Source organism: Pseudomonas sp. MEJ086 (assembly GCF_030209025.1).
Lineage (GTDB): Bacteria > Pseudomonadota > Gammaproteobacteria > Pseudomonadales > Pseudomonadaceae > Aquipseudomonas > Aquipseudomonas fulva_A.
Map to the genome: position 1 here is coordinate 55199 of NZ_JARVSV010000020.1, position 57671 is coordinate 112869.

General features: G+C 61.7%; 53 protein-coding genes (1 of these 53 cut by a window edge). 29 read left to right on the plus strand and 24 right to left on the minus strand.

Annotated elements, in window-relative coordinates; genetic code table 11:
• Nucleotides 1-11 precede the first annotated feature (11 nt).
• Entirely contained in the window at nt 12-1193 is a 1182-nt protein-coding gene (locus QRN22_RS12855; RefSeq protein ID WP_042552703.1) for an acetyl-CoA C-acetyltransferase, read from the plus strand.
• A gap of 76 nt (nt 1194-1269) precedes the next feature.
• Nucleotides 1270-1563, plus strand: a complete 294-nt coding sequence (locus tag QRN22_RS12860) for a hypothetical protein (RefSeq protein WP_042552702.1) — start codon at nt 1270-1272, stop codon at nt 1561-1563.
• Between the two features lie 55 nt (nt 1564-1618).
• On the opposite strand, the gene QRN22_RS12865 is transcribed toward QRN22_RS12860, so the two are convergent.
• On the minus strand, nt 1619-2224 hold the full coding sequence (locus QRN22_RS12865) for a TetR/AcrR family transcriptional regulator (RefSeq protein ID WP_042552701.1): 606 nt from the start codon (nt 2222-2224) through the stop codon (nt 1619-1621).
• Nucleotides 2225-2335: 111 nt separating this feature from the next.
• Between QRN22_RS12865 and QRN22_RS12870 the strand changes: the two genes are divergently transcribed.
• Nucleotides 2336-3538: an MFS transporter gene (locus tag QRN22_RS12870; protein ID WP_042552700.1), complete on the plus strand. Its 1203-nt coding sequence runs from the start codon at nt 2336-2338 to the stop codon at nt 3536-3538.
• A gap of 33 nt (nt 3539-3571) precedes the next feature.
• Entirely contained in the window at nt 3572-4285 is a 714-nt protein-coding gene (gene bdcA, locus QRN22_RS12875; RefSeq protein WP_042552699.1) for an SDR family oxidoreductase, read from the plus strand.
• Nucleotides 4286-4328: 43 nt separating this feature from the next.
• Here the strand turns inward: bdcA and QRN22_RS12880 are convergent, their stop codons facing one another.
• From QRN22_RS12880 to QRN22_RS12950, 15 genes are all read right to left on the minus strand, one after another.
• Nucleotides 4329-4760, minus strand: coding sequence for a YkvA family protein (locus tag QRN22_RS12880; RefSeq protein ID WP_042552698.1), 432 nt, complete (start codon nt 4758-4760; stop codon nt 4329-4331).
• Nucleotides 4761-5105: 345 nt separating this feature from the next.
• Entirely contained in the window at nt 5106-5843 is a 738-nt protein-coding gene (bamJ, locus tag QRN22_RS12885; protein WP_042552697.1) for a BamJ family beta-barrel-assembly machinery protein, read from the minus strand.
• A gap of 260 nt (nt 5844-6103) precedes the next feature.
• A complete protein-coding gene (locus QRN22_RS12890) occupies nt 6104-7006 on the minus strand; it encodes a hydroxymethylglutaryl-CoA lyase (protein ID WP_042552696.1) in 903 nt (300 codons plus the stop codon).
• Nucleotides 7003-8910, minus strand: a complete 1908-nt coding sequence (locus QRN22_RS12895; RefSeq protein ID WP_042552695.1) for an acetyl/propionyl/methylcrotonyl-CoA carboxylase subunit alpha — start codon at nt 8908-8910, stop codon at nt 7003-7005. Before QRN22_RS12895 ends, QRN22_RS12890 begins: the two co-directional genes overlap by 4 nt.
• The gene (locus QRN22_RS12900) at nt 8907-9704 is read right to left on the minus strand and encodes a gamma-carboxygeranoyl-CoA hydratase (RefSeq protein ID WP_042552694.1); all 798 of its coding nucleotides are present in this window, start codon (nt 9702-9704) and stop codon (nt 8907-8909) included. Before QRN22_RS12900 ends, QRN22_RS12895 begins: the two co-directional genes overlap by 4 nt.
• 19 nt (nt 9705-9723) lie before the next feature.
• Nucleotides 9724-11331 (minus strand): carboxyl transferase domain-containing protein, encoded by a 1608-nt coding sequence (locus QRN22_RS12905; RefSeq protein ID WP_042552693.1) that lies wholly within the window; start codon nt 11329-11331, stop codon nt 9724-9726.
• Nucleotides 11332-11365: 34 nt separating this feature from the next.
• Nucleotides 11366-12544: an isovaleryl-CoA dehydrogenase gene (locus QRN22_RS12910; RefSeq protein ID WP_197076967.1), complete on the minus strand. Its 1179-nt coding sequence runs from the start codon at nt 12542-12544 to the stop codon at nt 11366-11368.
• Nucleotides 12545-12608: 64 nt separating this feature from the next.
• On the minus strand, nt 12609-12995 hold the full coding sequence (locus QRN22_RS12915) for a MerR family transcriptional regulator (protein ID WP_042552691.1): 387 nt from the start codon (nt 12993-12995) through the stop codon (nt 12609-12611).
• Between the two features lie 137 nt (nt 12996-13132).
• Nucleotides 13133-13570 (minus strand): hypothetical protein, encoded by a 438-nt coding sequence (locus QRN22_RS12920; protein WP_042552690.1) that lies wholly within the window; start codon nt 13568-13570, stop codon nt 13133-13135.
• Nucleotides 13571-13653: 83 nt separating this feature from the next.
• A complete protein-coding gene (locus QRN22_RS12925) occupies nt 13654-13980 on the minus strand; it encodes a thioredoxin family protein (RefSeq protein ID WP_042552689.1) in 327 nt (108 codons plus the stop codon).
• 70 nt (nt 13981-14050) lie between these two features.
• The gene (locus tag QRN22_RS12930; protein ID WP_042552688.1) at nt 14051-14362 is read right to left on the minus strand and encodes a YgaP-like transmembrane domain; all 312 of its coding nucleotides are present in this window, start codon (nt 14360-14362) and stop codon (nt 14051-14053) included.
• Nucleotides 14363-14450: 88 nt separating this feature from the next.
• Nucleotides 14451-15614 (minus strand): acetyltransferase domain-containing protein, encoded by a 1164-nt coding sequence (locus tag QRN22_RS12935; protein ID WP_042552687.1) that lies wholly within the window; start codon nt 15612-15614, stop codon nt 14451-14453.
• 172 nt (nt 15615-15786) lie between these two features.
• Nucleotides 15787-17091: a CitMHS family transporter gene (locus QRN22_RS12940; RefSeq protein ID WP_042552686.1), complete on the minus strand. Its 1305-nt coding sequence runs from the start codon at nt 17089-17091 to the stop codon at nt 15787-15789.
• A 149-nt stretch (nt 17092-17240) separates the two neighbouring features.
• A complete protein-coding gene (locus QRN22_RS12945; RefSeq protein WP_042552685.1) occupies nt 17241-18326 on the minus strand; it encodes a 4-oxalomesaconate tautomerase in 1086 nt (361 codons plus the stop codon).
• A gap of 168 nt (nt 18327-18494) precedes the next feature.
• Complete coding sequence (locus tag QRN22_RS12950; RefSeq protein ID WP_042552684.1) at nt 18495-19415, minus strand: LysR family transcriptional regulator; 921 nt, start codon at nt 19413-19415, stop codon at nt 18495-18497.
• A 222-nt stretch (nt 19416-19637) separates the two neighbouring features.
• Between QRN22_RS12950 and QRN22_RS12955 the strand changes: the two genes are divergently transcribed.
• The 8 genes from QRN22_RS12955 to rfbC all read left to right on the plus strand — a co-directional run bounded on the left by QRN22_RS12955 (nt 19638) and on the right by rfbC (nt 28472).
• Nucleotides 19638-20720, plus strand: a complete 1083-nt coding sequence (locus QRN22_RS12955) for a 4-oxalomesaconate tautomerase (protein WP_042552683.1) — start codon at nt 19638-19640, stop codon at nt 20718-20720.
• Between the two features lie 30 nt (nt 20721-20750).
• Nucleotides 20751-22028 carry an OprD family porin gene (locus QRN22_RS12960; protein ID WP_042552682.1) on the plus strand — a complete coding sequence of 426 codons (1278 nt, stop codon included), beginning with the start codon at nt 20751-20753 and terminating at the stop codon, nt 22026-22028.
• Nucleotides 22029-22078: 50 nt separating this feature from the next.
• On the plus strand, nt 22079-23059 hold the full coding sequence (locus tag QRN22_RS12965) for a Bug family tripartite tricarboxylate transporter substrate binding protein (RefSeq protein ID WP_285402998.1): 981 nt from the start codon (nt 22079-22081) through the stop codon (nt 23057-23059).
• 322 nt (nt 23060-23381) lie between these two features.
• Nucleotides 23382-24356, plus strand: a complete 975-nt coding sequence (locus tag QRN22_RS12970) for a D-2-hydroxyacid dehydrogenase family protein (protein WP_042556824.1) — start codon at nt 23382-23384, stop codon at nt 24354-24356.
• A gap of 299 nt (nt 24357-24655) precedes the next feature.
• On the plus strand, nt 24656-25702 hold the full coding sequence (locus tag QRN22_RS12975) for an NAD-dependent epimerase/dehydratase family protein (protein ID WP_042556825.1): 1047 nt from the start codon (nt 24656-24658) through the stop codon (nt 25700-25702).
• Between the two features lie 73 nt (nt 25703-25775).
• A complete protein-coding gene (gene rfbF, locus QRN22_RS12980) occupies nt 25776-26552 on the plus strand; it encodes a glucose-1-phosphate cytidylyltransferase (protein WP_042556826.1) in 777 nt (258 codons plus the stop codon).
• 13 nt (nt 26553-26565) lie between these two features.
• On the plus strand, nt 26566-27927 hold the full coding sequence (locus tag QRN22_RS12985; RefSeq protein ID WP_042556827.1) for an NAD(P)H-dependent oxidoreductase: 1362 nt from the start codon (nt 26566-26568) through the stop codon (nt 27925-27927).
• Nucleotides 27924-28472, plus strand: coding sequence for a dTDP-4-dehydrorhamnose 3,5-epimerase (rfbC, locus tag QRN22_RS12990; RefSeq protein ID WP_042556828.1), 549 nt, complete (start codon nt 27924-27926; stop codon nt 28470-28472). Before QRN22_RS12985 ends, rfbC begins: the two co-directional genes overlap by 4 nt.
• Here the strand turns inward: rfbC and QRN22_RS12995 are convergent.
• Nucleotides 28466-29506, minus strand: coding sequence for a glycosyltransferase family 2 protein (locus tag QRN22_RS12995; RefSeq protein WP_042556829.1), 1041 nt, complete (start codon nt 29504-29506; stop codon nt 28466-28468). The genes rfbC and QRN22_RS12995 overlap by 7 nt on opposite strands.
• A 409-nt stretch (nt 29507-29915) precedes the next feature.
• On the opposite strand from QRN22_RS12995, the gene rfaH reads away from it, so the two are divergent.
• The 17 genes from rfaH (at nt 29916) to QRN22_RS13080 (ending at nt 49338) form a co-directional block, all read left to right on the plus strand.
• The gene (rfaH, locus tag QRN22_RS13000; RefSeq protein ID WP_042556830.1) at nt 29916-30428 is read left to right on the plus strand and encodes a transcription/translation regulatory transformer protein RfaH; all 513 of its coding nucleotides are present in this window, start codon (nt 29916-29918) and stop codon (nt 30426-30428) included.
• A gap of 415 nt (nt 30429-30843) precedes the next feature.
• Complete coding sequence (locus tag QRN22_RS13005; protein ID WP_042556831.1) at nt 30844-32004, plus strand: outer membrane beta-barrel protein; 1161 nt, start codon at nt 30844-30846, stop codon at nt 32002-32004.
• Nucleotides 32005-32137: 133 nt separating this feature from the next.
• Nucleotides 32138-32677, plus strand: a complete 540-nt coding sequence (locus tag QRN22_RS13010) for a polysaccharide biosynthesis/export family protein (RefSeq protein ID WP_042556832.1) — start codon at nt 32138-32140, stop codon at nt 32675-32677.
• Nucleotides 32678-32679: 2 nt separating this feature from the next.
• The gene (locus QRN22_RS13015) at nt 32680-34911 is read left to right on the plus strand and encodes a GumC family protein (protein ID WP_042556833.1); all 2232 of its coding nucleotides are present in this window, start codon (nt 32680-32682) and stop codon (nt 34909-34911) included.
• 42 nt (nt 34912-34953) lie between these two features.
• On the plus strand, nt 34954-35679 hold the full coding sequence (locus tag QRN22_RS13020; protein ID WP_042556834.1) for a tyrosine-protein phosphatase: 726 nt from the start codon (nt 34954-34956) through the stop codon (nt 35677-35679).
• 246 nt (nt 35680-35925) lie between these two features.
• Nucleotides 35926-37317, plus strand: coding sequence for an undecaprenyl-phosphate glucose phosphotransferase (locus QRN22_RS13025; protein ID WP_042556835.1), 1392 nt, complete (start codon nt 35926-35928; stop codon nt 37315-37317).
• A 56-nt stretch (nt 37318-37373) separates the two neighbouring features.
• Entirely contained in the window at nt 37374-38720 is a 1347-nt protein-coding gene (locus tag QRN22_RS13030) for a UDP-glucose dehydrogenase family protein (RefSeq protein WP_042556836.1), read from the plus strand.
• A gap of 70 nt (nt 38721-38790) precedes the next feature.
• Entirely contained in the window at nt 38791-40104 is a 1314-nt protein-coding gene (locus QRN22_RS13035; RefSeq protein ID WP_231570256.1) for a lipopolysaccharide biosynthesis protein, read from the plus strand.
• A gap of 30 nt (nt 40105-40134) precedes the next feature.
• Nucleotides 40135-41289 (plus strand): glycosyl transferase family 2, encoded by a 1155-nt coding sequence (locus tag QRN22_RS13040; RefSeq protein ID WP_042556837.1) that lies wholly within the window; start codon nt 40135-40137, stop codon nt 41287-41289.
• Nucleotides 41290-41349: 60 nt separating this feature from the next.
• Nucleotides 41350-42474, plus strand: a complete 1125-nt coding sequence (gene gmd, locus QRN22_RS13045; protein WP_042556838.1) for a GDP-mannose 4,6-dehydratase — start codon at nt 41350-41352, stop codon at nt 42472-42474.
• 2 nt (nt 42475-42476) lie between these two features.
• Nucleotides 42477-43454, plus strand: a complete 978-nt coding sequence (gene fcl, locus QRN22_RS13050) for a GDP-L-fucose synthase (protein WP_042556839.1) — start codon at nt 42477-42479, stop codon at nt 43452-43454.
• Complete coding sequence (locus QRN22_RS13055) at nt 43454-43915, plus strand: GDP-mannose mannosyl hydrolase (protein WP_042556840.1); 462 nt, start codon at nt 43454-43456, stop codon at nt 43913-43915. The genes fcl and QRN22_RS13055 overlap by 1 nt, the downstream gene beginning before the upstream one ends.
• A gap of 69 nt (nt 43916-43984) precedes the next feature.
• A complete protein-coding gene (locus QRN22_RS13060) occupies nt 43985-45268 on the plus strand; it encodes a hypothetical protein (RefSeq protein ID WP_042556841.1) in 1284 nt (427 codons plus the stop codon).
• On the plus strand, nt 45231-45995 hold the full coding sequence (locus QRN22_RS13065) for a glycosyltransferase (RefSeq protein ID WP_042556842.1): 765 nt from the start codon (nt 45231-45233) through the stop codon (nt 45993-45995). The genes QRN22_RS13060 and QRN22_RS13065 overlap by 38 nt, the downstream gene beginning before the upstream one ends.
• Nucleotides 45996-46057: 62 nt before the next feature.
• Nucleotides 46058-46810, plus strand: a complete 753-nt coding sequence (locus QRN22_RS13070; RefSeq protein ID WP_042556854.1) for a WecB/TagA/CpsF family glycosyltransferase — start codon at nt 46058-46060, stop codon at nt 46808-46810.
• Nucleotides 46807-48237: a mannose-1-phosphate guanylyltransferase/mannose-6-phosphate isomerase gene (locus QRN22_RS13075; protein WP_042556843.1), complete on the plus strand. Its 1431-nt coding sequence runs from the start codon at nt 46807-46809 to the stop codon at nt 48235-48237. Before QRN22_RS13070 ends, QRN22_RS13075 begins: the two co-directional genes overlap by 4 nt.
• A gap of 303 nt (nt 48238-48540) precedes the next feature.
• Nucleotides 48541-49338, plus strand: coding sequence for a WecB/TagA/CpsF family glycosyltransferase (locus QRN22_RS13080; RefSeq protein ID WP_042556844.1), 798 nt, complete (start codon nt 48541-48543; stop codon nt 49336-49338).
• Nucleotides 49339-49463: 125 nt separating this feature from the next.
• Here the strand turns inward: QRN22_RS13080 and QRN22_RS13085 are convergent, their stop codons facing one another.
• The 7 genes from QRN22_RS13085 to QRN22_RS13115 form a co-directional block, all read right to left on the minus strand.
• Nucleotides 49464-50657 (minus strand): polysaccharide pyruvyl transferase family protein, encoded by a 1194-nt coding sequence (locus QRN22_RS13085; RefSeq protein WP_042556845.1) that lies wholly within the window; start codon nt 50655-50657, stop codon nt 49464-49466.
• A 1-nt stretch (nt 50658) separates the two neighbouring features.
• Nucleotides 50659-51975 (minus strand): flippase, encoded by a 1317-nt coding sequence (locus tag QRN22_RS13090; RefSeq protein WP_042556846.1) that lies wholly within the window; start codon nt 51973-51975, stop codon nt 50659-50661.
• Nucleotides 51972-53078, minus strand: a complete 1107-nt coding sequence (locus tag QRN22_RS13095; protein ID WP_052493882.1) for a nitroreductase family protein — start codon at nt 53076-53078, stop codon at nt 51972-51974. Before QRN22_RS13095 ends, QRN22_RS13090 begins: the two co-directional genes overlap by 4 nt.
• Nucleotides 53079-53576: 498 nt before the next feature.
• Nucleotides 53577-55079 carry an ATP-binding protein gene (locus tag QRN22_RS13100; protein WP_052493883.1) on the minus strand — a complete coding sequence of 501 codons (1503 nt, stop codon included), beginning with the start codon at nt 55077-55079 and terminating at the stop codon, nt 53577-53579.
• Nucleotides 55080-55408: 329 nt separating this feature from the next.
• A complete protein-coding gene (locus tag QRN22_RS13105) occupies nt 55409-55771 on the minus strand; it encodes a response regulator (protein ID WP_042556847.1) in 363 nt (120 codons plus the stop codon).
• Nucleotides 55772-55786: 15 nt separating this feature from the next.
• A complete protein-coding gene (locus QRN22_RS13110; protein ID WP_042556848.1) occupies nt 55787-57229 on the minus strand; it encodes an ATPase domain-containing protein in 1443 nt (480 codons plus the stop codon).
• 108 nt (nt 57230-57337) lie between these two features.
• Nucleotides 57338-57671: the 3' end of a two-component system sensor histidine kinase NtrB gene (locus tag QRN22_RS13115; protein ID WP_042556849.1), read on the minus strand. 827 nt of this gene lie beyond the right edge of the window; only the last 334 of its 1161 coding nucleotides appear in the window; the start codon falls outside the window, past its right edge — the gene reads right to left on this strand; the stop codon is at nt 57338-57340.

Sequence of the window (57671 nt, forward strand, 5' to 3'; positions counted from 1 at the left end):
AGGAGAACCCCATGCAAGATGTCGTCATCGTCGCCGCCACCCGCACCGCCATCGGCAGTTTCCAGGGGGCACTGGCGGATGTTCCGGCTACCGAACTGGGCGCGGCGGTGATCCGTCGCCTGCTCGAGCAGACTGGTCTGGATGGCAATCAGGTCGATGAAGTGATCCTCGGCCACGTGCTCACCGCTGGTGCCGGGCAGAACACCGCCCGCCAGGCGGCCATCATTGCCGGCCTGCCCCATGCCGTACCGGCCCTGACGCTCAACAAGGTCTGCGGCTCCGGCCTCAAGGCGCTGCATCTCGGTGCCCAGGCGATTCGCTGCGGCGACGCCGAGGTGATCATCGCCGGCGGCATGGAAAACATGAGCCTGGCGCCCTACGTGCTGCCCAAGGCACGCACCGGATTGCGCATGGGCCATGGCCAACTGATCGACAGCATGATCAGCGACGGCCTCTGGGATGCCTTCAACGATTACCACATGGGCATCACCGCCGAGAACCTGGTGGACAAGTACGCGATCAGCCGTGAGGCCCAGGATGCCTTCGCGGCAGCCTCCCAGCAGAAAGCCCTGGCAGCCATCGAGTCCGGGCGTTTCGCCGACGAGATCACGCCGATCCTGATTGCCCAGCGCAAAGGCGAGCCCATCGCCTTTGCCACCGACGAGCAACCCCGCGCGGGCACCACGGCAGAAACCCTGGCCAAGCTGAAACCGGCCTTCAAGAAAGACGGCAGCGTCACCGCCGGCAATGCCTCGAGCCTCAATGACGGCGCGGCCGCGGTGCTGCTGATGAGCGCAAGCAAAGCGCAGAGTCTGGGCCTGCCGGTACTGGCGCGGATCAAGGAGTACGCCAACGCCGGCGTCGACCCGGCGATCATGGGCATCGGCCCGGTATCGGCCACCCGCCGCAGCCTGGACAAGGCTGGCTGGTCTCTCGATCAGCTCGACCTGATCGAAGCCAACGAAGCCTTCGCCGCCCAGGCGCTTTCGGTGGGGAAAGAACTCGGCTGGGATGCCAGCAAGGTCAACGTCAATGGCGGTGCCATAGCCCTCGGCCACCCGATCGGCGCCTCCGGTTGCCGCGTGCTGGTTACTCTGCTGCACGAGATGCTCAAGCGTGACGCCAAGAAAGGTCTGGCCACCCTGTGCATCGGTGGCGGTCAGGGCGTGGCGCTGCTGCTCGAGCGGGATTGAACACGGTGAGCGGTTGGGCCTGCCACTTCAGGGCCGGTTCGCGATACGATCAGGCTCCATCCCGACGAATCTGCCCATGAACGATTTCCCGACCCTCCACTATCTGTTCGCCGAATGCCGCAAAACCTGCCCGCAGCGCCCGGAAGTCACGGCCATCGTGCTCTTCGCCCTGCTCTGCGAGGATGACGACGTGGTGTACCTGGAAATCAGATACACCGACTACGCCAGCGGCCAGTCCGAAGGTGACCACCTCTGGCTGTCGTTGGAGGAGGCAATGGACTCCGCTCTGGAGGATCACGGCATTGCCGAGGATGACTGGCGAGCGCTGTCGACCCGGGAGATCGCCCGCATAGACCGCACCATCGAGTAACGGACAAGGCTCACAACTACCGGCAGATTGCCGCGCGGCCCAACGGTGGTCGACGCTAGCGTCGGCAGCCGTCCCACAGTTTCATGATCTGACCGACCGCAGCATCGAGCGCCGCATGTTCGATGCCGTCGCGAGCCAGGGTAGAAAGCCCCAGCAGAAAGCTGTCGAACGCCGACGTCAGTGCCTGTACATCGGTATCGGCCGCCAGCTCACCGTCGGCGATTGCCCGCTCGATACAGGCACGTAATCCCTTGCGCGTGCGATCGCGAACTTCGCTCAGCACCGTCGTCCCCTGCTCCGGCGTGCATACCCCGATCACCCCCAGGGCCACCATGCAGCCTCGCGGATGCCCCGTCTCGCATTGCATGCTGGCCGAGCGGCGCAGCGTCAGCTCGACGGCATCGCGTGCCGACAGATCGCTGTCGAAGAGACTCTCGGTAACCCGCCCGTGAGTGCTCATGTACCGCTCAACCACCTCATCGAACAGCGCCTCCTTGGAACCGAAGGCCGCATAGAAACTGGGTGCTGAGATACCACCACCGATCCCGGCCTTGAGCTGGCTCAGGGATGTAGCCTGATAGCCATGCTCCCAGAAAAGGTGCATTGCCTGAACGATTGCCGCATCGCGGTCGAATGTGCGTGGGCGCCCCATCTGTGCCATGTCTCTTCCTCCTGCCTGATGACATAAATACTAATCGATACAAAAGTCGTTGACCATGGGTCTCTGCCAGCCTACATTTGTACCAATCGTTATATATATGAGAAGCAGCCCATGACCGATTCCCCGAAAACCGATTCACTTCCCGTTTCAGCGCTTTTGGCCCTGGCGATGACAGGCTTCATCTGCATCCTCACCGAAACCCTGCCAGCAGGTCTGCTACCTGAAATCAGCGCGGGCCTCGAGGTTTCCCCGGCCCTGGCCGGGCAGTTGGTCACCCTCTATGCCCTGGGTTCGCTGCTGGCCGCGATCCCACTGACCATCGCCACCCAGGGCTGGCGGCGGCGCAATGTATTGCTGCTGTCGATCATCGGCTTTCTAGTGTTCAACTCGATCACCGCCTGGTCATCGGACTATGTACTGACACTGGTCGCGCGCTTCTTCGCCGGCATGGCCGCGGGGCTGGCCTGGAGCCTGATCGCCGGTTACGCCCGTCGTATGGTCGCTCCGCACCAGCAGGGCCGAGCCCTGGCCTTGGCCATGGTGGGCACGCCCATCGCCCTTTCCCTGGGCGTACCGATCGGCACCTGGCTCGGCGGAATAGTGGGTTGGCGCACCGCCTTCGGGCTGATGTCCCTGCTCAGCGTCGGGCTGATCGTCTGGGTGCTCGCCAAGGTGCCGGACTACCCCGGGCAATCGCGAACCCAGCGCATTGCCTTGCGTTCGGTGCTGCTGACGCCCGGTGTGCGCCCCGTTCTCGCCGTGGTGCTGACCTGGATGCTCGCCCACAACATGCTCTACACCTACATCGCCCCCTTCGTCGCCCCTGCCGGGCTGGACAATCAGATCGATGTCGTCCTGCTGACCTTTGGCGTCGCCGCCCTGGCGGGCATCTGGATTACCGGTCGCCTGGTCGACCGCCATCTGCGCCAGGCAGTGCTCACCAGCCTTGCCACCTTCGCCCTGGTCGCCCTGCTGTTCGGCCTGCACGCCGATTCGGTCGCCGTGCTGTACGTCGGTGTGTTCGTCTGGGGGCTGACCTTCGGGGGTGCGGCCACCCTGCTGCAAACGGCTCTGGCCGACGCCGCCGGCCCTGGCGCCGACGTGGCGATGTCGATGAACGTGGTGATCTGGAACAGCGCCATCGCCGGTGCGGGGCTGACCGGCGGCGTGCTGCTCGGCCAGTTCGGCGTCGGCGCCTTCCCTTGGGTGATGCTGGCCCTGCTGTTGATCGCCCTGTGGATCGCTTCGGCGGCCAGCCGCCACGGTTTCCCGTCCGGGCAACGACGCAGCGACGTAATCGTCGCCGGACACTGATCACCCACCTTCGCCAATCAGGAGATAACCATCATGTCCCATTCAGATCGCAAATCCGTTCTGGTCCTCGGCGGCAGCCGCGGTATTGGTGCCGCCATCGTGCGCCGCTTCGCCAGCGATGGCGCGCAGGTAACCTTCACTTACGCCAACTCGGCGGCACCGGCACGGCAGTTGGCAGAAGAAACGAGTAGCCGCGCCGTGCAAGTGGACAGCGCTGATCGTGCCGCCCTGACTACCCTGATCGACAGCCTCGGCGCCATCGACGTGCTGGTGGTCAACGCCGGCGTGTTCGTCGCGGGTGACCCGCTGGGGCTGGATGCCGATAGCATCGACCAGCTCTTCACCATCAATATCAACGCGCCCTACCATGCAGCGGTCAGTGCGGCGCGGCAGATGCCAGCCGGCGGCCGGATCATCCTGATCGGCTCGAACATTGCCGACCGCGCAGCGATGCCGGGCATGGCCGCCTATGGCGCCAGCAAGGCGGCATTGAGTGGCATGGTCAAGGGACTGGCAAGGGATTTCGGCGCGCGTGGCATCACCGTCAACGTCGTGCAACCAGGCCCGACCGATACCGAGATGAACCCGGCCGACGGCCCGCTGAACGAGCTGATGCACAGTTTCATGGCGATCAAGCGGCACGCCCGCAGCGATGAGATCGCCAGCATGGTGGCCTGGCTGGCGGGTGCCGAAGCCGGGCTGGTGACCGGAACGGCGCTGACCATCGACGGTGGTTTCTCGGCCTGACGGTCACTGGCGCCATTCGGTGCCTGTTCGGGTGACTGCTCGCTCAGGTCACCCGCTCGGCCACCGGCAGCTTGGCGATGGCATCGCGGGTTTCGCGGTCCTGGGCATCGCGCCAGGTACGAAAGGCGTCCAGTTCGCCGCCCCAGGTTTTCATGACCCAGGCGAGCACGGCCAGATCGTCCACCAGGCCCAGGCCGGGAATGAAGTCCGGGATGGCGTCCAGCGGCGACACGAAATACAGCAGGCCGGCCACGATGGCGAGTAGCGCCTGCGGGTTGATCGCCCGATAGCTGCCCCGCCACCAGGCCACGCACAGTTCCTGCAGCAGGCTCAGATCGCCCCTCAGCGAGGACAGGCTGCGGCCGCCACCGCTGCTCTTGCGTGTCACTGCCAGCAGCAATGCCGGCAAGCGACCGCGCTTCAGGAAACGCTGCGCGATGGGCAGGTAACGGGCAAAATTCCACGGTGCTTTCATGACCACTCCTCGTCAGCCCGCGTGTTCGCTGGGCTGTCTGTGGTTATCCACCATAGCTGTGGATAACCTTGTGAACAGTTATGGGATTAGCTTACCAAACGCCCTTGCCATGCGGCCTTGCCACAGATCGGACATTTTTTATCCAGCGGATAAAATCCTGCTAAATCAATTAGTTAAAAAAATCAAAAGATTTCGTAAAAAACCTGACCAAGTAAATAAGAACCTTTGTCGCAGTGTGCATAACCGTAACGCGGTGGTTGCATTCAGAGCGCTTTGCGGCTAGGCAAAAGCTCCAGAAACGACAACGCCCCGTAGAACGGGGCGTTGTTTCGAAACGAACAGCGCTTACTGAGCCGGAGCGGCCTCAGGTGCTGCTTGTTCCTGAGCGGCCTGATCCTTGATCGCGATCAGTTCCAGATCGAACACCAGTACCGAGTTGGCCGGAATGGCCGGGCTCGGGCTCTGGGCGCCGTAAGCGAGTTCGGCAGGGATGTACAGCTTGTACTTCTCGCCAACGTGCATCAGTTGCAGGCCTTCGACCCAACCCGGGATCACGCCGCCAACCGGCAGGTTGATCGGGGTGCCACGCTCGACGGAGCTGTCGAATACGGTGCCGTCGGTGAGCTTGCCTTCGTAGTGAACGGTGACCACGTCATCAGCCTTGGGCTGAGGGCCGTCGGCCTTCTTGACCACTTCATACTGCAGACCCGAGGCGGTAGTGGTGACGCCGTCACGCTTGCCGTTCTCTTCCAGGAACTTCTTGCCGGCCTGGGCCGCTTCTTCGTTGGCTTTGGTCATGCGCTCTTCGGCACGCTTTTGCAGCGAAGAGAAGGCTTCGATCAGCTCTTCGTCTTTCAGGCGCTGCTCTTTCTTGCCGATGGCGTCCTCGATACCTTGAGCGACAGCATTCGGATCCAGATCGTCCATGCCTTCCTGAGCCAGGCTTTTGCCCATGTTCAGGCCGATACCGTAGGAAGCCTTCTGAGCCGGGGTTTCCAGTTTCACTTCGCTGGTTTGCGAATCACAACCGGCGAGCACCAGGCCCACCAGGGCGATCGCTGCTGCCAAACGATGCTGTTTCATGCTGATTCCTTGTCCGCTGCGCCCTAGGGCAATCGAGTGAAGGCGCGAGCTTAGGGGGTGTGGGTGTGTCAACGCAAGCCGCGTTGCTGTGAATTGTCCAGGCAGATCACGCATGCTCTGCGGGAAATGGCGAGATGAAGCAGAAAGCTGACCGGATCGCTCAGTTCGCCGCGCCGATTTGCCAAGGCAGCCGCGTAACTGACTAGCCGGTATGAGTTTTTTTGCACGAAGAAGTTCAGTGGTGACCGGGTGAGCGGGCATCACCGAAGCGCTGCCCGCGCTCTCGCCACCCGTGAAGCCGACTCGCGTCCCAGCACCTTGCTGATATGCGACCCGGCGTCGATCAAACGCGCCAGATCGACGCCGGTTTCGATGCCCAACCCCTGCAACAGGTAGAGCACGTCCTCACTGGCGACGTTACCGGTCGCGCCCCTGGCGTAAGGGCAGCCGCCCAGCCCGGCGACCGAACTGTCGAACACCGCGACGCCCTCCAGCAGGCTGGCGTAGATATTGGCCAGCGCCTGGCCGTAGGTATCGTGGTAGTGCCCGGCCAGTTGCTCCCGTGGCACGTCACGGCCTACCACCTCGATCAGTTGCCGCACGCCGCCAGCGGTACCGACGCCGATGGTGTCGCCCAGGGAGATTTCATGGCAGCCCATGGCATGCAGCTCCCGGCAGACGGCGGCGACCTGATGGGGCGAGACAGCGCCATCATAGGGACAGCCCAGCACGCAGGAGACGTAGCCGCGCACGCGGATACCGCGCTGCTGGGCCATCTCCAGCACCGGCAGAAAGCGCAACAGGCTGTCGGCGATGGAGCAGTTGATGTTGCGCTGCGAGAAGGATTCCGACGCGGCTGCGAACACGGCGACTTCCTTCACACCGGCATCGATTGCCGCCTGCAGCCCTTTCAGATTGGGAGTCAACGCCGCGTAAGTGACACCGGGGTGCCGCTCGATACCAGCAAACACCTCGGTGCTGCCGGCCATCTGCGGCACCCATTTGGGCGATACGAAACTGCCGACTTCTATGTAGGCCAGCCCGGCGGCACTGAGGTCATTCACCAGACGCACCTTGTCGGTCACGCGGATCGGCTGCTTCTCGTTCTGCAGACCGTCACGTGGGCCGACTTCCACCAGGCGCACGTAACGGGGCAGGCTCATGGCTGCGTCTCCAATTCGACCAGTACCGCGCCCTCGCCAATCATTTCGCCCTCGGCACAATGGATCGCCTTGATCGTCCCCGCCTCGGGCGCCCGAATGCTGTGTTCCATCTTCATGGCTTCCAACACCACCAGTGCAGCGCCCGCTTCGACATGCTGACCCGGCTCGACCAGCACGCGAACGATGCTGCCGTTCATGGGCGCGGTGAGCCCACCCTGATGAACGTTGCCCGCCTCGGCAGCGGCAATCGGGTCGAAGCGGCGCACGGCCAGCCACTCCACGCCCCAGCGCAGATAAAGGTTGTCGCCCTGGCGCACGACCTGTGACTGGCGTACCGCGCTGGCGGGGCGCGTCTGAAGCACCAGGCTGTGGCTGGCGTCGCCGCACACCAGCGCCATACTCACCTCGGCCGGCAAACCACTCCGCCAGGCACTGCGTGACGCCCAGGGCGAGTACGGATCGTCCTGCCGCTGCCGCTCGCCATCGGTGGCTAGGAATGCCGCGCCAGCCTGCAGCCAGAACGCCTCCGGCAGCTCCGTGACCGGTGGCAGCAGCTGCGCCTGGTGACGGTCGATGAAGCCGGTGTCCAGCTGTGCGGCAGCGAACGCCGGGTTGGCCAGAATTCGCTGCAGGAACGCCAGATTGGTCTTGAAACCGCCGACCACGGTCTCTCCCAGCATGGCCAGAAGGCGCTGACGGGCCTCCTCACGGTTCTCACCCCAGGCGATCAGCTTGGCCAGCATCGGATCATAGAACGGCGACACGTCATCGCCCTGCTCCACCCCGCTGTCGACCCGACGCCCCGGCCCGGCTGCCGGCTCGCGGTACAGGTCGAGGTGGCCACTGGCGGGCAGGAAGCCGCCTTCAGGATCTTCGGCGTACAGACGCACTTCGATGGCATGACCGACGAGGGGCACCTGATCCTGACGAATCGGCAGCGGCTCACCGCGCGCCACGCGAACCTGCCAGGCCACCAGGTCGAGATTGGTGATCGCCTCGGTCACCGGGTGCTCGACCTGCAAACGGGTATTCATCTCCATGAAGAAGAACTCGCCCCGGGCATCGAGGAGAAACTCCACGGTTCCGGCGCCGACATAGCCGATGGCCTGGGCAGCGCGCACCGCGGACTCTCCCATCGCACGCCGCAGCTCCGGCAACAGGCCCGGCGCCGGGGCTTCTTCGACCACTTTCTGATGACGGCGCTGGATCGAACAGTCACGCTCGTTGAGGTACAGGCAGTTGCCGTGCTGATCGGCGAAGACCTGGATCTCCACGTGGCGCGGCTGCAGCAGGTATTTCTCCACCAGCATGCGCCCGTCCCCGAACGCCGACTGCGCTTCACGCTGCGCCGACGCCAGGGCTTCAGCCAGCTGGCTTTCGCTCTCGACCACCTTCATGCCCTTGCCACCACCACCGGCAGTCGCCTTGAGCAGCACCGGATAACCGATCCCTGCGGCTGCGCTGCGGAAGGTTTGCAGATCCTGAGCCTCGCCGTGGTAACCCGGTACCAGCGGCACGCCGGCCGCCTCCATCAGCGCCTTGGCCGCGGACTTGCTGCCCATGGCATCGATGGCACTGGCGGGAGGACCGAGAAAGATCAGCCCGGCCGCCTCGAGTTTGCGGGCAAAGGTGGCGTTTTCGGAGAGGAATCCATAACCGGGATGAATGGCCTGGGCGCCGCTGGCCTGCGCAGCCTCGATGATCCTGTCCATCAGCAGGTAGCTGTCGCCTGGTTTGGCGCCGCCGAGATCGATGGCGATATCCGCCTCGCGCACGTGCCGGGCACTGCGGTCGATGGTGCTGTGGACCGCCACCGTGGTCAGTCCGAGGGCCTTGGCGGTGCGCATCACCCGGCAGGCGATCTCGCCGCGGTTGGCGATCAGAAGGGTATCGATGGTTTTCATGGCTGGGCCTGCCAGGCGGAGGGGCGTTTCTGCAGAAAGGCAGCGAGGCCTTCCTGCCCTTCTTCGCTGACGCGAATGCCAGCGATCACGCTCTCGGTACGCTGGCGCAGGGCGTCGCTGAGTACCCCGCTACCGACGCCGTGCAGCAACGCCTTGCTCTCGCGCATGGCCTGCGGGCTGTTGAGCAGCAGATTGGCAATCCACTGCTCGACCTCGCTCTCCAGCTCGGCCGCGGGATAGCACTCGGCGAGCAGCCCCAGTTCCCGCGCTCGCTCACCATTGAAGCGCTCGGCACTGAGCGCGTAGCGTCGGGTGGCGCGCTCGCCGATGGCCTGCACCACGTAGGGGCTGATCACCGCGGGAACCAGGCCGATGCGCACCTCGGACAGGCTGAACGATGCCTCGCTGGCACCGATAGCGATGTCGCAGCAGGCCGTCAGCCCGACCGCACCGCCGAACGCGGCGCCCTGCACCACTGCCAATGTCGGGCACGGCAAGTGGTAGAGCAGGCTCATCAACTCGCCGAGTTGGTGGGCGTCGCGCAGGTTGCTGGCGTAGTCGAGCTGCGCCGAAGCCTGCATCCAGGCCAGATCGGCACCGGCGCAGAAGTGCCGCCCCTGGCCGCGCAGGACGAGAAACCGCAGGCTGTCGTCAGCCGCGACCTGGCGCAATGCCTGGATCAGCTCCTCGATCATCTCGGCGTTGAAGGCGTTGTGCTTGTCCGGGCGGTTCAGCCACAGGGTGGCGACCCCGCGCGGGTCGGTGTGCAATTGGAGGGTGCTGAAATCGGTCATCGGTATGTCCTCGGCCAGGCTACATGCGGAACACGCCGAAGCGTGTCGGCTCGATGGGCGCGTTGAGGCTGGCGGAAATTGCCAGGGCCAGCACCTCGCGGGTCTGTGCCGGGTCGATCACGCCATCGTCCCAGAGTCGCGCACTGGAATAGAAGGCGTGGGCCTGGCGCTCGTACTGCTCGACGATAGGCTGCTTGAGGCGCTGCTCGTCCTCGGCGGAAAACACCTGGCCGGCGCGCTGCGCCTGCTCGTGCTTGACCTGCACCAGCACCCCGGCAGCCTGCTGCGCGCCCATCACGCCAATGCGCGCGTTGGGCCACATCCACAGAAAGCGCGGATCGAAGGCTCGCCCGCACATGCCGTAGTTGCCCGCGCCGAAGCTGCCGCCGATGATCACCGTGAACTTGGGCACACGGGCGCAGGCCACCGCGGTGACCAGCTTGGCGCCGTGCTTGGCGATACCGCCCTCTTCGTATTTCTTGCCGACCATGAAGCCGGTGATGTTCTGCAGGAACAGCAACGGAATGCCGCGCTGGCAGGCCAGCTCGATGAAGTGCGCGCCCTTCTGCGCGGCTTCCGCGAAGAGGATGCCGTTGTTGGCCAGGATGGCGACCGGATAACCATTGAGGTGCGCGAAACCGCAGACCAGGGTGGTACCGAACAGCGCCTTGAACTCGTCGAGCTGCGAGTCATCGACGATCCGCGCGATCACCTCCCGCACATCGAACGGCTGCTTGGAATCGGCGGGAATGATGCCGTACAGCTCATCGGCGCAGTAACGCGGCGCGATGGGCTGGCGCGCTTGCACGTCACCGAGCTTGCGCCAGTTGAGGTTGGCAATGCAGCGGCGCGCCAGGGCCAGGGCGTGCCGGTCGTTTTCCGCATAGTGATCGGCCACGCCACTGGTCTTGCAGTGCACGTCGGCGCCACCAAGCTCCTCGGCGCTGACCACTTCACCGGTGGCGGCCTTCACCAGCGGCGGGCCGGCGAGAAAGATGGTCGCCTGCTCACGCACCATGATGGTCTCGTCGCTCATCGCCGGCACATAGGCGCCGCCGGCGGTGCACGAGCCCATCACCACGGCGATCTGGGGGATGCCCTGGGCGCTCATGGTGGCCTGGTTGAAGAAGATCCGGCCGAAGTGCTCGCGATCGGGAAACACCTCGTCCTGACGCGGCAGGTTGGCACCACCGGAATCCACCAGGTAGATGCATGGCAGGCGGTTCTGACTGGCGATGGCCTGGGCGCGCAGGTGTTTCTTCACGGTCAGCGGATAATAACTACCGCCCTTCACCGTGGCGTCGTTGGCGATGATCATGCATTCGACGCCTTCGACACGGCCAATTCCGGCGATCACCCCGGCGGCGGCAACCTCTTCGTCGTAGACCTGATAAGCGGCGAGCTGACCGATTTCCAGAAACGGCGAGCCCGGATCGAGCAGCCAGTCGATGCGCTCGCGAGGCAGCAGCTTGCCGCGCGAGCGGTGCCGTTCCTGCGCCTTGGCACCTCCGCCTTCGCGGGTACGGGCGAGCACGCCGTGCAACTCATCGACCTGGGCCAGCATCGCTTCTCGGTTGACGGCGTACTCGGGGGAACGGGTGTTCAGTTTTGTACACACAATGGCCATGACATTGGCTCCGACTGGCAGCGTGGGACTCTGATCACGCCGTTTCGTTGAACAGCTCGCGACCGATCAGCATGCGGCGAATTTCACTGGTGCCGGCGCCGATCTCGTAGAGTTTGGCGTCGCGCCACAGACGCCCGACCGGATACTCGTTGATGTAGCCATTGCCGCCGAGAATCTGGATCGCCTCACCGGCCAGCCAGGTGGCTTTTTCCGCTGCATAGAGGATGACCCCGGCGCAGTCCTTGCGGACCTGACGCACATGGCCGCTGCCCAGGGCGTCGAGCTGCCGGCCGACCGCGTAGAGGTACGCGCGGCAGGCCTGCTGGGTGGTGTACATGTCGGCCAGCTTGCCCTGGATCAGCTGGAACTCGCCGATGCTCTGGCCGAACTGCTTGCGGTCGTGGATGTAGGGCACCACCACGTCCATCGCCGCCTGCATCAGCCCCAGCGGGCCGCCAGAAAGCACCGCACGCTCGTAATCCAGGCCGCTCATCAGCACTCGTGCGCCTTCACCGACGCCGCCCAGTACGTTCTCCTGCGCCACTTCGACATCCTGGAATACCAGCTCGCCGGTGTGCGAACCGCGCATGCCGAGCTTGTCGAGCTTCTGGGCGACGCTGAAGCCTGGCGCGCCCTTCTCGACGATGAACGCGGTCATGCCCTTGGCGCCCGCGCTCGAGTCGGTCTTTGCATAGACCACCAGCACGTCGCAATCCGGGCCGTTGGTGATCCACATCTTGGTGCCGTTGAGCAGGTAACGGTCGCCCTTGCGATCGGCGCGCATCTTCATCGACACCACGTCGGATCCGGCATTGGGCTCGCTCATGGCCAGTGCCCCAATGTGTTCACCACTGATCAGCCTCGGCAGAAAGCGGCGCTTCTGGGCCTCGCTGCCATTACGGTTGATCTGGTTCACGCACAGGTTGGAATGGGCGCCATAGGACAGGCCGATACCGCCCGCTGCCCGGGAGATTTCCTCCATGGCGATCATGTGCGCCAGGTAGCCCATGCCGGCGCCACCGTATTCCTCGCTGACGGTCAGGCCGAGCAGGCCCATGTCCCCGAACTTGCGCCACAGGTCCATGGGGAACTGGTCACTGCGATCGGCTTCGGCAGCCCGTGGGGCGATTTCCTTGGCGGCAAAACCGGCGACCGCGTCGCGAAGCATGTCGATTTCCTCGCCGAGGAAGAAATTCAGACCTGGCAGCGTGATGCTCATGTAACGACTCTCCATTGTTGTAGTTGTTGGATGCGCTAAACGATGGGGCAGCGGCAGATCAAGAAGCGGCGGGCATCTCCTGCATGGCGGTCAGGCAGCGCTGTTCGGCGGTGTCCAGCTCACGTTGCATCTGCTGGATGTCGAGCAACTGGCGGGCGAGATGCTCGCGGCGCTCGGCGATCTTTTCCAGGAAATGGTCGAGCTGCTTGCGATTGCCGCCAGCGGGGTCATAGAGGTCGATCAATTCCTTGCACTCGGCGAGGGAAAAACCGATGCGCTTGCCACGCAGGATGAGCATCAGCGTCACCCGATCGCGGGCGCTGTAGATACGCTCCTGCCCCTTGCGCTCAGGCATGAGCATGCCCTGCTCTTCATAGAAACGAATGGTACGGGTGGTGACGCCGAGTTCGTGGGCCAGCTGGGAAATGCTGTAGGAATGACTCATGGTGCGAGCGACCTGCGCAGATTACCTTTACGTAAACGTAAGCTTGTAATTACACAGCTGTCAAATTGACGAGAAAGCCGCAGCGCATTGTGTGGGGTACGTGCATGGCCGTTGCGGCCATGCACGTCAACGAGGCATCAGGTGTTCGGCTTGCCGTCCCAAGGCTCGCCATCCAGCGGACGCTTTTTGGCCAGTTCGGCTTCGTCTAGCCCTGAACCGCCGCCGATATCGCCTTCGCCGACGACGCTCAGATCGCGGTCAGCGGGCTCGTCACCGCCACGCTCCCGCGGCGAGCGTGCGCCGGTATCGTCGATCAGGTTCTCGGGGCTCAGATCGTCGAGGCTGACACCGTCTTCATGACGGCCCTCTTTCAGCGTTTCACCGCCACTCTGCCCTGCGTCGCGCACGCGCTCATCCGGGTATTCGTGCTGCACCTCGTCCGCTGGACGGCGGTCGCCGATGCGCCCCTCGCGCTCATCCTTGCTATCGCTGAAATCCAGTTGCTCGATCGAGCCCATGCGATCCTCGGTATCGTCGATCTCACGAGGGGTGGCTGGCTGCTTGGGTGTGCTCATGACGTTCTCCAGTATGGGTCTGTTCGGTTGACTCGACCCCTACCGGGAAAATTCAGGGAAAGTGACGGGTTGCGGTGTGCAGTTCAGCCCTCCCCCACCAACTGTTCAAGGGCTTCTTCCAGCGGGCTGACGCTGGTGGGGCGAATCAGTCGGGTGACCTCCACGCCGTCGCGCAAGAACACCAGGGTCGGCCACAGCTTGACGTTGAAGGCGCGCCCCAGTGGTCGACCGCTGCCGTCCTCGATCTTCAGGTGGGTGACTTCGGGATAGTCCGGCATCACCTTGGCCAGCAACGGCTGCGCCGCCTGGCAATGGCCGCACCAGTCGGTGCCGAATTCGATGAGGGTCATACCAGGCTTGGCCCGTACTTCGGCGGCTGTCGGCGCCGTGCTGCTGTATTCGCTGCTCATGCTATATCTCCGCTCGTGAGCCAAACGCAACCGGCCCGCGCATGGCGGGCCGATTCGTGTTCTCAGCGTATCAGACGCCGTCAGTGACTTTCTTGACGACGGGCTTTACCCGCTCAGCGATTTCGCTTTCCAGCCGGGTGACGGTTTCTGCGATGCGATCCACGTCGGGGCGCATGGAACGGGCGTCTTCCACGAAGCCTTTGAGTCGGCAATGGCCGCTCAGGCCACGGGCAACCAGCAGGCCACCGAACGCTGCGCGAGCAAGGCCGAGTACACCGCCGCGCTTCAGGCCGCCACGGGCCATGGCGATACCACTGCCGATGGAAAGCGCACGCTCCCAACCCTGCACGTTACTGCCGCCTTGCTTATCGAATGTGGACATATCGCTAGCTCCAGTCTGTCTGTGATTCACAACGGACAGGCCGGAAGCAGCCGATGTTCGACCACTCCGACAAGCGGATGAGCGGCATTCAGAGATAACGCAGCCAGGTCAGGTCGCGGCGACGGGCCTTGAGTGCCGCGAACCAGCGCACCGGAGGAAACAGCACCACGGCGAGCAGAATCGAGCAGAGCCACACCGGACCGATCGAGTCGAAACCGAAGTAATCGCCCTGGTTGGTGCCCCAGATGGCCACCGCCGCCAGGTACAGCAGCTTGAGCACGTAGAGGTGCAGCAGGTAGAAGAACATCGGCGCGCCACCGTAAACGGTCAGCACCTTCAGCCAGCGGTTGCCTTGGGCCCGCTCGAAGGCCAGCAACAGCAGCAGCCCCAGCCCCAGGGTCAGCGACAGGAAGGCCAGCGACGGTGGGTACTTGGTGATATTGAGAATGCTCATCAGGGTTTCCAGCCAGTTGCTGCCCATGATCCAGCTCTTCTCGCCGTAGCCGTTGCCTGCACGAACCACGATGAACACCAGCAGGGAAGCTAATCCCCAACCGAGCAACAGGCGCTGCCGGCCGGCGGCGTCTGCAGCACGGCCGAACCACGAACCAGCGGCATAACCCAGGGCGATCACGCCGATCCACGGCAACAGCGGATACGAGGTGCGCAGACGCAGGTTTTCGGAGACCTGCAGCCAGCCGCGATCATGCAGGATGGCCCATGGCACGTGCATCGCCGAATCGGCCGCGAAGTGCAGGCCATCGAGCAGGTTGTGACCGCATACCAGCACCAGCCCCAGCACGATCAGCACGCCGCGCGGCAGCCATACCAGCAGCGACAGTGCCAGCATGCTCAGGCCGATGGCCCAGATCACCTGCAGGTAGATCACCGTCGGCGGCACCTGAAAGGTCCAGGCGAAGTTCACCAGCGTGAATTCCAGTACGACCAGAAACAGCCCGCGCTTGAACAGGAAAGCGCTGACCGCGGCCCGGCCATTGGCCTTCTCGCCATACAGGAATGCCGACAGGCCGGTCAGGAAGATGAATACCGGCGCACAGAGGTGAGCCAGAGTGCGACTGAAGAACAGAGAAGGCTCGGTACTGCTCACATCCATGGGGTCGAGCACCTGTCGGTGCAGGAAAAACGTCTCGCGCACATGGTCGAGCAGCATGAACAGGATGACGAGCCCGCGCAGGGCGTCGATGGAAGTAAGGCGTGAGGTAACGGAATGGGTGGTGGCGGCAGTGGTCATAGCATATCCAGGACAGGAAGCCGGGCAGACAGAGGGTCTACCGGGCACAGCGAATGGTTATGATATAACAAACCTTAACTACCAGCCCAGCCCCATCGTCCATACGAGCATCAACCCTCTCCCACCAGCAGCGGGCGGCTGGGAACACCCGTCCCAGCGCGCCTTCATGCACTCAGACCAGAAATGAAATGGCCCCGGTCAATACCGCCACCAGGGTGATTCCCAGCGACAGCAGCACGGCCCACTTCACCGTGGATTTCTGAAAGTCGCCGATGTCCTTGTCCACCATGCCGACCAGCAACAGGGTCGAAGCCACCAAGGGGCTCATCAGGTGAACCGGCTGCCCGAGGATCGAAGCGCGGGCGATTTCCACCGGGTCGATGCCATAGGCCGCTGCAGCCTTGGCGAGAATGGGTACCACACCGAAATAGTAGGCATCGTTAGACAGCACGAAGGTCAACGGCATGCTGGTAACTGCCACCACCAGCGGGAACAGGTGGCCCCAGGACGGCGGGATCATGTTGACGATGCTTTGCGCCAGGGCATCGACCATCTTGGTGCCCGAGAAGATCCCCGCGAACACGCCGGCCGCGAAGACCAGCAGCACCACCGTCATGGCATTTCCCGAGTGGGAAAGTATCCGTTCCTTCTGAATGTCGAGCTGCGGGTAATTGATCATCAGGGCGACCACGAAACCGATCAAAAAAAGCACGGCAGCATGCGCGACGCCCATCACCAGCGCCGTCATCACGGCGATCACCAGAAACAGGTTCACCCAGACGAAGCGAGGACGCTTGTAGGGCTGGTCGCCGAGAATCTCCTCGATATAGCAGTTGCCGCCGCCGGTCTGCAGTTCGGTGTTGCCGATGCGGCTGCGCTCCTTGCGGCCAAGCACGTAGGCGATCAGCACCACGAAGGCAGCGCCGGCCACCATGGTCGGCAGCAAGGGAATGAAGTATTCGGAGGCATCGAGACCCAGTGCGGCGATGGCGCGCGTCGCCGGTCCGCCCCAGGGCGTCATGCCACTCATGATACTGAGCGACAGCATGGAAACCGTGGCGAGCACCATGGGGTTCATGCCGATGCGCCGGTACAGCGGCAACATCGCCGCGCAGGTGATCATGTAGGTGGTGGTGCCATCGCCGTCCAGGGCAACGGTCAGGGACAGCAGCGCCGTGCCCACGGCGATCTTCACGGGATCTCCGTTGACCTTGCGCAGGATCTTGCGAATCAGCGGATCGAACAGCCCCGTGTCGATCATCAGCCCGAAGAACAGGATCGCGAACAGCAGCAATGCCGCCGAGGGCGCGACCATCTTCAGGCCGTCGAGAATCATCTTGCCGGTCGAATCGCCGAAGCCTCCTGCGACGGCGAAAACGATCGGAATGAAGGTGAGCGCCACGATGGGCGACATGCGCTTCGACATGATCATGTAGGTGAACACGACCACCATCGCCAACCCGAGTAAAGCGAGCATAGAGTTCTCTCTTTTTGTTTTTGGAGACGAGCATCTCGTGGCGATCCGCGACAAGCGGATTTGCCCAAGTTACATGCTTCGTTTGCTGCAGTGACGGCTCTCTGCGTAGAACCTTTGCCAGGAGACCAGTGCCTCACTGGACGGCAATGTCACCCGGCCAGCAGGCGCTCCTCCGGAGCGTGCACCTCACCGGAAAACAGCCGCCTGGCGGTGCGTACCACGGACGCGCGAATGGTCTTGCCCTGCTCGCCCACGTAAGCCAGCGCCACCTCGATCGAACCGCTTGGATGTTCGATGCGTACCTGAGTCATGCGCTCTTCGCTGGCATCGAGACCGAGCATTTGCGCCGCCACGGTTCCCTGACTGACGCACGCGGTGGCCAGACCGATGGAGCCGGTGATGGCCAATGCGCGGTGGCAGTTGTGGGGCATGAAATACCTGACCTGAATCGTTCCGCCGGATGAGGCCGGTGCCAGCAGCACCGGTTTCGGAATGACTTTCTGGCTGACATCACCCAGCCCCATGGCCAGGCCCGCCTGCAGACGAATGGCGTCGAGCCGGGCGAGAAAGTCGAGGTCGGCATCGAGCTCGGCAGGTGACTCGCGGCCGGTCTTGCCCAGGCTGGCGGCATCGATCAGCACCATCGGCATGGCCATGTCGATACAGGTGGTTTCGACGCCATCGAAGCGGTCGCGGGTATTGCCAGTGGGAAACAGCTTGCCGGTCTTGCTGCCGGCAGCATCCAGAAAGGTCAGCTCGATAGGCGCGGCGACACCTGGTACGCCATCGATGCGGGTCGCGCCCGCATAGGTGACTGCACCGCCCGGCGTCTGCACCTTGGAACTGACGAAAGTGCCGGTATTGAGATTCCTGATGCGCACCTCAGTGGTAGCGGGCCCCGCCTTGACCAGGCCCTGCTCGACCGCGAACGGCCCCACGGCGCAGAGCATGTTGCCGCAATTGGGCGCCGTGTCGACCCGCCGCTGGGAGACCATGACCTGCACGAACAGGTAGTCGACGTCTGCATCCGGGTGGCTGGACGGGCTGACGATGGCGACCTTGCTGGTCTGCGGGCTGCCACCGCCTATGCCGTCGATCTCCAGCTCATGCCCTGCGCCCATGACCGACAGCAGGACTTCATTTCTCTCCTCTACCGACTCAGGCAAGTCGCTGGCGAGAAAAACCGGGCCTTTGGAGGTGCCTCCGCGCATGAGCACACAGGGAATTCGCTGCATGATTCTTACTCTTGTACTGATCAATCAGGCCGATTGATGTCTTGAGCAAAAGAGTTACACGCACCGACAATTCCATCAAATGCAAATATTTAAGCGATTGATGCGTTTTACGCATCATTAAGCATGGCATTTCCGGATGGCTGAAAAACGCAACATCGCCGTGTGAGGTTACGCCGGCTTGTCACCGCCCAACGCGGTATAGCCCGGCCACTGTCGCAGCAAGGTATCGACGAATTGCTCCGCAGCCGGCGACAGCGACGAGCCATGGCGCCGTACCAGGCCCAGGGTGCGGCTGATCACCGGGTCCACCAGGGGGCGCTGCACCAGCGTAGGGTGATCTTCGGCAGGCATCGCCAGGCTGGGCATGGCGGCGATGCCCAGGCCTGCCTCGACCATCCCCAGAGACGTGGACAGGTGCTGAACCTCGTAGAACCAGCTGGGCCGCCAGTCGAGGTGAGCCAGGCCATGGTCGAGCAGCACGCGGTTGCCGCTCAAGCGCCCCACGCCGATCAGGCGGTAATCACTCAACTCCCGCCACGCCACCTGAGGCTGCTCCGCCAGGGGATGGTCACGTCGACAGGCAAGCACGAAGGGCTCGTTGACCAGCGGGGTGAAATCGATCTCCGCGTTCTGCCCGCTGAGCATGTTGATGCCGAAATCCGCCTCGCCGCGCAGCACGGCTTCGAGGCCTTCATGGGCGCTCAGGTCGAGGATACGGATGCGAATTTTCGGGTACTGCCGATTGAACTCACGGATCACCGTGGGCAGAAAGTAGAACGCCGCAGTTGGAATGCACGCCAGGGTGACCTGCCCGGACTGACGCTCGGCCAGTTCTCGAATGCCCAGAATCGAACGCTCGAAATCATCCAGCAAGCGCCGAGCCTTGGGCAGGAAGTCACGGCCCACGGCGGTCAGGCTGACCCGCCGCGTGGTGCGATCGAGCAGTTGGGTGCCCAAGCCCTCCTCCAGCTTCTGCATGCGTCGGGTGAGCGCCGGCTGGGACAGATGAATGGCGTTGGCCGCCTCGTGAAAATTGCCGAACTCAGCAATTTTGACGAAGGCACGAAGATCCTGAAGCTCGTAATTCATGCATAAAACCTATCAATGACGACTTTTATTATGGGAGGCAGATTAGTCCATTAATCAGAACGCGGCGACCACCCGTGAAAATGCCACATCCGAAGCCTCTAGCCAGCGCATTAATGCACTAAAAGCATTAGTTCTTGAAATATATGCAATTTACAAAACAAAACACACTCACCACCATTTAAGGAAAGCAACAATAAGCGAATTTATTGCACTGGAGACATCATGCAAGCCATTCCCTGCGTCCTGATGCGCGGCGGCACTTCTCGTGGTCCGGTTTTTCTGGCCAATCACCTGCCTTCAGATATTGCCCAACGAGACGAGCTGCTGCTCAAAGTCATGGGCTCGGGTCACGAGCTGGAGATAGACGGTATCGGCGGCGGCAATCCGCAGACCAGCAAGGTCGCCATCGTGAGCACCTCCCCTCACCCGGATGCCGATGTCGACTACCTGTTCGTGCAAGTCATGGTCGCCCAGCGCCGGGTCGACACGGCCCCCAACTGCGGCAACATGCTCTGCGCCGTCGGCCCATTCGCCATCGAACACGGCCTGGTCAACGCCTGCGCACCAGTGACCCGGGTACGCATTCGCAACCTCAACACCAACACGTTGATCGACTCGGAAGTGCAGACGCCCAAGGGCAAGGTTCGCTACGAGGGAGAAACCAGCATCGATGGTGTTCCCGGCAGCGCTGCGCCAATCAAGCTGACCTTTCTCGATGCTGCAGGGGCGAAGACCGGAACACTGTTGCCTACCGGCAATGTTCGCGACCGCTTCGACGGCGTCGACACCACCTGCATCGACATGGCCATGCCCATGGTCATCATGCACGCCGAAGCGCTGGGCAAGACAGGCCACGAGACAGCTGCACAATTGGACGCCGACAGCGCGTTGCTGGAGCGCCTGGAGCGCATCCGCCTGCAGGCAGGAAAGGCCATGGGCCTGGGTGACGTCAGCCAGATGGTGATCCCCAAACCGGTGCTGCTTGCACCACCTCGCACTGGCGGCACTCTGTCGACCCGCTACTTCATGCCCCACAGCTGCCATCGATCCATCGCCGCCACCGGCGCCATCGGCCTGGCCAGTGCCTGTGCCCTGCCGGGAAGCGTCGCGTTCGACATTGCCCCGATAACCGGTGCGGCCCTGGTACGCCTGGAACATCCGGGCGGGCAGATAGAAGTCTCACTCGAGCCTGGCGAAGACAGCCAGCCGCACCACATGCAGGCCTCCCTGATACGCACCGCGCGGCGCCTTTTCGCCGGCGATGTCTACGTGCCGCTGACGGCAAGAGGCACACAGAAAAACTGACGTCACCCGCGCCCCCGAGAGAACACAATAATGACAAGAAAGAATCTGCTCTATGTATCCCTCGCCCCCGCTTTCCTGACAGGCCTGCCGTTGGCGGTGGGCAATGCCCAGGCGGCCGGATTCATCGAAGACAGCAAGGCCAACCTGGAACTGCGCAACTTCTACCTCAATCGCGATTTTCGTGACGGCCCAGGGCAGAACAAGCGTGAGGAATGGGCCCAGGGTTTCATCCTCGACATGGAATCCGGCTACACCCCGGGCACCGTCGGTTTTGGCGTGGACGCCCTGGCCATGCTTGGCCTCAAGCTCGATTCATCCCCGGATCGCTCGGGTACCGACCTGCTGCCACGCAACGGCGATCGGCGCGCCGAGGACGACTACAGCAAGCTTGGCCTGACCGCCAAGGTGCGTTTCGCCGACAGCGTCCTCAAGGCAGGCACCCTGCTGCCGAAGATGCCGACCCTGCAGTTCAGCAACAGCCGCCTGCTGCCTCAGACCTTCGAGGGCTGGCAGCTGCAGAGCAAGGACATCGACCGACTGACGGCCTCGTTCGGCGAAATATCACGGGTGGTGCAGCGCGATGTCTCGGGCTCCAGCAAGCTGGCACTGAACAACAAGAACGGTCGCTTCGGCGCCAGCCCGAGCAGTGATCATCTGCGCTTCGCCAGCCTCGACTATGCCCTGACGCCGACCACTCAGGTGAGTTACCACCAGGGGGAGCTGAGGGACATCTACCGCCAGCACTTCCTCGGCCTGCAGCACACCCTGGCTCTGGGCCCGGGCAAGCTGAAAAGCGACCTGCGCTACTTCAACAACAGCGAGACAGGTCAGGCACGCGTCGGTGATATCGACAACCAGGTATTCAACGCCATGTTCACCTACAGCCTGGCTGGCCACGCGCTGGGCGTTGCCTACCAGCGCATGCATGGTGACGACGGCTTCGCCTATGTCGACGGCGCAACGCCCTACCTGACCAATTTTCTGCAGATCAACGACTTTGCCGGGCCCGATGAGCGCTCCTGGCAGGTTCGCTATGACTATGACTTCAGCAAAGTGGGCATCCCCGGCCTGACCTTCATGACGCGCTACGTGCGCGGTAACGGCATCGACCTGGCGAATGGCGACAGCGGCAGCGGCAGCGGCAGCGGCAGCGAGTGGGAACGCAACACCGACCTGGCCTATGAATTCGCCGAAGGACCGCTGAAGAACCTCAAAGTCACCTGGCGCAATGCCGCCTACCGCGCCAATTTCACCCGCGGCATGGATGAAAACCGCCTGATCCTGAGTTACGCCCTGCCGATCTGGTGAGACGGCGCCACGTGAAAAACCTGCCAATAAATCCAATACAGGTAAACACCATGAAAGCCTTCAAGAACTGCCTTCTTCTCCCCCTCGCCGGTGCACTGCTGCTGACCACCCTGCAGGCCAGCGCCGACCAGCCGCACCGGCCAGAATGCATCGCGCCAAGCAAACCGGGCGGCGGCTTCGACCTCACCTGCAAGCTTGCCCAGGCGGGCCTGAAAGACAATGCCGTGCTCAAGTCGCCGATGCGCGTCACCTACATGCCAGGCGGTATCGGCGCGGTCGCCTACAACTCGGTGGCCGCCAATCGGCGTAACGAGCCAGGCACCCTGATCGCATTTTCCGGTGCTTCGCTGTTGAACCTGGCCTTGGGCAAGTACGGCCAGTTCGACGAAAACGCCGTGCAGTGGCTGACCACCATCGGTACCGATTACGGCACCCTGGCAGTGCGTGACGACTCGCCCTACAAGAACCTCGACGAGGTCGTGCAGGCGCTCAAGAAAGACCCGAAGAGCGTCGTCGTCGGCGGTGGCGGCAGCATCGGCGGCCAGGGCTGGATGAAGATCGCGCTACTCGCCAAGGCAGCAGGCATCGACCCCAGCGAACTGCGCTATGCGGCCTTCGAAGGCGGCTCCGAGCACTACATGGCGCTGATGGGCAAACACGTCGATCTGGTCACCGGCAGCGCCAGCGAGATCGCCTCCCAGAAGGGCAACGACATCCGCACCCTGGCGGTATTCAGCGAAGAGCGTCTGCCCGGTGACCTGGCTTCCATTCCCACCGCCCGCGAACAGGGCTACGAGATCCAGTGGCCATTGATCCGCGGCTACTTCCTCGGCCCGGACGTTCCCGAAGAACACGTGCAATGGTGGCGCGAGGCCTTCGCCAAACTGGAGTCGTCCCCCGAGTTCGAGCGCTACATGGTCGACCGTGACGTACTGCCGATGTATGTCGCCGGTGCGGACCTGCAAGCCCTGGTACACAAGCAGGTGCAGCAGTACCGCGAGCTGGGCCGCGAATTCGGGCTGGTCGAATAACCTCCTTCCGGGGGGCGCCGTTAGGCTCTCCCCATGCCCCCAATGCAAGACCGTATCTTCGCGGGCGTCTGCTTGGTCTCGCCCCACCATTGGCGACCTGATGGAAAAGAACCTGCACCGCGCCCTGTCGCTCTCCAACGAAGACCTGAGCATCCTGTGGAACGGCTCGATCAGCCGGCCGTATGGGCACTGCTGGCATTGATGATAGCCTTGCCCAACTGGCGTATCTGGCGGGCTCGCCGCAGGGCAGCGGCCCAGAGCGTCGGCTGATACATTACCGAATCAGGCTCCCCATGGAGCCTGAACCGCCTGGGAGCCTGCCATGCATATCGTCATTCCGGATGACTACCAGAACGTCATCCTCACCCTCGATTGTTTCGCCACCTTGAAAGGCCATCAGGTCAGCATTTATCACGATGCCGTCGACGACATTCGACTGCTGGCCGAGCGCTTCGCCGATGCCGATGCACTGGTGCTGACCCGAGAGCGCACGCGCATCGACGACGCACTGCTCGCCCATTTACCGAAGCTCAAATTGATCAGCCAGACCGGCAAGGTATCCAGCCATATCGATGTGGATGCCTGTACCCGTCATGGTGTGGCGGTGATGGAGGGGCGCGCCTCACCCATCGCACCGGCCGAACTCACCTGGGCACTGATCATCAATGCCAGGCGGCAGTTGTTCCCGGCCATGCAGGGCATGTACGACGGGTTGTGGCAGGTCAACCTCGGGCAACGCCTGGCCGGGCAGACGCTGGGCATCTGGGGCTACGGCAAGATCGGCCAGCGCCTGGCCCGTTATGCCCAGGCGTTCGAGATGCCCGTAATGGTCTGGGGCAGCGATGCGTCGCGCCAGGCCGCGGTCGCCGATGGGCACCGTGCGGCGCCATCACGGGAAGCGTTCTTCGCCGAATCCGACGTGTTGACCCTGCACCTGCGTCTCGCCGAGAGCACTCGGCATCTGGTCACCGCCAAAGATCTGTCACTCATGAAAACCAACGCATTGCTGGTCAATACCAGCCGAGCGGAACTGATCGCCCCCGGCGCCCTACTCGAGGCACTGAACCTTGGCAGGCCGGGCGCTGCAGCGCTGGATGTGTTCGAGCAGGAACCCATCTTCGACCCTGCGCACCCGCTTTTGAATCACCCTGCCGTGCTCTGCACGCCGCACCTCGGTTATGTGGAGCGAGCAGGTTACGAGCTGTATTTCGGCGATGCCTTCGCCAATGCCCGGGCGTTTTTCAACGGAGAAGAATGCGTACTGGCCAATCCCGAGGTACGACCGCCAAGGGAATGACAGAAATTCTTCAACATTGTGAAATACGCCACAAAGCCCGCTCCAGAGGGTTCAACGCGTCGATTCGCGCGGGCTCCAGCGGTGCTTGAATCGTTTCGAGCAGGAACTGACCGGGCCTTCTCGATCACAAAAACCTGACCATAAAAACAGAAAATAAATATTAATAATTAAAAATCAATAACTTAACGATGCTAAAACCACTCATCAGATAAACGAGCATTTTTCTGACGCAGGAATACTATCAGCCGAACGATGGATACCGCCCCAACCCGTGGGCGGTCATTGCAAAGGAAGGCTCGATGAGAATTCTCGTACTGGGAAACATGGGCTATGTGGGCCCTGCAGTCATCCGCGAACTGACCACTCGCCATCCCTCAGCCATCGTGCATGGCTTCGATAACGCCTATTTCGCCCATTGCCTTACCCATGCTCAGGTACTGCCCGAGCAGCGCCTGGCGCAGCAGCTGTTCGGCGATGTGCGGGACCTCTCGCCGCAGATGCTGGAAGGCTACGATGCCGTGGTGCAGCTGGCGGCCGTTTCCAACGACCCCATGGGTGATCGTTTTGCCGGCGTGACCGAAACGATCAATCAGCACGCCACCGTCGCCATCGCCAAGGCAGCCGCACGTGCCGGGGTACGCAACTTCGTTTTCGCCTCCAGTTGCAGCGTGTACGGCGTGGCCCAGGGCAGCCCGCGCACGGAGAGCGATCCCGTCTCCCCCATGACCGCTTACGCCCGCTCCAAGATCGGCAGTGAAGACGCGCTCTCCGACATCGCTGGCGACATGGTTATCACCAGCCTGCGCTTCGCCACGGCCTGCGGCATGTCCGACCGACTGCGCCTGGACCTGGTACTCAATGACTTCGTCGCCGGCGCGCTCAGCGAAGGCCGTATCACGGTGCTCAGCGATGGCTCGCCATGGCGCCCGCTGATCGATGTCGCCGACATGGCGCGGGCCATCGACTGGGCCATCCAGCGCAACGCCGACAACGGCGGGCGCGTTTTGCGGGTGAATACCGGCAGTGACGAGCGCAACCATCAGGTCCGCGACCTCGCTGCAGCGGTAGCCAATGCCCTGCCCGGCACCGAGGTCAGCATCAATACCGAAGCCCCCGTCGACAGCCGCTCCTATCAGGTCGATTTCAGCCTGTTCGCCAGCCTTGCTCCCGCTCATCAGCCACAGATGACCTTATCGAAGTCGATCAGCGGGCTGGTAGAGGGCCTCAAGGGCATGAACTTCAGCGACAGCCAGTTCCGCACCTCGCCGCTCGTGCGCCTGCGGGTTCTGCAAGGCCATATCGACAGTGGCCGCCTGAGCGAGGACCTGCGCTGGCAATCACGCTAGGCATAGCGGCCACATAGCCAGAGCACGCATGACTCATTGATACAGCGTCCATTCACCACGGGGGAACACCATCATGAAGGTTGCAATCTTTGCGGGTGGCTTCGGCACCCGCCTGAGCGAAGAGACGGCGATCCGTCCCAAGCCAATGGTCGAGATCGGTGGCCGACCGATCATCTGGCACATCATGAAGATGTACGCGCACCACGGCTTCAATGATTTCGTGGTACTCGGTGGCTACAAGGTCGATTACATCCGCGACTACTTCCTCAACTACCGCGCGCAACGCACCGATTACACCATCGACCTGAAGACCGGCAACATCGATTGGCTGGAGAGCGTCAGCGAGGACTGGCGCGTCACCGTGCTCGATACCGGCGCCGACTCGATGACCGGCGGGCGCCTCAAACGTGCCGTGCCACTGCTGTGCAACGAGCCGTTCTGCCTGACCTACGGCGATGGCGTCAGCGATGTGAACATCGGCGAACTGGTCAAGACGCACAAGGCCTCCAAACGCTGGTGCACCCTTACCGCCGTGACCCAGCCCGGGCGTTACGGCGCACTGCGTCTGAACGAGGACCTCAATCGCGTCGAAGCCTTCCGCGAGAAAGGCGCTGCCGATGGCGGCCTGATCAACGGCGGCTTCTTCGTCTGCCAACCGGAAGTCTTCGAGCTGATCGACGACGACCAGACCACCTGGGAAAACGAACCCATGGATCGCCTGGTCGAGCGCGACATGCTTGGCAGCTACCACCATCAGGGCTACTGGCAGAGCATGGACTCGCTGCGCGACAAGATCACCCTGGAAACCGCCTGGGCCAGTGGCGCGCCGTGGAAACAGTGGAACGACTGAAGGAGCAGCATCGATGATCATCGTTGACACGGCCCTGGCCAAACGCGAAGCCGAAGGCCGCCCCATTCGCGTGGGCATGATCGGCGCCGGCTTCCAGGGCAGCGGCATCGCCCTGCAGATCCTCACGGCGACCACCGGCATGCGCCTGTGCGCCGTGGCCAATCGCACTGTCGGCGGTGCGGTCGGCGTGTACGACCAGGCCGGCATAGAGCCGCTGCAGTGCAACACGCAAGCCGAGCTGGAGCGAGCCATCGCCAGTAGCACACCAGCCGTCACCGAAGATGCTCTGGCCCTCGCTCGTGCCGAAGGATTGGATGCGATCATCGAAGTCACCGGCTCCATCGAATACGCAGCGGGCGCGGTGCTCGCCGCACTGCAAGCCGGCAAGCACGTGGTGCAAATGAACGCCGAGCTGGACGGCACCATCGGCCCGATCCTCAAGCACAAGGCCGACCAGGCTGGGGTCATCTACACCTTTTCCGATGGCGATCAGCCAGGCGTGCAGATGAATCTCTACCGCTTCGTGGCGGGGCTAGGCATCAAGCCGGTGCTGTGCGGCAACATCAAAGGCTTGCACGATCCGTATCGCAACCCGACCACGCAGCAGGAGTTCGCGCGTCGCTGGGGGCAAAAAGCGGCGATGGTCGCGTCTTTCGCCGATGGCACCAAGATTTCCTTCGAGCAGGCCATCGTGGCCAACGCCACCGGCATGCGCGTAGCTCGCCGCGGCATGCTCGGCCCGGACTTTTCCGGCGGCAATCCGGGCGCACCACTGGTGCCCATCGAGGACACCATTTGCGCGTTCGAAGCGCACTTGAATGCAAACGAACCCGGCCTGGTCGATTACGTCGTGGGCGCCCGCCCGGGCCCCGGAGTGTTCGTCATCGGTACGCTGGAAAATCCGCGGCAGCGCCATTACCTGGAGCTCTACAAGCTCGGCAAGGGCCCCTATTACAGCTTTTATACGCCTTACCACCTGTGCCACTTCGAGGTGCCCAACTCGGTCGCCCGCGCGGTGCTGTTCGGCGATCCGGTCCTGACGCCCAGTGGCGGGCCAAGCGTGGGGGTGATCACGGTGGCCAAGAAGGATCTGCGGCCAGGCGACAGCATTGACGACTTCGGCGGTTACGAGACCTACGGCATGGCCGAGAACATCGCCGCCATCCGCGATGAAAACCTGCTGCCCATCGGCCTGGCACTCGGCTGCACGCTGAAGCGCGCAGTGGCCAAGGATAGCGCGCTGACCTTCGACGACGTGCAATTTCCGAGCGGGCGACTCGTCGACCGCCTTTACGCCGAGCAGGAATGCCTGTTCGCAGCAGACGCCGCCAGCACTCGACGCTTTCGCGATTTTCTCGATCAGGAGCAGCCATGATCTTTCACAGCACGACACTCAACGACGCCTGGCTGATCGAACTGCAACCGCGCGGTGACGAACGCGGCTACTTTGCGCGAACCTTCTGTGCGGATGAGTTCGAGCGCCATGGACTGATCAGCCACTTCGTGCAACAGAACACCTCACGCTCGGCACGACGCGGCACCCTGCGCGGCCTGCATTATCAGGTGCAGCCCCATGGCGAAGCCAAGCTGGTGCGCTGCACCCGCGGCGTCATCGTCGACGTGATCGTCGATCTGCGCGAGCAGTCCTCGACCTATCTGCAGCACGAGGCGTTCGAGCTGAGCGCCGACAACCAACGGCAGCTTTACGTGCCGCCAGGCTTCGCTCACTCGTTCCAGACCCTGAGCGATGACGTTGAAGTCAGTTACCTGGTGTCGAGCGCCTATACGCCGACTGCCGAACGCGGTCTGCGCTACAACGACGAGCGCCTGAGCATCGATTGGCCACTGGCAGTGACCACCATTTCGGAAAAGGATGCGGCCTGGCCCCTGCTGGCCGACCGCACCGACCGCCTCTACTGAGCGGGCATCATCTCCGGCTGCAGGAAGCTGGAGGCCGGCTCGATATCCAGCGACATCACCGGTAACGTCATCTCGAATGCCGGAACCACGGCTCGGCGAATCTGCACCCGCAGGCTGTCCAGCGGTGCATCGGCGGACTCGACCCGCGGCGAGAACGCCAGGGCTTCCAGCAACCCCTGCAGAACGATGCGGGCTTTGTAGAATTCACCGCCGCGCAACAATCTGAACATTCCCCACAGCCGGTGGCTCAAGGTCGTCAGCAACCGGCGACGATTGGCGTACTTGCGGGTGATGAACAACTCGTTGCGCACGAAGTGGCGGTGATAGCGGATCCGCGCAGGGCTCTTCTCGGTGCGGATGTTGATCGCCCCACCACCCTCCTGGCGCAGATGCAGCACCTTGCTCGCGCCCACCAGATACCCCGGGGTATTACGAGTGACGCGCAAGGTGAACTCGGTGTCCTCGCCCCAGATGAACATCGAGGAAATCGGCACGCCGAACTCGGTCAGCGTGGCGCGAGGTACCAGAATCGACACGAAGGTCGCCCGGGAAACCGGCACCACGCCCAGATCCACGGTAGCAGGCCAGCACTCGTAATCGATCCGGTTGCGCCGCTGATCCAGCGACGGCGCATTGTTGACCAGCCCCTCCTGGGTGTAGGCACCCGACAACAGGAAGGTGCGCTTGATATTCCGTGCAGCCAGCGATTCATCCGCCTCGATCAGCCGCTGCAGGGCATCGGCACTGGGAATCACATCATCGTCCATCATCCAGATGAAATCGGCGCCACGCTGGTAAGCCATGCGGAACCCGGCATTGAAACCACCGGATGCTCCGACGTTATCCGACAGCACATACAACTCCAGACCGGGCAATGCCAGATCCAGCACCATTTGCTCCGTACCATCATTACTGGCGTTATCGATCACGATAACGCCATCACAGGGTCTTGTTTGCGCGTATACGGCATCCAGGCAACGCTCGAGCAAATCCTTGCGGTTATAAGTAAGAACCACTGCGTATATGTGCGTCATGATTCATCATCCTTAATCAGAGTTGATATCTATTGGCCACCATGGCTCCAATCTTTTTTTCTTCGGCTGATCCGTTATGCAGATGCGTTATCACCGGCTCCGTTCAGGGCATCCGACAACGCGTAACAGGCAAGACGAAACCATCAAAAAACAGGCGCCATAAAATCGATTGCAACTTACCGGGGAACTTTCCTTGATACGGGTAACACGCAACCAATATGCACCTTTCCGGCAACTAAAAATCAAAATGACAGCACAATTACGGCAGCCACTTGTCGGATTTTTCAGCTCATGAAATAACTCGCCACTCGTCGCGCAATTACACCTAATGAAGTGTGGAAGGCCTACTATCGACGCTCTGCCAGAACAGCGATTGATGGCACTTCGCAAGCATGGAAAGCTGAGGCCTATGAGCATCGACGTGAAGTTTTCGGAAGCCGCCTGGTACCTGATCCAGTGCAAGCCCCGACACGACGACAAGGCCTGGGAACACCTGAACAGACAGGGTTTCGAGTGCTTTTGCCCGCGCACCAGAACGCAGGCGACCAGGGCAGGCAAACGCGTCCAAATCACCCAACCACTCTTTCCCGGCTACCTGTTTCTGCATATGCAGGAACAGGGTAACTGGGCAGCGTTGCGCTCGACACGAGGCGTCAGCAGGGTCGTTGCCTTCTGCGGAGTTCCTTGCCGAATAGATGATTCAATTATCGAGCAATTGAAAGCGCGCAGCCTGCAGAGCGTGCAAGCGAAAGCACTGACTGCCGGAGACAGAGTGCATATAAACAGTGGTCCACTGGCCGATATGGATGCGATCTTCCTGGCCATGGACGGCGAACAGCGAGTGATGCTGCTGCTTCGCTTACTTAATCGAGAAAAGCGCATAAAAGTCCCGCTCTCTCAACTTTCAATTTTACAGGCATGAATATTGCTCAACCTCTTAACATGCCTGTAACGCAAAACTTCTACTATCCGGGCTGAACCCAGAGCCTCAGCCACTGCATCCCATCCGACATCGCATCATTGCCCTCAAGAACGATGGCCTTGGGGCGGTAGCGTATTTTTCAGAACCGAGCACGCTGCCCCCGATTGCAGCACTGGCGGCAGGAGCGAACCATTAAAGCGCATGAAAAGTTCCGTGTTTTTTTATCGAGGCGCCTGTGATGAGTTTCACGGCCAACGGGGAACTTCTTCCCTGAGCCGACAACCAATGACTCATGAAAAATGGCCGCAAGTCAACGCGATAGGTGACTGAACAGAGGCTGCCGGGCCATCGTCCCGCAGCGTAGTCACCCGGCCACTCCACTCAAGCGATCGACCCCGGGAAGGGATTTGGCACGATGAAACTCACCAAGATATTGACGGCTTCGCTAGCAGGTACGCTGTCTACGACCAGCTGGGCAACCGACCCGGCGAGCATCGACCTGGCTGGTTTCGAGTTCACGCCTACCCTCGACGTTACCGAGAGCTACGACGACAACTACCGCGGCCTGCGTGACGGCGCCGGTTCTTCCTGGATCACCAGCATCAACCCGAAGTTTCTGCTCAGCGCCGAGACGCGCAACAGCGGTTACCAGCTCGAATACGAATTCGACGACCAGACCTACCACTCTGACGATCGGGCCAGTCATACCGACCATCACCTGCGCTTTCGCAGCATTCTCGAATTCAACTCGCGCAATCGCCTGCGCTGGAATCTCGGCTATCACCGCGTCGAGGAGACCATCGACCTGGCGGATCCCGATGACAATGAAAACGACAAGTACGACCGCACCGTCGCTGGCGCCACCTACAGCTACGGTACGCTCAGCGGATTGAACCAGCTGGACTTCGGCGTCAATCGCGAGGGTATCCGCTACCGCAACAGCGGCGAACTCAACGCCGACGAAGAACGCGACAGCACCATGTTCAACACCGTGTGGTACCACCGCCTCGGTGGCAGCACGCGATCGCTGGTCGAACTGCGCCACACCGATCATGACTACATCCGCAGCGGCAGCAACCGCGACAGTACCAATGACGCCGCACTGTTCGGCGCCACCTGGGAAGCCACCGCCAAGACCTCCGGCACCCTGCGCCTCGGTGCCGAACGCAAGAACTTCGACAGCAACACGCGTGAGGATTACACCAGCCCGATGTGGGAAGTCGGTGTGGCCTGGGAACCGCGCACCTACTCTGTCGTCAAACTCAACACACGCCGTGCCTTCGACGAAGGCGACGACGGTGCGAGCACGGTTCAGGACACCACCACCCGCCTGAGCTGGGAACACGAATGGTCGGCCTTCATCCGTACGGATCTTGACTACCGCTTCTCCGATCGCGACTACAAGGCGATCGAGCGCAAGGACGAGCGCACCAGTTACGGCCTGGGAGTCACCTACTCCCCGGATCGCTGGGTCGATGTATCACTGGGTTATCGCCACACCGAAAACGATTCGAGCGTGCGGGAGAAATCCTATGACCGGAACATCTATCAGCTGTCGTTGAGTTTGAGCCTCTAGCACCGGGGCCCTCCTCAACAGGGTGACGACCAACGTCACCAACCCTATCAACCTTTTCCCGTTCGCCTCTGCAGGCGAGCGGTGGCGCCCTTTTTTCCGCGCCACAGACGAATCAACCACAAGGAGTAAGCGGATGTCAGTCCACCATCTGTTCAAAGCCTTCTCGCTGCTGCTGATGCTCGCATTCGCAGCGACTGCCCAGGCCAATCCACAGTATCGGCTGAGCTCTGGCGACGTGATCAAGATCAGTGTCTTCGGCGAGCCGGATCTGTCGTTCGAGGAAATCCGCCTCAATGACGCAGGCACTTTCTCCTACCCCTTCCTGGGGTCGATCGAAGCCAGTGACAAGACTGCCGGCGACATCGAACGCATCATCACCGACAGATTGAAGGCCGACGGCTATCTGGTCGATCCCCGCGTCTCCGTGAGCGTGACCACCTACCGCGAGTTCTACATCAGCGGCGAAGTGAAGGCGCCCGGCGGCTATCCGTATCAACCCGGCCTGACCCTGGACCGCGCCATCGCGCTGGCCGGCGGCCTGACCGAACGCGCTTCCACCAAACGCATCACCATCGCGCGCGGTTCAGGCGAAGCCCGAGCTTCGGAAAAGGCCGCGCTCGACACCCTGGTCAAGCCGGGTGACACCATCACCATCGATCAAGGGTTCTTCTGAATATGAACAGTCCTGCACGAACGATCCGACAGTGGCAGCCATCGCCGTCGGAAGCAGATAGCGATTACATCGACCTGCGGCGTATCTGGAACGCCATCTGGATGCGCAAGTGGGCCATCGTGCTGTTCGTGGTCGTGATCACGCTGGTCACCGCCCTCGCCGTGTCCCGTATGACGCCCGTCTACAGAGCGGTATCGACGGTGATGATCGAGACCAAAGGCACCCAACTGGTGTCCTTTCAGCAGGTCTACGACACCACCGGCGCAGTGAACGAATACCTGCAAACCCAGCTCGGCCTGATCAAGAGCCGCGGCGTTGCAGAGAAAGTGGTTCGCGAACTCAACCTCACCGAGCACCCGGACTTCGACCCGCGCCAGCAGCCCAAGCCGCTGATCAACGTCGGTGGGTTCGTGCGTAGCGTGCAGGGCATGCTGTCGGTGACCGGGCTGGTCGATGAGCCCGAGCCGGCCACACCGATGACCGAAGCCGAGCTGCTGGATATCGTCACCAAGATGCTGATGGACCGCACCAGCATCTGGGTAGAAGGCAAGAGCCAGCTGGTGAGCATTTCCGTCGAACTGCCGGACCGCCTGACCGCAGCGCAGATCGCCAACTCCCTGGCCAGCAACTACATCGATAGCCAGCTCGAAGCGCAGATGGAAATGTCGCTGTCCGCTACCACCTGGATGAACACTCGCCTGACCGAGCTGCGCAGCTCGCTGCAGGAAGCCGAGAACCGCCTGCAAGCCTATCGAGAGGCCGAAGGCCTGGTCGATGTGAACGGCGTGGCGACCATCAGCAACAACGAACTGTCGCTGACCGGTGATCGCATGATCGACGCCCGTCGCCAGCGCGCCGAAGCCGAAAGCCAGTTCCGCCAGGTCGAGTCCATGGGCTCCACCGACTGGCGCCGTCTGTCCAGCGTGCCTGCCGTGCTGGGCAACCCGCTGATCCAGCAATTCAAGGCGGAAGAAGCCCGCGCTCGCGCCAAGGTCGAAGAGCTGTCGCGCCGTTACGGCGAGCGCCACCCGGCCATGGCCGCTGCCAAGTCCGACCTCAGCGCTGCCTCGGCTAGCCTGCGCGCTCAGGTCGAGCAGGTCGTGGCGAGCATCGAGCGCAACTACCAGCTGGCTGTCGCCAACGAGAACTCCCTGAATGCCTCGTTCAACAAGAACAAGGAACAGATCCAGGACATCTCGCGCAAGGAGTTCAAGGTACGTGAGCTGACCCGCGACGTGGAAAGCAACCGTTCGCTGTACGAAACCTTCATGACCCGTCTGCGCGAAACCGCAGCCACTCAGGACGTCAATTCCAGCAACGCGCGGATCATCGATCAGGCCATCGCGCCCATTCAGGCCGCTGCGCCGAACAAGAAGTTGCTGATCGTCCTGGCTGCCGGCCTGGCGCTGATTTTCGGTATCGCCCTGGCGGTGATCCGCGACATCCTCAACAACACCTTCAAGAGCGCCGACGACGTCGAGAACAAGCTGAACCTGCCGGTGCTCGGCATCGTCCCGCTGATTTCCACCAACACCAAGTACACCGCAGCGCACCTCTTCGAGCATGGTGAGGACGCGCGCTTCTGCGAGTCGATCCGCACCATTCGGACCAGCCTGATGCTGGCCGATACCTCGCGCTCGCAGAAGGTTCTGGTGGTCACCTCCTCGTCACCTGGCGAGGGCAAGAGCACCCTGGTGGCCAACATGGCATTCGCCCTCAGCCAGCTGCAACGCGTGCTGCTGATCGATGCCGACCTGCGCCGCCCTACCCTGGCCAAGAGCTTCGACTTCCCGGTCGGTACGCCTGGCCTGGCCAACCTGATCACCGGCAGCGCCAAGGTCGAAGACTGCATCCACAACATGGGCAACAACCTGGACATGCTGCCAGCCGGTGCGGTACCGCCGAACCCGCTGGAACTGCTGGCATCGCCACGTTTCGCCAAGTTCCTGGAAATGATCAAGGAGCGCTACGACCACATCATCATCGATTCGCCGCCAAGCCAGGCGGTCAGCGATGCCTCGCTGCTGTCGACCTTCGCCGACTCGGTCATCTACGTGATCAAGTCCGAGGCGACCTCGATCCCGCTGGCACAGCGTGGCGTGGGCCACCTGCTGCAGAGCGGTGCCTCGGTGATGGGCGTGGTACTCAACCAGGTGGACGTGGAAAAAGCGGCCCGCTCCGGCGATTACAGCGGCTACTACGACCACTACGGTTACAGCGACCGCAAGGCCTGATGCAACCATGAAAATCCAGCGCATGACAGCGGGAGGTATCTGATGATCGATCTGCATAACCACTTGCTGCCGGGCATCGACGACGGCCCGGCAGACCTGCCGACCGCGCTGGAAATGGCCCGCATGGCCGTGGCCAACGGCATCAGCCACATCGTCTGCACGCCGCACATCCATGCCGGCCGCTACGAGAACGACAGCGAGAGCATTCGCGCAGCCTGCAACAGCTTCAACGAGGCGCTGCAGGCGGCCGGTATCGACCTCAAGGTCGGCGCGGCCGCAGAAGTTCGTTTCTCTGGCGAGCTGATGACCCGCGTGAAGGACGGCAGCATTCCGTTTCTCGGTCAGTGGGAAGGCAAGAAGGCGCTGCTGCTGGAATTTCCTCACGGGGAAATGCCCTTCGGCGCCGAACGGCTGACCCAATGGCTGCTGGAAAACGGCGTGGTACCGATCATCGCGCACCCGGAACGCAACAAGGCGCTGATGCACACGCCGAGCAAGCTCAAGCCCTTCATCGAGCAGGGCTGCCTGCTTCAGGTGACCGCCGCGTCTGCCGCTGGTCGCTTTGGTGAACGAGCAATGCACCTGGCTCACGAACTGCTGAGACATCGCGTGGTCAGCATTATGGCGACTGATGCTCACAACCTGGATCACCGCCCCCCCCAATTACAAGAAGGTCTCCTGCAAGCCGCCCGGATCCTGGGCGAGAGAGAGGCCGAACGTCTGGTCATCGACACGCCCTGGCGCATCGCACACCAGCATTTCGCTTAGTTGACTGCCTGATAACGCGTGCCTGTCGGTTCAGGCCGCTGGATTCGTATTTGTTGGAGGTTGGAAAACCATGCGTCGAGAACTCAGCAACAAGACGCACCGCAGCTACCGACTGGCGCGAAAGCGCGGTGAGGCAGTGGGTTCGCCCAGTGGCTCGTCATACGTATCGCATACGAACAGGTCGCCTCTCGTGTCGTTTCCGGGGGCATCACACTTCATCGAAGATTTGCACGAGGATCGCCGCAAATGATTTCCAAACGGATCAATCCTGCCGAAAACCGCAGGGGGCTGACGTTCTGGGGTCAATGGACCTGTGCCATTACTCTGGTCAGCATGCTGCTCTGCTATCTGGTCATCCAGCGTTATGGCGATGTGCCGACCGAGTACCGTCTGCTGATCGTACTCACGGTACTGGGTTCGGTGCCTGCCTATGGTCTGCTGCGCGTTTACCACAAACGCTTCAGCTACCTGACCGGTCTGGCGCATTTGCTGGCAGGGTGGCTGACCCTCCTCGCCGGCCTGCTGTTCGTCGCCTACTTCAGCCAGAGCCTGGAGCGTTTCTCCTTCGAAATCATGCGTGAGTGGGCGCTGCTTGGCTTCCTCGCCCAGGCGATCGCCTTCATACCGCTGCGCTATTTCGCCAGGCTTCATTCGGAAAAGCTGCGCAACGATCGCGTCTCGCTGATCATCGGTTCCGGTGAGAAAGCTCACGAACTGGCCGAGCGCCTGGCTGCCTCCAACCGCGTTCCGCTGATCGGCATGCTCGCGTCGAGCGACGATGCGCACACCCAGGACGGCCGCTTCCCGATTCTCGGCGCCCTGCATCAGTTGCGTGAAGTGACCGAGCAGCATGGCGTACGCCGGGTGTACATCGCCCTGACCCTGGACGAGATCTCGCACATCGAGAAGCTCTACATCGACCTGCTCGACATGAGCGTCGACGTGGTCTGGGTACCGGACTTCGGCAGCATGCCGCTGCTCAACCAGTCGATATCGCAGATCGAACAGTTGCCAGCCATCTACCTCAACGAAAGCCCGATCAGTTCGCACCCTGCTGCCGTGTTCAGCAAGGAGCTGATGGATCGCACCCTGGCCTTCCTCGCCCTGGTCGCCCTGAGCCCGGTGTTCATTACCGCAGCCATCGCGGTGAAGCTGTCGTCCCCCGGCCCGGTGTTCTTCCTGCAACCGCGCCACGGCTGGAACGGTGGCGTGATCCTGGTGTGGAAATTCCGCTCCATGCGCATGCACGACGACCAGAAGGTCAAGCAGGCGACCCGTGAAGATCCACGCATCACGCCTGTCGGCCGCTTCCTGCGACGCACCTCGATCGACGAACTGCCGCAGCTGCTCAACGTGCTGCGCGGCGAGATGTCCCTGGTTGGTCCACGCCCCCACGCGGTGGCCCACAACAACTACTACAGCGACAAGATTCTTGCCTACATGGCCCGTCATCGCCTCAAGCCGGGTATCACCGGTCTGGCTCAGGTGACCGGTCATCGCGGTGAAACCGAAACCCTGGAAAAGATGCAGCAACGCGTGGAACAGGATCTGGCCTACATCAACAACTGGTCGCTGTGGCTGGACATCAAGATTCTGGTGAAGACGCCCTTCACCCTGTTCTCGCGCGACATTTATTGAACGATGCCCCTTTGGCGTCACGTAACGATTAACGCTCACTCAAGGAATTTTTATCCATGAATATCACTGTCGTTGGAACCGGCTACGTCGGCCTCGTCACCGGCGCCTGTATCGCCGAGATGGGCAACACGGTTGTCTGCGTGGATGTCGATCCGAAGAAGATCGAAAACCTCAAGCGCGGTGTGCTGCCGATCTACGAGCCGGGTCTGGAGACCGTCGTGGAAGAGAACTTCGAGGCCGGTCGCCTGCAGTTCACCACTGCCCTGCCGGAAGCGATGGAGCAGTCGGACATCATCTTCATCGCCGTCGGCACGCCGCCCGGTGAAGACGGTTCCGCCGACCTGCGATACGTGGTGGAGGTGGCCCGCCAGATCGGCAGCCTGATGACTCGCCACACCACCGTGATCAACAAATCCACGGTGCCGGTTGGCACCGCCGACCTGGTTCGCGCCGAGATCCTCGAACAGCTGGAACTGCGCGGCAAGGACATCAGTTTCGACGTGGTCTCCAACCCGGAATTCCTCAAGGAAGGTGCCGCAGTCGACGACTTCATGCACCCGGATCGGATCATCATCGGTACCGACAGCGAGCGTGCTCGCAAGGCCATGAGCGAGCTCTACGCCCCGTTCATCCGCAACAACCCGCGCATCAAGTTCATGGGCGTGCGGGACGCGGAAATGACCAAGTACGCGGCCAACGCCATGCTGGCCACCAAGATCTCGTTCATGAACGAAATCGCCGGCCTCTGCGACCGCCTCGACGTGGACATCGAGAACGTGCGCCTGGGCATCGGCTCGGACCAGCGTATCGGCTACCACTTCATCTACGCCGGCTGTGGCTACGGCGGTTCGTGCTTCCCGAAAGACGTCAAGGCGCTGATCAGCATCGCGCACCAGAACGATTTCGAACCCAAGGTGCTGCAAGCCGTGGAGGCACGCAACGAGCAGCAGAAGCAGTCGCTGTTCAACAAGCTGGCCGCGCATTTCGAGGGTGACATCAAGGGCCGCACCTTCGCTGTCTGGGGGCTGGCGTTCAAGCCGGGTACCGACGACATGCGCGAAGCGCCGAGCGTGGTGCTGATCAACAGCCTGATCAACGCCGGTGCCAAGGTCAAGGCATTCGACCCGATCGCCCGTGAAACCGCCGCGCGCGAGTTCCCCGAGCACTGGTTCAGCGAAGGTCGTCTGCAGATCGTCGACGGCCAGTACGAAGCCGCCATCGATGCCGATGCGCTGGTACTGGTCACCGAGTGGAAGCCATTCCGCCGTCCTGACTTCAAGGCCCTCAAGAAGCTCCTCAAACAGCCGGTGATCATCGACGGTCGCAACCAGTACGACCTCGACCAGGTAGATCGCGAAGGCTTCGACTACTACGGCATCGGCCGCAAGCAAGTGAACGGCTGAGACCCTCCTGACAATGGACGTCATCGAACCTGAAGTCACAGCCCCCGCCGCCCTCTGGACCCGCTTGAGCGTGTCCGGCAGAGCGGCGCTGCGCAGCCCCGTGCTGCGCAATATCGCGACCGTCGCGTCTGGCACAGCCGGCGCGCAGGTCATCACCCTGGCCCTGATGCCGGTCATCACCCGGATCTACGGCCCGGAAACCTACGGGATACTCGGGGTATTCATGAGCCTGGCGTTCATGCTCATCCCCGTCGCTGCCCTCACCTATCCAGTCGCCATCGTGCTGCCCAAGCGCGATGCCGATGCCCGCGGCCTGATTCGATTGTCCCTGCTGATCGCCTGCGCCTTCGCAGCGCTCGCGGCTGCCGTCATCGCCCTGTTCGGCGAAAGACTGGCCGACCTGGCAGGCGTCACGCAGATCGCACCTTTTCTGATGCTGCTGCCGCTCGTGCTGCTGGCCGGTGCTGCGCTCGAAGTCACCCAGCAATGGCTGATTCGCCAGCAGCGCTATCGCCTCACCGCTGGCGTGGCCGTGCAGCAGGCCATCGCCCATAACGGTCTACGCATCGCTGTCGGCCTGCTGCATGCGAGTCCTGCGGCACTGCTGCTGAGCACCGCTGTCGGCCCGCTGCTGCATACCCTGATGCTCAACTGGGGGCTGCGCCGCAACCCTGGTGCAGTCGCCCAGAGCGAGGCTCCCGCGGTGCAACTGAGCACTCGCGAGCTGGCCTTGCAATACCATGATTTTCCGCTGTTTCGCGCACCGCAGATGCTCATCAACGCGGTGTCGCAGAACCTGCCGACACTGGTCCTCGCGGTGTTCTTCGGCCCGGTGGCAGCCGGCTTCTTCGCCCTCTGCAAACAGGCGCTGAACGTGCCAACGCAACTGGTCGGCAAGTCGGTGGCGGATGTCTATTACCCGCGCATCAGCACGGCAGTACAGGATCACCAGCCGATCGCCGGCATGCTCGCCAAGGCGACGGCGGCATTGGCGCTGGTAGGCCTGCTGCCCTTCGCCCTAGTGTTCTGTTTCGGCCCCCAATTGTTCGCCCTGGTATTCGGTGAGCAGTGGGCGGTGGCGGGTGAATATGCACGCTGGCTGGCCTTGGCCGAGTACATGATTTTCGTCAGCCGCCCCTGCACGGTCGCCGTCCCGGCACTCGCCCTGCAAGGCCGTTTCCTGATTTTCGAGGTGCTCAGCACCGTACTGCGCATCGCGGCCCTGATGGCAGGCGCCCTGTTTCTGGAACAGGCCGAACAGACCGTCATGGCCTTTACCGCGGCCAGCATCCTGATCTACCTGAGCCTGATCGCCAGCGTGCTGCTCGCCGCACGCCACTGGTACGGCAAGGCTGATCGGCAGACGCGCCGCGATCGCCCCTAAACACTTTCATCAGAGACTGGCTTCGATCCTATGACCGCACAATTGCCCACTATCGTCGTCATCGGCTACAACCGGCCGAAGAGCCTCAGTCGCCTGCTCGGCTCACTGATCAAGGCTCGCTATCCGCAAGGCGATGTTCGCCTGGTGATCAGCCTGGACAACTCCGGCAACCCGCAGCCACGTCAGGTCGCCGAAGCCTTCGACTGGCCGCACGGCGAGAAACGCATCATCGCCCATCCCGAGCGCCTCGGCCTACGCCAGCACGTGCTGAGCTGCGGCGACCTGACCGAACAGTACGGCGACGTGATCATTCTCGAAGACGATCTGTTCGTCTCGCCGTTCTTCTACGAGTACACCTCGCGGGCGCTGCAGGCCTATGCCGACGATGCCGGCGTGGCCGGTATCAGCCTGTACAGCGTGCAGTTCAACCAGACCGCCAACCTGCCCTTCACGCCGATCGACGACGGCGACTCTGACGTGCATTTCATTCAGATGGCCGCGTCCTGGGGGCAGGCCTGGTCACGTCGCCACTGGCAGAGCTTCCGCCAGTGGCTGGAAAGCCACGGCACCGACATCAGTCATATCGACGGCATCCCGGCGGATATCCGCGGCTGGCCCGAGTCCTCGTGGCTCAAGCTGTTCACCGCGTACATCATTTCCCGGGATCTGTATTTCGTGTACCCGTTCCGTTCGCTGAGCACCAACTTCGGCGATCCGGGTCAGCATTTCAACATCGCCTCGTCGCGCTTCCAGGTGCCGATCCAGCAACAGCCGATCGACTACCAGTTCGCAAAACGCGAAGAAAGCGTGTCGGTCTACGACGCCTTCTGCGAACTGCTGCCGGCCTGCGTAAAACGCCAGAACCCGGTGCTCGAGCCCTACGATTTCACGGTCAACCTGTATGGCTGCAAGACCTGCAAAAAGGGCCTGCAACTGACCCGTACCGAAGCCCGTGGGTTACACAATTTCAGCCTTTCCATGAAGCCCATGGAACTGAGCATCCTGCATAACATCGAAGGTGAGGGCCTAGCCCTGATCGACTCGGCCGACATAGACGGCGCCAGCCTGTCGCGGCCCAAAACGGAGTACGACATCTACCGTTTCTTTTACAAGTTTCCGTCGGTACGGATCATTCTTTTTGGCGTTATGGAACGCCTCCAGTTGCTGCTCAAGCGTACGTCCTAACGGACCGCGTTCAGCAACCGAACACAGACCCTCTATCAATTGAACATCGCAGGTATCGCAATGGAACAGAAAAAAGCGCTCATCACTGGTATCACGGGTCAAGACGGCTCCTACCTGGCCGAGTTCCTGCTCGAGAAGGGTTACCAGGTGCATGGCATCAAGCGTCGTGCCTCGTCGTTCAACACCCAGCGCGTGGACCACATCTACCAGGATCCGCACGTCGACAACCAGAACTTCATCCTGCACTACGGCGACCTCAACGACTCGTCCAACCTGACCCGCATCATTCAGGAAGTGCAGCCTGACGAGGTCTACAACCTCGGCGCGCAATCCCACGTCGCGGTGAGCTTCGAAGCACCGGAATACACCGCCGACGTCGACGCCATGGGTACCCTGCGCATCCTCGAAGCCATCCGCCTGCTGGGCCTGGAAAAGAAGACCCGTTTCTATCAGGCCTCGACCTCCGAGCTCTACGGCCTGGTGCAGGAAACCCCGCAGAAGGAAACCACTCCCTTCTACCCGCGTTCGCCCTACGCGGTCGCCAAGCTGTACGCCTACTGGATCACCGTCAACTACCGCGAAGCCTATGGCATGTACGCGTGCAACGGCATCCTCTTCAACCACGAGTCGCCACGTCGCGGCGAGACCTTCGTGACCCGCAAGATCACCCGCGGCATGGCCAACATCGCCCAGGGTCTCGAGCCTTGCCTGTACATGGGCAACATCGACTCGCTGCGTGACTGGGGCCATGCCAAGGACTACGTCCGCATGCAGTGGATGATGCTGCAACAGGATCAGCCAGACGACTTCGTGATCGCCACCGGCGTGCAGTACTCGGTACGTGAATTCATCACCTGGTCCGCTGCCGAGCTGGGCGTGCACCTGCGCTTCGAAGGCACGGGCGTGGACGAGCAAGGCATCGTCGAGCGCATCGAAGGCAACAACGCGCCGGCCCTGAAGGTTGGCGATGTAGTGGTACGCATCGACCCGCGCTACTTCCGCCCTGCCGAAGTGGAAACCCTGCTGGGCGACCCTACCAAGGCCAAGACCAAGCTGGGCTGGACGCCGGAAATCACCGTTCAGGAAATGTGCGCCGAGATGGTTCGTGAGGACCTCAAGGTCGCCAAGCGCCACGCGCTGCTGCGTGAGCACGGCCACGATCTGCCGGTATCCGTGGAGAACTGAGGATGACAGCGACTTCTCTCGATCAGCGCATTTTCGTCGCCGGCCATCGCGGGATGGTCGGTTCGGCGATCGTGCGTCACTTGCAGAGCCTGGGGCACCAGAACATCATCACGGCGCCCCGTGAAAGCGTGGACCTGGTCGACGCCGCCAGCGTGCAGCGCTTCTTCGCCGACCAGCGCATCGACCAGGTTTACCTGGCCGCTGCCAAGGTCGGCGGCATCCACGCCAACAACCAGTACCCGGCCGACTTCATCTATCAGAACCTGATGATCGAAGCCAACGTCATCAACGCCGCGCACAATGCCGGCGTGAACCGCCTGCTGTCGCTCGGCAGCTCGTGCATCTACCCCAAGCATGCCGAGCAGCCGATGCGTGAAGAAGCGCTGCTGACGGGCGTACTGGAGCCGACCAACGAGCCCTACGCGATCGCCAAGATCGCCGGGATCAAGCTGTGCGAAAGCTACAACCGCCAGCACGGTCGCGACTACCGCAGCGTGATGCCGACCAACCTGTACGGCCCTCACGACAACTACCACCCGGAAAACAGTCACGTCATCCCTGCCCTGCTGCGCCGCTTCCACGAAGCGACCCTGCGTGGCGACGATGAGGTGGTGATCTGGGGCAGCGGCACGCCGATGCGCGAGTTCCTGCATGTCGACGACATGGCGGCCGCCAGCGTGCACGTGATGAATCTGGATGACGCCACCTACCAGGCGCACACCCAGCCGATGCTCTCGCACATCAACGTCGGCACCGGGCAGGACTGCACCATCCGCGAGTTGGCCGAAACCATCGCTCGGGTCACCGAGTTCCAGGGTCGCCTGACGTTCGACAGCAGCAAGCCCGACGGTACGCCACGCAAGCTGATGGACGTATCGCGCCTGGCCAAGCTCGGCTGGACGGCGAGCATCGATCTGGAAACCGGCCTGCGTGACGCCTACCGCTGGTTCGTCGAACACATCGACGATGTGCGCAGTTGATGTTTCTGCCGACCGAGACCTTCAAGACCGTGGTCGCCAGCACACCGCTGGTGTCCATCGATCTGCTGGTTCGCAATGCAGAGGGCGAGCTGCTGCTGGGCGAGCGTCTCAACCGCCCCGCCCAGGGCAGCTGGTTCGCTCCAGGTGGGCGCATTCTCAAGAATGAAACCCTGGATGCCGCTTTCGAACGCCTGACCCGGGAAGAACTGGGCCAGGCATTCGAGCGCGACCAGGGCAGGCTGCTCGGCGTCTACGAGCACTTTTACGACGACAGCGTGTTTGGCGAAACACCGGATACCCACTACGTGGTGATCGCCTACGCACTGGAGCTTGGCGCTCGGCAGAGCCTGCAACCGCCAAGCGTGCAACACGGTCGCTACCGCTGGTGGCCGATCGAGCAGATGCGCGATGAACCGCGCATCCACCGCAATACGCGGGACTACCTGCAGGCGTTGTACTAGACCTCTCGCAAGCCACTCAACGCGGCGTCGGCTTGCGAGCCACGACAATTTCGATATGGGAACGCGAGCTTGTTCAAGCAATTCCTGGCATACCGCAACCTGCTGCTGATCCTGTTTGTCCTGAACTCGGCCTGTTTCTTTCTGACCGACGACAAGAAGGCCGGCATCCCCTACCTGCGCGAGCTTTATCTGCTCGGCGTAGTAGGTAGCGCTGCGGCCCTGTTCCTGGTGTGGAAGCGCGTTTACCAGTCCAAGACCAGCCTGTGGATCATCTTCATGGGCCTGGTGCTGCCGGTCACCTCGGCGATCATGGCGGAACTCAACTTCGATCAGCCGTTCATCTATGGCCTGCTCGAAGAACGTCGCAGCTTCGCTTATCTGGTGTTCTTCCCGGCCCTGTTCCTGCTGATCAAGACCGCTCCGACGCAAAAGCACCTGGAGACCTTCTTTCTCTATTCGGGCCTGGCGTGCGCCTTCGTCGGCTACTGCTACTACTTCGGGATCATCCCGGAAAACGCCGGCGTGTCGTTCACCGTGGATGCCAAGGACGCCGGCGAAGTGCTGCTGCGCCCGAACCGCTTCCGTATCGGTTCGAGCTACGTGACCATCTGCGCCTTCATGCTCATGTACAGCATGAAAGAGCGTATCTCGCTGCTCAAGGTAGTCACCCTGCTGTTCTTCGCCTCGTACCTGTGGCTGGTGCTGCAGACCCGTCAGACCATGATCATCTGGTGCCTGGCTGGCCTGTGGATCTTCCGTGACCGCATCGACTCGCTGATCAAGCTCGGTCTGCTGGCGGCCACCATCCTGGTCGCGTCGTACTTCATCTTTCCGGAGTTCTACTACGAGCAGTTCGCCAAGTTCGAAGCCCTGCTCGACGAGGCCACCACCGGCCCCGGCGTGCGCGATACCACCACGGCGATCATCATCGGCGCGGTCGCCGACAACTGGTACATCGGCATGGGCTCGCTGTCACTGCAATGGAAAGGCGGCTTCGGAGCACTCTACAACCCGCATTTCTACCTGTCGGACGTGGGCATCTTCGGCGTGTACTACCGCTACGGATTCCTGACTCCGCTGATCGCCTTGATCTTCTACGCCGGTTACCTGCGCATCATGAAACGCTGCCCGCAAAAGGGCCCGCTGCTCAATGCCTTCCAGCTGGTGTTCTGGTTCCAGATGCTCAACATGTTCCTGTCCAACTCGCTGATGTACGGCGGTGATGTGCTGGGCATCGGCGCCGCCTGTTTCCTGTACTTCTCCCGCGCCTACGCGACGGAGAAATCCCCGACTCGAGAGCTCAGAGGCACACGCCATGACAAACTTCAGTATCGTGACCATCAACTGGAATAATCTGGAAGGCCTCAAACAGACCTACCAGAGTGTGGCTGCCCAGACCTATCGGAATTTCCGCTGGATCGTCGTCGACGGTGCCTCCAACGACGGTGGCGCCGAATGGCTGGCGACCATCGACGAGCCCTACGCCGAGATCACTTCGGAGCGCGACAAGGGCCTCTACGACGCCATGAACAAGGGCCTGATCAAGGGCTCGGCCACCGAGGGCTACACCCTGTTCCTGAACAGCGGTGATTCGTTCTACGACGAGAACGTGTTGCAGAAGGTTGCCGATGCGATCGAGCAGGCACCCAGCAAGCCGCGTTACGTCTATGGCGACTACTACCTGCAGAACGCCGAAGGCCGCCTCACGCCACAGAACGCCAAGAAGATCGAGCACCTGGTACTGGGCATGCCGTCCAGCCACCAGGCGATGTATTTCGAGAATGAAAGGCTGCGCAACGTGCGCTTCCGTGAGGATTTCAAGCTCTCGGCGGACTACTGCATGATCGTCGAATTCCTGCAGGGCCAGGACCACAAGCGCGACGTGCTGAAGATCGCCTCGCCGCTGTGCATCTTCGACACCACCGGTGTTTCCACCAGCCGTCGCTTCGATGCATTGAAAGAAGATATGCGCATCCGTCGGGAGGTCATGAAACTATCGCCGCTGCACAGTATCTCTTTGTATGTCCTGCACTACGTTCACACTCATAGCAAGTTGTTGAAAGCGGCACTGGGCAAATGAATCACGAGCAACGACAACCGTTGCCCATCCGCAATTCGCGCAAGTGGCGCAAAGAGGTGTTGATGAAAGCCTTTGACATCGAGTTCTACGCTGGCTCCAAGGATCGCCTGGTCGAGGACTTGGTCGAGCACAGCACCGACAGGTACAGCTACGTCGTGACACCCAACGTGAATCACATCGTGCAGCTGGAAACCGACCACGACCTCAAACGCTCTTACGCGGTGGCCCGCCACCGCATCTGCGACAGCCGTGTATTGCTGCCCCTGCTGCGCATGCTCAGAGTTCCCGTGGAAGATGCCATTCCCGGCAGCACGCTCACCGAAGAGCTGATCGACATCGCCGAGCAGCGCGCCTGGAACGTCACCGTGATCGGTTGCGAGGATGAAGACATCCAGCATCTGCGAGCACGCTACCCACACATCACCTTTCACCATCACAACCCACCGATGGGTTTCATCAACAGCGAAGAAGCGATCCAGGCGTGCCTGTCCTTCGTCATCGAACACCCATCCAATCTGGTGGTGCTCTCGGTGGGCTGCCCGCGCCAGGAAATCCTCGCGCAGAAAATCTTCGAAACCGATCAGGCTGTCGGCATCGGTCTGTGCGTGGGTGCCTCGATCAACTTCCTGTCCGGAAGAATTCGTCGCGCTCCGCTGTGGATGCAACGCTACTCGCTGGAGTGGCTGCACCGCGCTTTCACCGAACCTCGTCGACTGGTAGGGCGCTACGCGCACGACGCGTTCCGCATCCTGCCGATCCTGCTCAGGGAATTCAAACTTAGGCAATCACTCTTCATGGGAGGAGCTCCACGATGATTCCTGTCATTCTTTCTGGTGGTAACGGCTCGCGCCTCTGGCCGCTTTCGCGCCAACTCAACCCCAAGCAGTTCCTGCCCATCGCCGACGATTCGTTGTCCATGCTGCAGGCGACCATTCGCCGTCTGGAAGGCTTGCAGGTCAGCCAGCCATGCCTGATCTGCAACGAGGAACATCGCTTCCTCGCCGCCGAACAGCTGCGCGCTCTGGGCATCGAGAACGCCAGCATCCTGCTCGAGCCGGTCGGTCGCAACACCGCGCCAGCGGTCGCCCTGGCGGCTATCAAGGCGCTGGAAAAGGAGCACGACCCGGTACTGCTGGTGCTGGCTGCCGACCATCTGATCAAGGATGTCAGCGCCTTCCACCGCGCCGTCGAAACCGCCCTGCCCTTCGCCCAGGCCGGCAAGCTGGTGACCTTCGGCATCGTGCCGACCCATGCGGAAACCGGCTACGGCTACGTGCAAAAGGGTGCATCGGCCGGTGAAGGTGGCTTCACCGTACAGAGCTTCGTGGAGAAGCCGGACAGCGAGACCGCCGAGCGCTACCTGGCTTCCGGCGAGCACTTCTGGAACAGCGGGATGTTCATGTTCCGTGCCAGCCGTTACCTGGAAGAGCTGCAGCGCTGGCAGCCGGAAATCCTCGACGCCTGCCGCCGTGCTACCGCGCAGAGCGAGCAGGACATGCACTTCGTGCGTATCGGCAAGGAGGCATTCGCCGCCTGCCCGGAAGACTCCATCGACTACGCCGTGATGGAACGAACCGAAGACGCGGTGATGGTGCCACTGGATGCCGGCTGGAGCGATATCGGCTCCTGGTCAGCGCTGTGGGACGTCAGCGACAAGGACGAACAGGGCAACGTGCACAAGGGCGACGTGCTCAGCCACGATAGCCACAACAACTACGTGCATGCCGACTATCGCCTGGTCACTACCGTGGGCGTCGAGAACCTGATCATCGTCGAAACCAAGGACACGATCATGGTCGCCCACAAGGACAAGGCCCAGGAGGTCAAACGTATCGTCGAGCAGCTCAAGCGCGACGAGCGTGGCGAGCATCTCAACAATCGTGAAGTGTACCGCCCGTGGGGCATGTACGACTCCATCGATCACGGTGCGCGCTATCAGGTCAAACGCATCACCGTGAAACCGGGCGCCAAGCTGTCGGTGCAGATGCACCACCACCGTGCCGAGCACTGGATCGTGGTCAGCGGCACCGCGCAGGTGACCAATGGTGACGAGACCTATATGGTCACCGAGAACCAGTCGACCTACATTCCCATCGGCCAGATTCACGCCCTGGAAAACCCGGGCATGATTCCGCTGGAGCTGATCGAGGTGCAGTCGGGGACCTACCTCGGCGAGGACGACATCATCCGCTTCTCCGACAACTACGGTCGGGTGAAGGAACTCAAGGTTTCTGCAGCCTGATGGGCTTCCAGCGCCGCGCCGTTGCGGGCGGCGCTGGCTCATCGAAGATAGCAAGTTGTTGAAAAAGGTAAGCGCTGCAGCGACAACGCCGGTAGTTCTTTTCAGCCGCATGCAAGGGCCCGAGTCGAGCCCAGCAGGAGGTGTGATTCGCGACCTTTGGGATCACCAATCACGACTAACAGGGCGACGGATAGCTCCTTCATTTCGCTGAGAAAATGGATATTTACAAGAATAAGCAAAGCGCGAAGCCCACTTGAACAGATACCGGATAACTCCATCACTTTCCGACAACGAGGCTCGCCTGTGAAAACTTCACAACTGAAACTGCACGATCCTTTGATCCATAAACTGAAGTTGTTGGAAGAAGACGACGTGACTCCACTGCTCGACGAACTGAGCACGCCGAAGAAGCCAACGATCCTCGGCTTCCTCAATCAGCACGGCTACAACATCGTCCAGAACGATACGGAAGCACGCCGTCACTTCCTCAAGGTCAATTACCTGCTGCGCGACGGCATCGGTGTAAAACTGGCCTGCTCGCTCAATGGCCTGGCGCCAGGTGCCAACCTCAACGGCACCGATTTCATTCCCAGCCTGATCCGTCACCTGCTCGAAAGCGAACACAGCGACAGCTACCAGCTGTTCGCCATGGGCACCAGCGAGCCCTGGGTCAACCTGGGTGCCAGCGCGCTATTCGGCGATCGTACGTTTCACGCGATCGACGGCTTCCAGCCGACCGAGCGCTACCTCGAATTCGTGCGTGAGCACCTGCAACCGGAAAAGATCCCCTTGATCGTCATGGGCATGGGCATGCCTCGCCAGGAAGAAGTCGCTGTGAGCCTGCAGCGTGACCTCGGCCGCCCTGCTCTGATGATCTGCGGTGGCGCGATTCTCGACTTCGCGGCGCAGCGCTTCAGTCGTGCGCCGGCGGTAGTTCGCAAGTTCGGTATGGAGTGGGCGTATCGCCTGCTGATGGAGCCGCGTCGCCTGTTCAGCCGTTACATCATCGGTATCCCGCGGTTCTTCTACTACATCATGCGTAACGGTATAGACCGCAAGGTAGCGGTTACCGAGCAAGGCGCCTACGACCGCAAGTCCTGACGCCCTCGCGTTAGAACGGAAAACGCCCCGACTGAGTGATCAGCCGGGGCGTTTTTCGTTGCAGCGCATCAACGTTCGGGGCTTAGGGTGCGGCCCGACGCAGAGCGGGCCGGCCCTTATCGATCCTAGCGCCCCGTGGCCACCGCCAGCGGTTTCTCGCTGCGCACGCCATGGCTCTGCGCGATCAAGGCGAACACCTCATCCCACATGGCCTGAGTGCGGGTCTTGAGTTCTGCGGAATGCGCGTGCAGACGAGTGGAGAGCGCCTGCATCTGAGCCGGATCAGTGAGGTAATCGAGGGCACTGGAAAGCTCCTCGTCGCTCAGGTTGATGTTCAGCACGCCTTCGGCAAACCCGTAGTCGGCGAACAGCATCTGGTACTTGTGGCTCCACCCCGTGGCCAGCGATGGCACACCTTGCGACAGCGAACTGACCAAACCGTGGAAACGGCTACCCAAGGTGCCGCGACAGGCGCCGAGAATGCCCTTGATCGCCAGCGGATCGGTCTCGCGCAGGATCGGCAGCCCACCCACGGCCTGCGACACCTGCTCGGCGACCCGGGCATCGCCCTCGCCTTCGTGAATCAGCAGGAACGGCTTGGCGCCGCGCTCGACCAGCATCTTGGTCGCGCGCTGCAGGAACGGCACATAGCCCTTGGCGACGCTGTCACCGGTCTTGTCGAGCATGCGGCAGTTGGGCACCACACAGACCTGATGAACGTCAGGATCGAAATAGGACGGTAGCGTGCCACTGATCAGATTGGTGAAATCGGGTGCTATCTTGATGTTGTCACGCTCGCCAACGACCTCGGTGAGGTAGTCGTAGGACACCTGTTCGCGGGCGAAAACCAGATCGCAGTTGTCGAGGAACGCCCTGACCGCATCCTTGCTCTTCTGATCGCGGAACGGGCCGAATGCCTGCGGCAGCAGAATCACCTTGCTGCCGTTCTTCTTCCAGCGCTTGCTGGAACGCGCCAGCTCTTCGGAAAGGTCCGGGCCCCACTGATCGCTGTAGGCGAAGCCAGCGGCATCGAGCACCACGTTCACTTCCTTGTCGAGCACCACACCGTACTGCTCGCGAATACCGGCCGGCACCAGTGCCGCCAGGTCGCCGAAGGGGATGCCGGCGCGCCACAGCCAGGCTTTCTGATACAGGCCCAGGGATGCACGGTTGACGTAGGGATAAGGGCTCTTGGCACGGCCAGGCTCCATCACCACCTTGGCGCTGGGAAGGTTCTTCTGTACCTGCTGCAGGGCAGCGTGCAGCATCAGTGCAGCCCCCTTGTTGACGAAACCGGCTTTGCGAATCTCGACGTACATATCACGTTCTCCTGAATTCACGAATCAACTGGGGCACGCTAATGAACACGTGCAGGAAAATACTCTTGGTCATCATGATGAACAGCGGCCGTGTCTTGCGTGACAGCAGCAGGCTCACGTAACCGGCGATGGAATAGGAAATCAGCGTCGCCCAGGCCGAGCCGACGACACCATGGCTCTGGATGAGGAAGTAATTGAGCACGATGTTGCTCACGGCTCCCAGGCCCTGGGTGACCAGGGAAAAGATGAAGGCCTCTTCGATGATGATCCACTTGCTGAACAGCGCGCGCATGAACACGAAGGTCGCCGCGAAGATATGGATAGCCAGCACCGGACCGGCATCGGCGTACTGCTCGCCATAGAGCGTCAGGATGATCCAGTCGGAGAGAAAGAACACCACGACCGCCAGGCCGAACGCCATGAAGAACAACACATCCAGCGACACCTGCATGAAACGGTTGTAGCCCGCCGTATCGGTCTTGCTGAGGTCGATCATCTTCGGGAAGACCGACGCCATGAGGATGGTCGGAATCAGGTACCAGGCTTCCGACAGCCGCGAAGCCGCCGAATACACACCCACCGAGTACTCGCCGAGCATGTACTGCAGCATGATCTGATCGACCTTGAGGTAGATCACCGCCGACAGCGAACCGAGGAAGATCAGCAGGCTTTTCTTGAGCAGGGTCTTGCCCAGGGTCCAGGAAAAGTCGAAGCGGAACTCGCGCTTGAGCATCACCGCATAGCAGACCAGGATCGCCGAGGTGACCATCACCACCACCACGTGGGCCAGGGCGATATACACCAAACCGGCACCGGCGATGGCCAGGATCATCTTCAGGCCGTTGCCACCGAGCTGCCCGACGAAGCCGGCCACTGCTGCATACTTGGCCTGAACCCGCGCCTGGAACCAGTCGATGAGCATCTCGAACGGCGTGAAGAACAGCGCCAGAGCGGTGAACAGCAGCACCAGGAAATTCTGGTCGTTGCCGATCAGGTAGGTGCCCATCATGATCGCGAAGGCGATCACCGAGCAGCCCACCTTGATCACGAATACCGTCGAGAGAATCTGGTCTTCGTTATCCGGGTTGCTGCGCAGTTCCTTGACCACCAGGCCGGTCAACCCCAGGTGCACCACGATGCTGAGCAGCCCCAGCAGCGCGAGTGCGTAATTGAGGTAACCGAAATCTTCGGGCCCCAGGTAACGGGCCAGTACCACGGTGGTCGCCAGGCCGATGGCCAGCATCAAGAACTTCTCGGCCAGCATCCAGCCAGAGTTGAGGAGGTACTTCATGCCCTCCTGGACACGCGTGGCACTCATCGGCTGGACGTCTCCAGGTGCCCGTAGCTGCGGGCTTCATCCAGCGACAGCTTCTGCGAGTACGGCACCAGACCGGTGTCCGCCGCATAGCCCAGAGAGATGAACATGACGATGCGCTCGTCCGGGTCGAGCTTGAGCAGCTTGGCCGCCGCTTGCTCGCGCTCGGGAATGTCCGGCCAGTTGATCGAACAGGACGACACGCCCTGCGTCTCCAGCGCGAACATGAAGGACATCGCGGCCAGCGCGCCGTCGATGTAGATCACATGGCGATCACGCACGTGCGGGTAGGCACGCAGACGCCCCACCACGGCAACGATGGCCGGGAAGTTGTGATCGAAACCGGCAACGCCCATCGGCAGACGCGACGCCTGCGCCACGGAAGCGGCGTCATCGAAGATCAGGAAGCGGTACGGCTGACGGTTACAGGCACTCGGCGACTGCACGGCGACTTCCACGGCCTTGTCGATCACCTCGCGCGGAACCGGACGATCCTGATACCAGCGAACCGAGCGGCGCTTCATCGACAGTTTACGCATGGCGGTGTAATCGACGCTCGGCGTGCTCACGTCAGCGGCGAAAGGTACCCGCTCGGTATCGGGATTGCGCAAGCTGCCTGGCGAGCTGACCGGGCGCTCGAGGCGAGCGAATTTCTCGCGGGCCCTGTTGATCACCGGGTGTTCGCCGGTCACGGTGAAGTACTCGGCGAGCACATCGTGAGCCCAGCTGACTTCGTCGCGATCCACGTTGCCGTTGAGCGAGGCGATGTAGCTGTCCACGGTGTCGCCGATGTAGTCCAGGGCGAACACTTCGCGCCGGGGCTGCATGATCAGGCCCTTCTCAATACGGTGCACGGCACGGCGCAGGAAGTAGTTGACCGGCTCGGCACCGGATAGATTTTCCTCGTGCTGCAGGTGCCCGACCACCACGGCATACGCTTCACGATCGAACGCCGACGAGAAGAACGAATAGTGGAAGCGCCGCAGTGTGGCCGACCGTGACAGCGCACGGATCCAGCCCATGGACAGTTTCTTCTGCAACCCTTTCAGGTTATCGATGCTGTCGCGGGGCAATACCTTCTTGAGGGATTCCTTCAACATTTTCATAGGCTGTGATTACCGTTCAATGGTTAATATCTCCCCCACAATCGCCATAGTGGTACGGCGACATTGAATTGATAGACGCAGGCAGTTATCAGCCCAACCGCAAGCGCCTGCACGCCACCAGAAGCCGATCATGGCTGGCGCATACAGCAAGCATCCCTACCCTGACGCAATCACCGGATCCCCTCTGCCCGCTCACCGGGAGCACGCAGGGAAAATGGCATTGGTACTGCAAACGGATCGACGTCCAGACCAGCACTTCAAGAGGCTGGAGGTGGCGATATGGGCTACCGCCTTTTCGTTGTCAGGGTTTAGGACTACGGAGCAACGCTTTGATTCCGCGCGGCGATGCTTTCCTGGGAAAAAGTTGCCGAGAGGCCGCCAAGCCTGGCAACAGAGCGGTCGAGACGGAGCCTGACAACCGGAAAGTGATGGGCGACAGGCGGCTTCGCCAAGGCAAAGCCGCCATCAACCTTTACGGCTGAAAGCACTGCACCGAGCCTAGCGCCTACCTGGCAAAAGGTCGTGCAGGGTTTCACTCAACTCACGTATGGAGAAGGGCTTGCCGATGGTTCTTACGCCCTGCCCCAGAATGGCCGATTCGGCATTCACCTCAGCGAAGATCAACAACACCGGCAAATCTGGCCGATAGCCGCGAGCGATATCCGCCAGCTCCGAGCCGGTCATCCCTGCGAGGCTTGCGTCCGAGACCAACAGATCGAATGAGGCACCCGCGCTCAGCAGGTCGATGGCGGCCTGCGGCTCGGTGGCGTTGACGACTTCATGACCCATCTCGCCAAGCACTTCGCAAACCAGCAGACGCACCGCGGAGTCACTCTCGACCAGCAAAACCCGATGACCCGCTTTGCGCACAGGCGCCACCACCGCCTGGTGGTCGACCGCCTCACAAGCAGGCAGAAACAGGCGCACCGTGGTACCAACACCTGGCTCACTGTGGATGGTCGCCTGGCCGCCGCTCTGCCGTGCGAAACCGTGCACCATGGAAAGACCGAGACCGCTGCCCTGGCCAACGGACTTGGTGGTGAAGAACGGATCGAAAACCTTCTCAAGCGTATCGCTGCTCATGCCGGAACCGGTATCCGCAAGCGCGATGACCAGATAGCGCCCTGGCGAAAGGTCAGGCAGCGCCGCCCTATCTCCCTCGGCCAGATCGACCAGTGAAGTATGCAACCTCAACTGCCCGCCACCGGGCATGGCGTCACGGGCGTTGACGGCAAGGTCGAGAATGGCATTTTCCAGCTGCCGGGCATCGGCCAGGACGCGAGCATCGGCGTGCTGATAGTCGCCCTGCAGCGAGATGCCGTCACTGACCGTACGCCGGATGAGTGACTCCAGCGAATCGATCAATGAACTCACCGCCACCGGTCGGGCATCCAGAGGCTGGCGAAGAGAAAAGGTCAGCAATCTCTGAGTCAGGGCGCTCGCTCGGTCCGCGGAAACGCTGGCAGCCTCGATGAAACGTTCGATCCCTTCCAGACGACCGCTCACCACGCGGCGCTTCATGATGTCGAGCGCGCCGATGATACCGGTGAGCATGTTATTGAAATCATGGGCGATGCCACCGGTCAACGAGCCGACAGCGTCCATCTTCTGACTTTGCAGCAGGGCCAGTTCACCCGCGCTGCGATCGCCGACCAGAAGCGCGCCACGCGCACGCTCGGTCAAAACGGACAGGCAACTGCAAAGCGAACGCGAGGTGAATGGGCGCTCCAGCAATACGGCACCATAACCATCGACCGCTGTTGGCTGCTGCGCAGGGTTGGCCGCTGCCAGTAAGATGACGGGAGTGGACGACTGGAGGATTTGCTCTAACGCATGCCCCTGATCGTGGACCGCCTCTTCGGCGATCAATACGGCGCTGATATCGCTGGCCAGGGATTCGCTCAGCCTCCCCAGACCAGGGCAGACCTCGAAGGTGAAGCCCAGAGGTGCGAGCAGTGGCAGCAACAGATCCGATTCATCACTGCAGATCAATATGCGCATGGGGACCATCCGCGGGCAACCAACGTGTGTCGCCGAGAGAAAACTTTTGCAGGTTCCATTCGCGCAAATCCACACGAGCCCACGCCGCGATCGGCGTTATCCAGCAGCGGCAGGAAAACGGCCAGACCGGCGCTCGGCTCCCGGGCGCCATTGGCAACCCGTACTACAACCTCATCCATGGATAACCGCTCTCGACGCAATGGACTGCCGCAGGCTCGACTCGAGAGCCACGGCGCATAACAGCCTTCGACACCGGTGCACGAGCCATGTTCCAGAAAGAGGGGCGTTATAAAAGCGAGGTGGTCAGCGCAACTGGGGGGCGGTATTGATCAGCTCGGGCCGATCAGTTCCTTGACCTTGGCGATGACCTGATTGATATCGAAGGGCTTGTCGAACACCGCAGCGAAGAGTTCCGGGCTGGCCCGTCCGACACTGCCCTGGGCGCCGCTCATGAGAATGATCGGCAGGTCGCCGGATGCGGGCCGCGCCCGAATTGCACGGGCGAATTCGAGGCCATCCATGATTGGCATCATGAAATCGGTAATGACCAGTTCGGGGCGTTCGCGGTCGAGCACCTCCAACCCCTTGCGACCGTTGCTCGCCTTCACCACCATGTAGCCTTCGTCTTCCATGGCATAGCCGAGAATATCCGCAATCAGGTATTCATCGTCGACTATCAGGATGGTTGTCATAGTCAATAGGCTCGATCAGGCGTCTTGCGCCGGCACGGCGTTCCCCGACAAGGCGCCTGCCGCATTCTTGAATGCCTTGCTGAGTTCAATACCATGATCGCTGATGACCACTTCCAGGAGGGAGGAATCGTAATAGCTATCCCTCATCTTAAGTATGGAAAGCAGGCGCTTTAGTTCAGCCTCCTTTTCCACGAAACGCATGAGAACCAGATTGTCGACGATGCTCGACAGCTCCGGGGCCGGCGCATTGATCTCGGCAGCGAACAGATCGCGCATTTCCCATGTGGCGAAAACCGTGACGCCCATCGCGCGCAGTTGGCTCATCAGCGCGCTGAAGAACTCGACAAGACGCGCGCTGCTGGTAGCTACACGCGCCATACCGCCGAGGCTGTCGATATGCAGCCGCTTGATGCCTTTGTCTCTGACGGCGTTGATCACCCGCGCGCCAAGGCCGTCGAGCAATCCTTCGGTGGTTGGCTGCCACATGATATGCAGCGCACCGGACTCTTCCATGGCGCGCAGATCGATGCCCAGTGCCGCCGCTTTGAGGCGCAGCCGCTGTGGCGTCTCGTAGAAGCCGAAATGCAGGCCTGGGGCCTCGACAGTGGACTGAGCGAGGAAATTCATGCCCAGAGTGGTCTTGCCGACGCCGGCGGGGCCCATGATCAAGGTGACCGAGGATTCCGACAGGCCTCCACCGATCAGGCTGTCCAGGCTTGGAATGCCACTGGAAATCCGCGCCAACGTCGCGCTGTCGTCCTGACTCGGCTTGCTGTACAGGCTCTCCAGGCGCGGGTGGATCACCAGGCCATCGTCGGTGATCTCGCACTCGTGCAGCCCAGACAGCGCACCGCTGCCTCGGGTCTTGCGCAAGTGAATGCGGCGTACCGAGCGTGCCCCGAACAGCTCTTCGCCCAGTTCGATCACGCCATCGACCATGGTGTGCTCCGGGCTACCGTCATCAAGGCGAGAACTGGTCAGAAACAGCACGGTGCAACCGGCGAAAGCCGCGTGCCCCTGCAACTCGGAAATGAATTTCTTGGTGTCGATCTGATTTTCCGCCTTGGAGCGGGCATTGAGCAGACCATCGACGATCAACAGCGTCGCTTTCTGGCGACTGATTTCACGACGCAACAGCTTGACGACCTCGTCCAGCCCCTCGTTCTCCAGCGTATCGAACGCACTGACGAACTGGATTTCCGCACCGACCTTGGTTGGGTCGAAGAAGGTCATCGTGGAGAGGAACTGAAAGAGCCTTTCATGGGATTCGGCCAGCAGAGTGGCCACCAGCACGCGGCCACCATCACGCACATGATTGAACGCGATCTGGTTGGCGAGAATGGTCTTGCCCGAACCTGGGCGCCCCTGAACGATATAGGATGCCCCGGCTACCAGTCCGCCCTTGAGCAGCGCGTCCAGTCCATCGATCCCACTTTGAAGGCGTTGTAGCTGTTCCAAGTTCTGGCCTGCCTCAATCGAAGTTACGCAACGGTAACCTAGGCTTTAATGTGCTCTTCCCAGGCGTTAACGCACTGATAGAAAAGGCGATTCGCAATACTAGCATGTTCACGCACGTTCATCTGTCGCTTGCTCGATGGCTGCCGGCAAGTAAAGCGTTACCCTTGCCCCCTGCCCCAGCGTGCTTTCCACATGTACACCGCCACCCGCCTGACGGGCAAAACCGTAGACCTGACTAAGCCCCAGTCCAGTTCCCTTGCCAACGTCCTTGGTGGTGAAAAAAGGTTCGAACAGCCGTGAACGGATCGCCGGGTCGATGCCTACGCCCTCGTCGATCACTGAAATCGACACGAACGCCCCGTGCAAATCGTCCAGCTCCCCTGAAAGCACACGATTCTGTGCCTGCAGCCTGATAACGCCTGTCGCGGACATGGCGTCGCGT

Bases quoted from the DNA above. Each gene is read 5' to 3' on its own strand.
- QRN22_RS12855 (WP_042552703.1), top strand. From the start codon at position 12: ATGCAAGATGTCGTCATCGTCGCCGCCACCCGCACCGCCATCGGCAGT.
- QRN22_RS12860 (WP_042552702.1), top strand. From the start codon at position 1,270: ATGAACGATTTCCCGACCCTCCACTATCTGTTCGCCGAATGCCGCAAA.
- QRN22_RS12865 (WP_042552701.1), bottom strand. From the start codon at position 2,224: ATGGCACAGATGGGGCGCCCACGCACATTCGACCGCGATGCGGCAATC.
- QRN22_RS12870 (WP_042552700.1), top strand. From the start codon at position 2,336: ATGACCGATTCCCCGAAAACCGATTCACTTCCCGTTTCAGCGCTTTTG.
- bdcA (WP_042552699.1), top strand. From the start codon at position 3,572: ATGTCCCATTCAGATCGCAAATCCGTTCTGGTCCTCGGCGGCAGCCGC.
- QRN22_RS12880 (WP_042552698.1), bottom strand. From the start codon at position 4,760: ATGAAAGCACCGTGGAATTTTGCCCGTTACCTGCCCATCGCGCAGCGT.
- bamJ (WP_042552697.1), bottom strand. From the start codon at position 5,843: ATGAAACAGCATCGTTTGGCAGCAGCGATCGCCCTGGTGGGCCTGGTG.
- QRN22_RS12890 (WP_042552696.1), bottom strand. From the start codon at position 7,006: ATGAGCCTGCCCCGTTACGTGCGCCTGGTGGAAGTCGGCCCACGTGAC.
- QRN22_RS12895 (WP_042552695.1), bottom strand. From the start codon at position 8,910: ATGAAAACCATCGATACCCTTCTGATCGCCAACCGCGGCGAGATCGCC.
- QRN22_RS12900 (WP_042552694.1), bottom strand. From the start codon at position 9,704: ATGACCGATTTCAGCACCCTCCAATTGCACACCGACCCGCGCGGGGTC.
- QRN22_RS12905 (WP_042552693.1), bottom strand. From the start codon at position 11,331: ATGGCCATTGTGTGTACAAAACTGAACACCCGTTCCCCCGAGTACGCC.
- QRN22_RS12915 (WP_042552691.1), bottom strand. From the start codon at position 12,995: ATGAGTCATTCCTACAGCATTTCCCAGCTGGCCCACGAACTCGGCGTC.
- QRN22_RS12920 (WP_042552690.1), bottom strand. From the start codon at position 13,570: ATGAGCACACCCAAGCAGCCAGCCACCCCTCGTGAGATCGACGATACC.
- QRN22_RS12925 (WP_042552689.1), bottom strand. From the start codon at position 13,980: ATGAGCAGCGAATACAGCAGCACGGCGCCGACAGCCGCCGAAGTACGG.
- QRN22_RS12930 (WP_042552688.1), bottom strand. From the start codon at position 14,362: ATGTCCACATTCGATAAGCAAGGCGGCAGTAACGTGCAGGGTTGGGAG.
- QRN22_RS12935 (WP_042552687.1), bottom strand. From the start codon at position 15,614: ATGACCACTGCCGCCACCACCCATTCCGTTACCTCACGCCTTACTTCC.
- QRN22_RS12940 (WP_042552686.1), bottom strand. From the start codon at position 17,091: ATGCTCGCTTTACTCGGGTTGGCGATGGTGGTCGTGTTCACCTACATG.
- QRN22_RS12945 (WP_042552685.1), bottom strand. From the start codon at position 18,326: ATGCAGCGAATTCCCTGTGTGCTCATGCGCGGAGGCACCTCCAAAGGC.
- QRN22_RS12950 (WP_042552684.1), bottom strand. From the start codon at position 19,415: ATGAATTACGAGCTTCAGGATCTTCGTGCCTTCGTCAAAATTGCTGAG.
- QRN22_RS12955 (WP_042552683.1), top strand. From the start codon at position 19,638: ATGCAAGCCATTCCCTGCGTCCTGATGCGCGGCGGCACTTCTCGTGGT.
- QRN22_RS12960 (WP_042552682.1), top strand. From the start codon at position 20,751: ATGACAAGAAAGAATCTGCTCTATGTATCCCTCGCCCCCGCTTTCCTG.
- QRN22_RS12965 (WP_285402998.1), top strand. From the start codon at position 22,079: ATGAAAGCCTTCAAGAACTGCCTTCTTCTCCCCCTCGCCGGTGCACTG.
- QRN22_RS12970 (WP_042556824.1), top strand. From the start codon at position 23,382: ATGCATATCGTCATTCCGGATGACTACCAGAACGTCATCCTCACCCTC.
- QRN22_RS12975 (WP_042556825.1), top strand. From the start codon at position 24,656: ATGAGAATTCTCGTACTGGGAAACATGGGCTATGTGGGCCCTGCAGTC.
- rfbF (WP_042556826.1), top strand. From the start codon at position 25,776: ATGAAGGTTGCAATCTTTGCGGGTGGCTTCGGCACCCGCCTGAGCGAA.
- QRN22_RS12985 (WP_042556827.1), top strand. From the start codon at position 26,566: ATGATCATCGTTGACACGGCCCTGGCCAAACGCGAAGCCGAAGGCCGC.
- rfbC (WP_042556828.1), top strand. From the start codon at position 27,924: ATGATCTTTCACAGCACGACACTCAACGACGCCTGGCTGATCGAACTG.
- QRN22_RS12995 (WP_042556829.1), bottom strand. From the start codon at position 29,506: ATGACGCACATATACGCAGTGGTTCTTACTTATAACCGCAAGGATTTG.
- rfaH (WP_042556830.1), top strand. From the start codon at position 29,916: ATGAGCATCGACGTGAAGTTTTCGGAAGCCGCCTGGTACCTGATCCAG.
- QRN22_RS13005 (WP_042556831.1), top strand. From the start codon at position 30,844: ATGAAACTCACCAAGATATTGACGGCTTCGCTAGCAGGTACGCTGTCT.
- QRN22_RS13010 (WP_042556832.1), top strand. From the start codon at position 32,138: ATGTCAGTCCACCATCTGTTCAAAGCCTTCTCGCTGCTGCTGATGCTC.
- QRN22_RS13015 (WP_042556833.1), top strand. From the start codon at position 32,680: ATGAACAGTCCTGCACGAACGATCCGACAGTGGCAGCCATCGCCGTCG.
- QRN22_RS13020 (WP_042556834.1), top strand. From the start codon at position 34,954: ATGATCGATCTGCATAACCACTTGCTGCCGGGCATCGACGACGGCCCG.
- QRN22_RS13025 (WP_042556835.1), top strand. From the start codon at position 35,926: ATGATTTCCAAACGGATCAATCCTGCCGAAAACCGCAGGGGGCTGACG.
- QRN22_RS13030 (WP_042556836.1), top strand. From the start codon at position 37,374: ATGAATATCACTGTCGTTGGAACCGGCTACGTCGGCCTCGTCACCGGC.
- QRN22_RS13040 (WP_042556837.1), top strand. From the start codon at position 40,135: ATGACCGCACAATTGCCCACTATCGTCGTCATCGGCTACAACCGGCCG.
- gmd (WP_042556838.1), top strand. From the start codon at position 41,350: ATGGAACAGAAAAAAGCGCTCATCACTGGTATCACGGGTCAAGACGGC.
- fcl (WP_042556839.1), top strand. From the start codon at position 42,477: ATGACAGCGACTTCTCTCGATCAGCGCATTTTCGTCGCCGGCCATCGC.
- QRN22_RS13055 (WP_042556840.1), top strand. From the start codon at position 43,454: ATGTTTCTGCCGACCGAGACCTTCAAGACCGTGGTCGCCAGCACACCG.
- QRN22_RS13065 (WP_042556842.1), top strand. From the start codon at position 45,231: ATGACAAACTTCAGTATCGTGACCATCAACTGGAATAATCTGGAAGGC.
- QRN22_RS13070 (WP_042556854.1), top strand. From the start codon at position 46,058: ATGAAAGCCTTTGACATCGAGTTCTACGCTGGCTCCAAGGATCGCCTG.
- QRN22_RS13075 (WP_042556843.1), top strand. From the start codon at position 46,807: ATGATTCCTGTCATTCTTTCTGGTGGTAACGGCTCGCGCCTCTGGCCG.
- QRN22_RS13085 (WP_042556845.1), bottom strand. From the start codon at position 50,657: ATGTACGTCGAGATTCGCAAAGCCGGTTTCGTCAACAAGGGGGCTGCA.
- QRN22_RS13090 (WP_042556846.1), bottom strand. From the start codon at position 51,975: ATGAGTGCCACGCGTGTCCAGGAGGGCATGAAGTACCTCCTCAACTCT.
- QRN22_RS13095 (WP_052493882.1), bottom strand. From the start codon at position 53,078: ATGAAAATGTTGAAGGAATCCCTCAAGAAGGTATTGCCCCGCGACAGC.
- QRN22_RS13100 (WP_052493883.1), bottom strand. From the start codon at position 55,079: ATGCGCATATTGATCTGCAGTGATGAATCGGATCTGTTGCTGCCACTG.
- QRN22_RS13105 (WP_042556847.1), bottom strand. From the start codon at position 55,771: ATGACAACCATCCTGATAGTCGACGATGAATACCTGATTGCGGATATT.